Origin of the sequence: Vibrio mytili (assembly GCF_049563345.1) — a bacterium.
GTDB lineage: Bacteria > Pseudomonadota > Gammaproteobacteria > Enterobacterales > Vibrionaceae > Vibrio > Vibrio mytili.
Window position 1 is genome coordinate 2,651,270 of sequence record NZ_CP110481.1, and the last position, 57,671, is coordinate 2,708,940.

Annotated in this window: 53 protein-coding genes and 9 tRNA genes (2 of these 62 running past the window's edge); 23 read left to right on the plus strand and 39 right to left on the minus strand. The window is 46.1% G+C overall.

The features are described 5' to 3' along the window. The 4 genes from ONE56_RS12205 to crp all read left to right on the plus strand — a co-directional run. Positions 1-855, plus strand: the 3' portion of a protein-coding gene (locus tag ONE56_RS12205) for a hydrolase (RefSeq protein ID WP_331438936.1). It extends 153 nt beyond the left edge of the window; 855 of the gene's 1,008 nt are visible here — the last part of the coding sequence; the start codon falls outside the window, past its left edge; the stop codon is at positions 853-855. A 97-nt stretch (positions 856-952) separates the two neighbouring features. After that, positions 953-1,165, plus strand: coding sequence for a YheU family protein (locus ONE56_RS12210; RefSeq protein WP_041155011.1), 213 nt, complete (start codon positions 953-955; stop codon positions 1,163-1,165). Between the two features lie 104 nt (positions 1,166-1,269). After that, positions 1,270-2,139 (plus strand): phosphoribulokinase, encoded by an 870-nt coding sequence (locus tag ONE56_RS12215; protein WP_041155010.1) that lies wholly within the window; start codon positions 1,270-1,272, stop codon positions 2,137-2,139. A gap of 235 nt (positions 2,140-2,374) precedes the next feature. Next, positions 2,375-3,007, plus strand: a complete 633-nt coding sequence (gene crp / locus ONE56_RS12220) for a cAMP-activated global transcriptional regulator CRP (protein WP_005381432.1) — start codon at positions 2,375-2,377, stop codon at positions 3,005-3,007. 128 nt (positions 3,008-3,135) lie between these two features. On the opposite strand, the gene ONE56_RS12225 is transcribed toward crp, so the two are convergent. The 10 genes from ONE56_RS12225 to nsrR all read right to left on the minus strand — a co-directional run bounded on the left by ONE56_RS12225 (position 3,136) and on the right by nsrR (position 14,726). Next, on the minus strand, positions 3,136-3,927 hold the full coding sequence (locus ONE56_RS12225; protein ID WP_423839941.1) for a DUF1338 domain-containing protein: 792 nt from the start codon (positions 3,925-3,927) through the stop codon (positions 3,136-3,138). A gap of 100 nt (positions 3,928-4,027) precedes the next feature. Continuing rightward, positions 4,028-5,488, minus strand: a complete 1,461-nt coding sequence (gene astD / locus ONE56_RS12230) for a succinylglutamate-semialdehyde dehydrogenase (protein WP_423839942.1) — start codon at positions 5,486-5,488, stop codon at positions 4,028-4,030. 27 nt (positions 5,489-5,515) lie between these two features. Next, entirely contained in the window at positions 5,516-6,535 is a 1,020-nt protein-coding gene (astA, locus tag ONE56_RS12235; RefSeq protein WP_423839943.1) for an arginine N-succinyltransferase, read from the minus strand. Positions 6,536-6,629: 94 nt separating this feature from the next. After that, on the minus strand, positions 6,630-7,841 hold the full coding sequence (locus ONE56_RS12240; protein WP_041155006.1) for an aspartate aminotransferase family protein: 1,212 nt from the start codon (positions 7,839-7,841) through the stop codon (positions 6,630-6,632). A 363-nt stretch (positions 7,842-8,204) separates the two neighbouring features. Beyond that, on the minus strand, positions 8,205-8,786 hold the full coding sequence (locus ONE56_RS12245) for an aminodeoxychorismate/anthranilate synthase component II (RefSeq protein ID WP_331438932.1): 582 nt from the start codon (positions 8,784-8,786) through the stop codon (positions 8,205-8,207). Positions 8,787-8,946: 160 nt separating this feature from the next. Further along, positions 8,947-9,963: a tryptophan--tRNA ligase gene (gene trpS, locus ONE56_RS12250; protein WP_041155005.1), complete on the minus strand. Its 1,017-nt coding sequence runs from the start codon at positions 9,961-9,963 to the stop codon at positions 8,947-8,949. A 113-nt stretch (positions 9,964-10,076) separates the two neighbouring features. Next, positions 10,077-10,763, minus strand: coding sequence for a phosphoglycolate phosphatase (locus ONE56_RS12255; RefSeq protein ID WP_423839944.1), 687 nt, complete (start codon positions 10,761-10,763; stop codon positions 10,077-10,079). Positions 10,764-10,874: 111 nt separating this feature from the next. Beyond that, positions 10,875-11,618 carry a 23S rRNA (guanosine(2251)-2'-O)-methyltransferase RlmB gene (gene rlmB, locus ONE56_RS12260; RefSeq protein ID WP_331438929.1) on the minus strand — a complete coding sequence of 248 codons (744 nt, stop codon included), beginning with the start codon at positions 11,616-11,618 and terminating at the stop codon, positions 10,875-10,877. Between the two features lie 58 nt (positions 11,619-11,676). Next, positions 11,677-14,196 carry a ribonuclease R gene (gene rnr / locus ONE56_RS12265; protein WP_423839945.1) on the minus strand — a complete coding sequence of 840 codons (2,520 nt, stop codon included), beginning with the start codon at positions 14,194-14,196 and terminating at the stop codon, positions 11,677-11,679. A gap of 104 nt (positions 14,197-14,300) precedes the next feature. Next, complete coding sequence (gene nsrR / locus ONE56_RS12270; RefSeq protein ID WP_041155003.1) at positions 14,301-14,726, minus strand: nitric oxide-sensing transcriptional repressor NsrR; 426 nt, start codon at positions 14,724-14,726, stop codon at positions 14,301-14,303. A gap of 128 nt (positions 14,727-14,854) precedes the next feature. On the opposite strand from nsrR, the gene hmpA reads away from it, so the two are divergent. Next, positions 14,855-16,039, plus strand: a complete 1,185-nt coding sequence (gene hmpA, locus ONE56_RS12275; RefSeq protein ID WP_423839946.1) for an NO-inducible flavohemoprotein — start codon at positions 14,855-14,857, stop codon at positions 16,037-16,039. 106 nt (positions 16,040-16,145) lie between these two features. Here hmpA and motX read toward each other — a convergent pair whose 3' ends face one another. Both motX and ONE56_RS12285 read right to left on the minus strand, forming a co-directional pair. After that, on the minus strand, positions 16,146-16,781 hold the full coding sequence (gene motX, locus ONE56_RS12280) for a flagellar protein MotX (protein ID WP_041155030.1): 636 nt from the start codon (positions 16,779-16,781) through the stop codon (positions 16,146-16,148). Positions 16,782-17,043: 262 nt separating this feature from the next. Next, positions 17,044-18,360 (minus strand): adenylosuccinate synthase, encoded by a 1,317-nt coding sequence (locus tag ONE56_RS12285; RefSeq protein WP_041155001.1) that lies wholly within the window; start codon positions 18,358-18,360, stop codon positions 17,044-17,046. Positions 18,361-18,522: 162 nt separating this feature from the next. On the opposite strand from ONE56_RS12285, the gene ONE56_RS12290 reads away from it, so the two are divergent. Beyond that, on the plus strand, positions 18,523-18,708 hold the full coding sequence (locus ONE56_RS12290; RefSeq protein ID WP_423839947.1) for a DUF2065 domain-containing protein: 186 nt from the start codon (positions 18,523-18,525) through the stop codon (positions 18,706-18,708). A gap of 65 nt (positions 18,709-18,773) precedes the next feature. Here the strand turns inward: ONE56_RS12290 and hflC are convergent, their stop codons facing one another. The 8 genes from hflC to tsaE all read right to left on the minus strand — a co-directional run bounded on the left by hflC (position 18,774) and on the right by tsaE (position 27,959). Then, positions 18,774-19,754 (minus strand): protease modulator HflC, encoded by a 981-nt coding sequence (gene hflC, locus ONE56_RS12295; RefSeq protein ID WP_041154999.1) that lies wholly within the window; start codon positions 19,752-19,754, stop codon positions 18,774-18,776. Positions 19,755-19,756: 2 nt separating this feature from the next. Then, complete coding sequence (gene hflK, locus ONE56_RS12300) at positions 19,757-20,956, minus strand: FtsH protease activity modulator HflK (protein ID WP_041154998.1); 1,200 nt, start codon at positions 20,954-20,956, stop codon at positions 19,757-19,759. 45 nt (positions 20,957-21,001) lie between these two features. Continuing rightward, positions 21,002-22,291 carry a ribosome rescue GTPase HflX gene (hflX, locus tag ONE56_RS12305; protein ID WP_331438926.1) on the minus strand — a complete coding sequence of 430 codons (1,290 nt, stop codon included), beginning with the start codon at positions 22,289-22,291 and terminating at the stop codon, positions 21,002-21,004. A 38-nt stretch (positions 22,292-22,329) separates the two neighbouring features. After that, positions 22,330-22,593 (minus strand): RNA chaperone Hfq, encoded by a 264-nt coding sequence (hfq, locus tag ONE56_RS12310; RefSeq protein ID WP_014233206.1) that lies wholly within the window; start codon positions 22,591-22,593, stop codon positions 22,330-22,332. A 196-nt stretch (positions 22,594-22,789) separates the two neighbouring features. Continuing rightward, positions 22,790-23,722 (minus strand): tRNA (adenosine(37)-N6)-dimethylallyltransferase MiaA, encoded by a 933-nt coding sequence (gene miaA / locus ONE56_RS12315; RefSeq protein ID WP_041154996.1) that lies wholly within the window; start codon positions 23,720-23,722, stop codon positions 22,790-22,792. Further along, positions 23,719-25,761, minus strand: a complete 2,043-nt coding sequence (gene mutL, locus ONE56_RS12320) for a DNA mismatch repair endonuclease MutL (protein ID WP_423839948.1) — start codon at positions 25,759-25,761, stop codon at positions 23,719-23,721. The genes miaA and mutL overlap by 4 nt, the downstream gene beginning before the upstream one ends. An 18-nt stretch (positions 25,762-25,779) precedes the next feature. Further along, positions 25,780-27,501 (minus strand): N-acetylmuramoyl-L-alanine amidase, encoded by a 1,722-nt coding sequence (locus ONE56_RS12325; protein WP_041154994.1) that lies wholly within the window; start codon positions 27,499-27,501, stop codon positions 25,780-25,782. Beyond that, positions 27,495-27,959, minus strand: a complete 465-nt coding sequence (gene tsaE / locus ONE56_RS12330) for a tRNA (adenosine(37)-N6)-threonylcarbamoyltransferase complex ATPase subunit type 1 TsaE (RefSeq protein WP_041154993.1) — start codon at positions 27,957-27,959, stop codon at positions 27,495-27,497. The genes ONE56_RS12325 and tsaE overlap by 7 nt, the downstream gene beginning before the upstream one ends. Before the next feature lie 244 nt (positions 27,960-28,203). Here tsaE and queG point away from each other — a divergent pair, with 244 nt between their 5' ends. Further along, positions 28,204-29,331, plus strand: a complete 1,128-nt coding sequence (gene queG, locus ONE56_RS12335; RefSeq protein WP_041154992.1) for a tRNA epoxyqueuosine(34) reductase QueG — start codon at positions 28,204-28,206, stop codon at positions 29,329-29,331. 822 nt (positions 29,332-30,153) lie between these two features. Here the strand turns inward: queG and ONE56_RS12340 are convergent. From ONE56_RS12340 to orn, 10 genes are all read right to left on the minus strand, one after another. After that, a tRNA-Gly gene (locus tag ONE56_RS12340) sits at positions 30,154-30,229 on the minus strand. Positions 30,230-30,259: 30 nt separating this feature from the next. After that, a tRNA-Met gene (locus ONE56_RS12345) sits at positions 30,260-30,336 on the minus strand. Positions 30,337-30,378: 42 nt separating this feature from the next. Further along, positions 30,379-30,454: transfer RNA gene (locus ONE56_RS12350), tRNA-Gly, on the minus strand. A gap of 30 nt (positions 30,455-30,484) precedes the next feature. Next, positions 30,485-30,561 (minus strand) — tRNA-Met (locus ONE56_RS12355). Positions 30,562-30,741: 180 nt separating this feature from the next. After that, a tRNA-Gly gene (locus tag ONE56_RS12360) sits at positions 30,742-30,817 on the minus strand. 30 nt (positions 30,818-30,847) lie between these two features. Then, a tRNA-Met gene (locus tag ONE56_RS12365) sits at positions 30,848-30,924 on the minus strand. Positions 30,925-31,115: 191 nt separating this feature from the next. Next, positions 31,116-31,191, minus strand: a tRNA-Gly gene (locus ONE56_RS12370). A 30-nt stretch (positions 31,192-31,221) separates the two neighbouring features. Beyond that, positions 31,222-31,298 (minus strand) — tRNA-Met (locus ONE56_RS12375). Between the two features lie 56 nt (positions 31,299-31,354). Further along, positions 31,355-31,430 (minus strand) — tRNA-Gly (locus ONE56_RS12380). Positions 31,431-31,585: 155 nt separating this feature from the next. Beyond that, entirely contained in the window at positions 31,586-32,131 is a 546-nt protein-coding gene (gene orn / locus ONE56_RS12385) for an oligoribonuclease (RefSeq protein WP_041154991.1), read from the minus strand. Positions 32,132-32,260: 129 nt separating this feature from the next. On the opposite strand from orn, the gene rsgA reads away from it, so the two are divergent. From rsgA to ONE56_RS12405, 4 genes are all read left to right on the plus strand, one after another. Continuing rightward, positions 32,261-33,325 (plus strand): small ribosomal subunit biogenesis GTPase RsgA, encoded by a 1,065-nt coding sequence (rsgA, locus tag ONE56_RS12390; protein ID WP_331438796.1) that lies wholly within the window; start codon positions 32,261-32,263, stop codon positions 33,323-33,325. Positions 33,326-33,441: 116 nt separating this feature from the next. Continuing rightward, positions 33,442-34,299, plus strand: coding sequence for an archaetidylserine decarboxylase (gene asd, locus ONE56_RS12395; protein ID WP_331438772.1), 858 nt, complete (start codon positions 33,442-33,444; stop codon positions 34,297-34,299). A 183-nt stretch (positions 34,300-34,482) separates the two neighbouring features. Next, entirely contained in the window at positions 34,483-35,898 is a 1,416-nt protein-coding gene (locus tag ONE56_RS12400; RefSeq protein ID WP_423839949.1) for an SLC13 family permease, read from the plus strand. A 138-nt stretch (positions 35,899-36,036) separates the two neighbouring features. Continuing rightward, complete coding sequence (locus ONE56_RS12405; RefSeq protein ID WP_331438774.1) at positions 36,037-36,924, plus strand: DMT family transporter; 888 nt, start codon at positions 36,037-36,039, stop codon at positions 36,922-36,924. Positions 36,925-37,058: 134 nt separating this feature from the next. Here ONE56_RS12405 and gpmM read toward each other — a convergent pair whose 3' ends face one another. Next, the gene (gene gpmM, locus ONE56_RS12410) at positions 37,059-38,591 is read right to left on the minus strand and encodes a 2,3-bisphosphoglycerate-independent phosphoglycerate mutase (protein WP_423839950.1); all 1,533 of its coding nucleotides are present in this window, start codon (positions 38,589-38,591) and stop codon (positions 37,059-37,061) included. A gap of 542 nt (positions 38,592-39,133) precedes the next feature. Between gpmM and ONE56_RS12415 the strand changes: the two genes are divergently transcribed. From ONE56_RS12415 to ONE56_RS12435, 5 genes are all read left to right on the plus strand, one after another. After that, positions 39,134-39,568 carry a rhodanese-like domain-containing protein gene (locus tag ONE56_RS12415; protein WP_041154987.1) on the plus strand — a complete coding sequence of 145 codons (435 nt, stop codon included), beginning with the start codon at positions 39,134-39,136 and terminating at the stop codon, positions 39,566-39,568. Positions 39,569-39,916: 348 nt separating this feature from the next. Then, positions 39,917-40,378 (plus strand): protein-export chaperone SecB, encoded by a 462-nt coding sequence (gene secB, locus ONE56_RS12420; RefSeq protein ID WP_041154986.1) that lies wholly within the window; start codon positions 39,917-39,919, stop codon positions 40,376-40,378. Positions 40,379-40,560: 182 nt separating this feature from the next. Continuing rightward, a complete protein-coding gene (gene gpsA, locus ONE56_RS12425; protein WP_041154985.1) occupies positions 40,561-41,598 on the plus strand; it encodes an NAD(P)H-dependent glycerol-3-phosphate dehydrogenase in 1,038 nt (345 codons plus the stop codon). A gap of 77 nt (positions 41,599-41,675) precedes the next feature. Beyond that, on the plus strand, positions 41,676-42,497 hold the full coding sequence (gene cysE / locus ONE56_RS12430) for a serine O-acetyltransferase (protein WP_041154984.1): 822 nt from the start codon (positions 41,676-41,678) through the stop codon (positions 42,495-42,497). An 11-nt stretch (positions 42,498-42,508) separates the two neighbouring features. Continuing rightward, complete coding sequence (locus tag ONE56_RS12435) at positions 42,509-43,657, plus strand: murein hydrolase activator EnvC (protein WP_331438775.1); 1,149 nt, start codon at positions 42,509-42,511, stop codon at positions 43,655-43,657. Between the two features lie 83 nt (positions 43,658-43,740). Here the strand turns inward: ONE56_RS12435 and ONE56_RS12440 are convergent, their stop codons facing one another. The 4 genes from ONE56_RS12440 to epmA all read right to left on the minus strand — a co-directional run bounded on the left by ONE56_RS12440 (position 43,741) and on the right by epmA (position 46,862). Then, on the minus strand, positions 43,741-44,697 hold the full coding sequence (locus ONE56_RS12440) for a DHH family phosphoesterase (RefSeq protein ID WP_423839951.1): 957 nt from the start codon (positions 44,695-44,697) through the stop codon (positions 43,741-43,743). Positions 44,698-44,849: 152 nt separating this feature from the next. After that, complete coding sequence (locus tag ONE56_RS12445; protein ID WP_041154981.1) at positions 44,850-45,485, minus strand: TetR/AcrR family transcriptional regulator; 636 nt, start codon at positions 45,483-45,485, stop codon at positions 44,850-44,852. 21 nt (positions 45,486-45,506) lie between these two features. After that, the gene (locus tag ONE56_RS12450) at positions 45,507-45,881 is read right to left on the minus strand and encodes a VanZ family protein (RefSeq protein WP_423839952.1); all 375 of its coding nucleotides are present in this window, start codon (positions 45,879-45,881) and stop codon (positions 45,507-45,509) included. 9 nt (positions 45,882-45,890) lie between these two features. Further along, positions 45,891-46,862: an elongation factor P--(R)-beta-lysine ligase gene (gene epmA, locus ONE56_RS12455; protein ID WP_423839953.1), complete on the minus strand. Its 972-nt coding sequence runs from the start codon at positions 46,860-46,862 to the stop codon at positions 45,891-45,893. Between the two features lie 440 nt (positions 46,863-47,302). Between epmA and frdA the strand changes: the two genes are divergently transcribed. Genes frdA through frdD form a run of 4 tightly spaced genes read left to right on the plus strand, consistent with a single transcriptional unit; the run spans position 47,303 to position 50,645 of the window. Then, positions 47,303-49,111 (plus strand): fumarate reductase (quinol) flavoprotein subunit, encoded by a 1,809-nt coding sequence (gene frdA, locus ONE56_RS12460; protein WP_041154978.1) that lies wholly within the window; start codon positions 47,303-47,305, stop codon positions 49,109-49,111. Beyond that, on the plus strand, positions 49,111-49,869 hold the full coding sequence (locus tag ONE56_RS12465) for a succinate dehydrogenase/fumarate reductase iron-sulfur subunit (protein WP_331438779.1): 759 nt from the start codon (positions 49,111-49,113) through the stop codon (positions 49,867-49,869). Before frdA ends, ONE56_RS12465 begins: the two co-directional genes overlap by 1 nt. Positions 49,870-49,871: 2 nt before the next feature. Then, a complete protein-coding gene (gene frdC / locus ONE56_RS12470; RefSeq protein WP_041154976.1) occupies positions 49,872-50,255 on the plus strand; it encodes a fumarate reductase subunit FrdC in 384 nt (127 codons plus the stop codon). Positions 50,256-50,267: 12 nt separating this feature from the next. Next, positions 50,268-50,645, plus strand: coding sequence for a fumarate reductase subunit FrdD (gene frdD / locus ONE56_RS12475; protein WP_041154975.1), 378 nt, complete (start codon positions 50,268-50,270; stop codon positions 50,643-50,645). Between the two features lie 269 nt (positions 50,646-50,914). Here frdD and efp read toward each other — a convergent pair whose 3' ends face one another. Then, positions 50,915-51,481: an elongation factor P gene (gene efp, locus ONE56_RS12480; RefSeq protein ID WP_041154974.1), complete on the minus strand. Its 567-nt coding sequence runs from the start codon at positions 51,479-51,481 to the stop codon at positions 50,915-50,917. A 32-nt stretch (positions 51,482-51,513) separates the two neighbouring features. On the opposite strand from efp, the gene epmB reads away from it, so the two are divergent. Beyond that, on the plus strand, positions 51,514-52,536 hold the full coding sequence (gene epmB / locus ONE56_RS12485; protein ID WP_423839954.1) for an EF-P beta-lysylation protein EpmB: 1,023 nt from the start codon (positions 51,514-51,516) through the stop codon (positions 52,534-52,536). 96 nt (positions 52,537-52,632) lie between these two features. Next, a complete protein-coding gene (locus ONE56_RS12490) occupies positions 52,633-53,127 on the plus strand; it encodes an MgtC/SapB family protein (RefSeq protein ID WP_041154972.1) in 495 nt (164 codons plus the stop codon). Positions 53,128-53,209: 82 nt separating this feature from the next. Here the strand turns inward: ONE56_RS12490 and ONE56_RS12495 are convergent, their stop codons facing one another. From ONE56_RS12495 to ONE56_RS12505, 3 genes are all read right to left on the minus strand, one after another. Beyond that, on the minus strand, positions 53,210-53,773 hold the full coding sequence (locus ONE56_RS12495; protein ID WP_041154971.1) for a VC2662 family protein: 564 nt from the start codon (positions 53,771-53,773) through the stop codon (positions 53,210-53,212). Between the two features lie 431 nt (positions 53,774-54,204). Next, positions 54,205-55,851, minus strand: coding sequence for a chaperonin GroEL (groL, locus tag ONE56_RS12500; RefSeq protein WP_041154970.1), 1,647 nt, complete (start codon positions 55,849-55,851; stop codon positions 54,205-54,207). Positions 55,852-55,925: 74 nt separating this feature from the next. After that, the gene (locus ONE56_RS12505; protein WP_005381516.1) at positions 55,926-56,216 is read right to left on the minus strand and encodes a co-chaperone GroES; all 291 of its coding nucleotides are present in this window, start codon (positions 56,214-56,216) and stop codon (positions 55,926-55,928) included. Between the two features lie 221 nt (positions 56,217-56,437). Here ONE56_RS12505 and ONE56_RS12510 point away from each other — a divergent pair, with 221 nt between their 5' ends. Further along, positions 56,438-57,671: the 5' portion of an MATE family efflux transporter gene (locus tag ONE56_RS12510; RefSeq protein WP_423839955.1), read on the plus strand. Its footprint extends 161 nt past the window's final position; the window shows 1,234 of its 1,395 coding nt (coding positions 1-1,234); it begins with the start codon at positions 56,438-56,440; its stop codon lies off the right edge, out of view.

Below are 57,671 nucleotides of genomic sequence, written 5' to 3' on the forward strand. Positions count from 1 at the left end.
GCCAGCCAAGACTCAGCAAAGCAAAAACCCATTTTTATTCTTTTTCACGGACTAGAAGGCTGTTTCTATAGCCCTTATGCTAATGGGCTAATGAACGCCTTTTCCCAATCAGGATGGTTATCTGTGATGATGCATTTTCGTGGCTGTAGTGGCAAACCCAACAAAACAGCCCGTGCTTATCACTCTGGTGAAGTTACCGATGCACGCTACTTTTTAGAGCACCTTAACGAACGCTTCCCGGATAACCCCAAAGTCGCGGTAGGGATTTCCCTTGGCGGTAACATGCTAGCCAACTACTTAGCTCAATACCGCGAGGATCCCATACTCACAGCCGCAACGATTGTGTCTGCACCGCTTGATTTAGCCGCTTGTGCTAGCCGAATCGAACAGGGGTTCTCAAAAGTCTATAGACGTTACTTATTATCTTCGCTCAAACGTAATGCATTGCAAAAACATGATTTATTGCATGGTGAACTGGCCTTGTCGTATAACTCGATCAAACGCGTGACCCGGTTATATGAATTCGACGATTTGATCACGGCACCACTGCATGGTTTTAAAGACGCACAAGACTACTATGAACAATGCTCTGGGCTATCCAAGTTAAAGCAAATTACCTTACCGACCCTTATCATTCATGCGAAAGACGATCCCTTTATGACCGATGACGTTATTCCTAAATTCGTGCTACCCGATAACATCGACTATCGACTTTACGAACATGGTGGTCATGTCGGTTTTCTCTCTGGGAGTACTTTAAAACCCACATTTTGGTTGGAAGAAGCGCTGCCTGCATATTACGAATGTATTGCCGCCGAATACCTGTCTAAGGTATCGCCTCGCCATACACAGTAAATGTGATCCACATTCAACCAGCCCTCCCCCATTCAAGCCATTGGTGTAGCTAAACAACTCGGCTACCAACGGCTTATCATAAAATTTAGAGGTATTTATGATTATTCCCTGGCAAGACATCTCACCAGAAACTCTGGAAAACTTAATTCGTGAATTTGTTTTGCGTGAAGGTACCGATTACGGGTCAACCGAAGTCTCTTTGCAAGACAAAGTCGATCAGGTAAAAACTCAGTTGGAGAAAGGGGAAGCCGTCATTGTCTTCTCTGAGCTACACGAAACCGTAGATATTCAACTAAGCGCAAAGTTCTAACACCTACTCAATGACATGCGTTTATGACGTGCTATAGTGGGTCATCAACCGTTCAGCAGCCCATTGTTGAACAGACAGGTACGTAAATTTCGACAAGGTTTGTCATGTCAGCGAAACACCCAATCATTGCGGTCACCGGTTCTTCCGGTGCCGGCACGACCACTACATCTGAAGCCTTCCGTAAGATGTTCAATATGATGAACGTTAAACCCGCTTGGGTAGAAGGTGACAGTTTCCATCGGTTTACTCGCCCTGAGATGGACATTGAGATTCGTAAGGCTCGCGAACAAGGTCGACACATTAGCTACTTTGGTCCACAAGCGAACGACTTTCCCGGCTTACAAGATTTTTTTCGTCAGTATGGAGAAGATGGCACAGGCAGCATACGTCGCTATCTGCACACTTTTGACGAGGCAGTGCCGTATAATCAGATGCCGGGTACGTTTACTCCCTGGCAAGATCTCCCAGAAAACAGCGATGTACTCTTTTATGAAGGGTTACATGGCGGCGTCGTTGATGGGGATGTCAATGTCTCGCAGCATGTGGATTTTCTGATTGGGATGGTGCCGATCGTTAACTTAGAATGGATTCAAAAATTCGTTCGTGATACGCGAGACCGAGGACACTCTCGTGAAGCCGTCATGGATTCGATTGTTCGCTCCATGGACGACTACCTGAACTACATCACGCCACAGTTTTCCCGCACGCACATTAACTTTCAGCGCGTGCCAACCGTGGATACGTCAAACCCGCTGAATGCGAAAGGCATTCCAAGTCTGGATGAAAGTTTTGTCGTCATTCGACTGCGCGGTATCAAGAAAGTCGACTTTCCTTACCTATTGGCGATGATCGATGGTTCGTTTATGTCGCGTCATAACACCATTGTGGTGCCAGGGGGGAAAATGAGTTTTGCCATGGAGTTGATTGTGCGACCAATCCTACAACAGCTTATCGAAACGGGAAAAATTGGCTAAAAACCTTGCTGCTTAGGTGTTTACTTTTCATACCGTGATCATGTGCACAATTTTGCGTACAAATTCTCAATCATGGCACGATTAAAATCAAGAAATCGTTTTAGAAAAAGGATACTATTTCTTACCGAGACACAAGAGAGCTTGCACCATACAATAAGTGTTCTTATTCTAGTGAATCTAAGTGAAACTAAAATATGGATAGCGCAAGCGTACCCTGCAGAGGAAGTGAGATATTATGGTTCTAGGTAAACCTCAAACCGACCCAACATTAGAGTGGTTTCTTTCACATTGTCATATTCATAAGTACCCATCAAAGAGCACGCTGATTCACGCAGGTGAAAAAGCGGAAACGTTGTACTACATCGTCAAAGGCTCTGTCGCGGTTCTTATCAAAGACGAAGAAGGTAAGGAGATGATCCTTTCTTACCTCAACCAAGGAGACTTTATTGGTGAACTTGGTCTATTCGAGGAAGACCAAGAGCGTACAGCTTGGGTTCGCGCTAAATCTCCTTGTGAAGTTGCTGAAATTTCTTTCAAGAAATTCCGTCAGCTGATCCAAGTTAACCCGGACATCCTAATGCGCCTTTCTGCGCAGATGGCTCGCCGCCTTCAAGTTACTAGCCAAAAAGTGGGTGACCTAGCGTTCCTAGACGTAACTGGTCGTATCGCTCAGACGCTTCTGAACCTTGCGAAACAACCAGATGCAATGACTCACCCTGACGGCATGCAAATCAAGATCACTCGTCAAGAAATCGGTCAGATCGTTGGCTGTTCTCGTGAGACAGTAGGTCGTATCTTGAAGATGCTAGAAGAGCAGAACCTGATTTCTGCTCACGGCAAAACCATCGTGGTTTACGGTACTCGTTAATCCTGCATTAACCGACCGGCAATCAATAGAAAAAGCCACCAATGGCAACATTGGTGGCTTTTGTTGTATTTACGACACAGATACAGAGTGACTACCCAGATGTGGTATAGGCAATGCAGACGGTAAAATTAACGGTTCGTACTTTCAAAGATTTTATCCGCTGATGCCGCCACAAATCCAGGGTAGAGGTCACCGTTTTCCATTGGATACCGCTTAGCAAACTCATAAAATCCGCCAGGGATGTTCTCTGTTCCTTCGGTGAACATCACGGTGACTCTGTCCGCCATCGTTGACGATTGCTCAAGCAGAACCTCAGGTGACCCTTTCACCTCTCCGCCAGACTCGTTAATCACAAAACCCGCCTGACGAAGATGATCATTCACTTGTTTCACCTCATCAAACTGACTTAACTGGTTGACACTCACCGTGAAATGATTGGCGCCATAACCGTGAGCAGCCAACCAAGAGGCGTATTCGCTCTCCTTAGCTAAAGTCTGAAAATCAGCAAAACTGAGCTCCCACAAACGTCCAGCATATAAAAACTCGTGCCCCGCAAGCTGACTCTGATTCACTTGTGCCACTATCTTCGCCACGATGGTTTGCAGTGCTGCAGAACACTCTTCGACTTTGAGTTCACTGATAAAAACTTTTGGCAGCTTCGGATCCGGATGCTCGTAGTGCTTAGCGATCAGTTTTTTGCTTTCAAATACGTAGTCACCACACGCTTTATACCCTACCGCTAAAAACGGCTTTGCGAGCGTTTCAATACCAAGAGGGGCAACATTAAAAGTACGCAGTGCAATATGATCATTAATTAATGGCTCATCTTCCTGAAGCAGCTGATGGACTTTAGCTGCTGAAGGACAAAGGCGCTGAATATAGTCTTGCCATAATGATTTGAATAATACATCGGGCGTCATAACCGCTCCTTGTTACGAAATGCATGGGTTCAACGATAAGATGACTGCTCGTCCACAGCCCTAGGGCCGTCCAGAATAATGGTCGAGCAGTCCAGTCTTGTCACGATAGGCTAACACCAGGACTCAATGCCGCTGGCAATACCGTTTCTTGGCCTTCCATCGAGGCCATTGGGTAGGCACAATAATCCGCTGCATAGTAAGCACTTGGACGAAGGTTACCTGACGCTCCCGGACCACCAAATGGTGCGTCACCGCTGGCGCCCGTCAATTGGCGGTTACGGTTGACGATACCAGCGCGGATATGATCAACGAAGTATTCCCATTCTTGGTCATCAGTAGAAACAAGGCCAGCAGATAAACCAAAGCGGGTATCATTGGCCAACGCCACCGCTTTTTCGAGTCCTTCGTAGCGCACCACCTGAAGTAAAGGACCAAAGTACTCTTCATCGGGAAGTTCAGCGATATTCGTCACATCAATGATGCCCGGAGTCACAAACGCGGCTTGAGCAGCCTTCGCTTCGACCAAGCTTTCCCCACCTAACGATTGTAGATTGGCTTGTGCGTCGAGGATAAATTTCGCTGCTGCAAGAGAAATCTGCGGTCCCATAAACGGGGCAGGCTCAGCAAAGGGCTGATCGACACGAATCGATTGGGTTGTAGTGACTAACTTGGCAATCAACGCATCCCCTTTCTCCCCCTTTGGTACATATAAGCGGCGAGCACAGGTACATCGTTGTCCTGCACTAATAAAAGCAGACTGGATGATGGTATACACCGTCGCGTCTAAGTCACCGTACTTTTCTGAAATGACCATCGGGTTATTGCCCCCCATTTCGAGGGCAAGCATTTTATCCGGTTGACCCGCAAACTGACGATGTAGGATATGGCCCGTATTGGCACTACCTGTGAATAATACGCCGTCGATGCCTTTTGCATCAGCAAGTGCGATACCAGTCTCTTTGGCCCCTTGCACTAGGTTGATCACCCCCTTCGGTAAGCCAGCCGCTTCCCATAGTTTCATGGCCAACTCACCCGTCCAAGGCGTTTGTTCAGACGGCTTAAATACCACGGTATTACCCGCTAACAGTGCCGGAACAATATGACCATTTGGCAAGTGCCCCGGGAAGTTATACGGGCCAAACACCGCCATCACACCCAGAGGTCGATGACGTAAAACGATTTGGTTGCCAGCCGCTTCACGCGTCGCTTCTCCGGTGCGTTCATGGTAGGCACGAATTGAGATAGCAATTTTGCCAGCCATCGCCGCAGCTTCTGTACGAGTTTCCCAAATAGGCTTTCCCGTTTCTTTAGCGATCACTTCTGCTATCTGCTCACTGTTTTCTTTTACCTTTTCGGCAAACGCCAACACTATCGCTTCACGTTCAGTAAAAGGGCGATTTTTCCAGTCAACAAAAGCAGCACGGGCAGCAGCGACTGCTTGATTAACTTGCTCTGCTGTCGCCCCCTTTCCTTGCCAAATCACTTGTTGATCATAAGGAGACAGAGACGTTAATGCTTCCCCAAGTCCTTCTACCCATTCACCTGCAATCCAATGTGTCATTGTTTTCTTCCTACATTCTGTCATCTGTTATTGAGCCAGAAGGCGCACAAAGTCCCCTTCCTCAACCAATAGCGCGTCCGCAAGTTCTGGTGCCAGAATAACCGTTTGCGTTTCTGAGTCGTACGAGGCTTTTGCTGCCGCAGCACGGAAATTCTCAAAGGATGAGTTGCACATCAAGTAATCTTGCATGCTGTCATGCTCAGCCACTTTTACTTTGGCTCTAAACGATTCACGCACAGACTCAATATTACGCAAATCACATTCCACCGTCGGACCCGCATCGAAAATATCGACATAGCCGCGATTGGTAAATCCCTCACGCTCTAACAACTTTAAAGCTGGGCGAGTATTATCGTGAACTTTGCCAATCACAGCTTGAGCCTCTGGACTTAAGAGATTGATATATATTGGCAATTTAGGCATTAAGTCAGCGATAAACCCTTTATTGCCAATCCCTGTCAAATAATCCGCTAGTGTAAAGTCAATCGAGAAGAAGTGTTCCTGTAGCCATTGCCAGAATGGTGAATTACCATTTTCATCTGACACACCACGCATCTCAGCAAAGATGGTTTGCGAAAAACGCTCTGGATGTTCCGCCATCATCAAAAAGCGGCACTTTGACATCAAGCGACCATTCAAGCCACCGCGGAACTTCTCACGTAAAAACAACGTACAGATTTCGCTGCTGCCAGTGAAATTGTTGCCAAAGGTCAAAAGCTTAACGACATTATTAACACCGAGTTTCGGTGAAGAATGGACAACTTTACTGATATGGTATGAGTAAAATGGAACATCCCAGCCAATCGATGCTTCGATGCCGGTGGTACCTGCGACTTCCCCCGTCTCGGAGTCAAAGCCGACCATCAGGTAACCTTCATCACCAGCTTCCGTTACGTCCGGTTTGTGAAAACTGTACTCTGAGTGTTTGATTCGATTGGTTAACAGTTCTTCGTTAACCGGCAGTGATGTAAATCCATGACCAGACTCAACCGCACAAGTGTGCAGTGATTCATAATCAGACATTGCAATAGGGCGAACAACTAGCATCAATATTCCCTCCAGATGCAAGAAGATCCTAACAGTAGCGTAGGAACAGAGCCCCCATCAGAGGTCTCTGATGGGGGAAATCGGCGTGTCGCGTTTAAATTAAAGACGCAATCGCTTTATCCAGTTTGGCTAAGCCTTCTTCGATTTCTTGGTGTGTAATAACGAGTGACGGGGTGAAACGGACAACATTCGCACCTGCAATTAATATCATGAGACCTTGCTTACCAGACGCGACCAAAATGTCACGAGCACGACCTTGCCATTCTTCATTAAGTGCCGCGCCTAGTAATAGTCCTTTACCACGCACTTCAGAGAAGAGGTTGTATTTAGCATTGATCTTCTCAAGGCCTTCTCGGAACATCGCCTCGCGCTCTAATACGCCAGCCAATACTTCCGGCTTAGTGACTTCGTTGACTACCGCTTCAGCGACCGCACAAGCGAGTGGGTTACCGCCATAAGTTGAGCCATGCGTCCCCACTTTAAGGTGTTCCGCCAATTTCGCGGTTGTCAGCATGGCACCGATTGGGAAGCCGCCGCCTAGTGATTTAGCCGTGCTCAGGATATCAGGCGTAATACCTAAACCTTGGTAGGCATAAAAGTGGCCAGTACGACCATTACCAGTCTGTACTTCATCGAAAATCAGTAGCGCATTATGCTTATCACACAACTCGCGCACCGCTTGAGCAAACTCTGGCGTTGGTGGCACGATGCCTCCCTCACCTTGCAACGGTTCCATCATAACGGCACAAGTCTTATCTGAAATTTGCTGCTGCAACGCTTCGATGTCGTTGTACGGCAGGTGTGTGACATTACCAGGTTTAGGACCAAAACCATCAGAATAAGCTTCTTGTCCACCTACCGTAACCGTGAAGAAAGTACGGCCATGGAAGCCTTGTTTAAAAGCAATGATTTCAGACTTTTCTGGACCATAAACATCAGCGGCATAACGGCGCGCCAGTTTCAGTGCGGCTTCGTTCGCTTCTGCGCCCGAATTAGCAAAGAACACACGTTCGGCAAAACAGAGCTCAGTTAATAACTTCGCCAAACGCAAGGCAGGTTCATTTGTCATGACATTGCTCAAGTGCCATAAATTATTGGCTTGCTCGGTCAGCGCATCGACCATAACTGGGTGACAATGACCAAGGCAACTCACTGCAATCCCACCCGCAAAGTCAATGTATTCCTTGCCGTCCTGATCCCAAACTCGCGAACCTTTGCCTTTCACTGGGATCATTTCCATTGGGTTATAACAAGGCACCATTACCTCATCGAATAGGCCTCGTTCTACTTTGTTTTCCATTGTCATTGCACTTTCCTTCTTGATACCGCTGGCTTTACAGATAAGTGAACTTAGAGCCCTACCCTCTAGCAAATAATGTTTTGCATTTAAGCCGATACAGCATTGTATTTACATTTAATTAACTATTTCAATAGTGATTTATTCTTTTTGCATTCCACATCAACCACTATTAGTCACTGTACATGATTATTTATGCATCAAGAAGAAAAATTACAGAAGTCGTTTTTTGTAAAACTGATGTAAGACAAGGAGCAGGGAAAGAGGAGGAGTTTTAGCATCCCCACCGAGAACAATCGCTCGCATATTCTTGCATTCTAGCGACGGGGTCTAAAAATGAATAATTTGTTAAAAAAAGTGATCAGGATCAGATCATTTACGCGCAAGAAAATTGGCAAGCAACTCATGCCCTTGCTCGGTCTTAATTGATTCTGGATGGAATTGTACCGCATCAATTGGTAGGGTCTTATGTTGATAACCCATAATTTCATCCATACTGCCATCGGGTAGCTCCGTCCAAGCCGTCAGCTCAAAAACATCCGGCAAGGTACCATTCTTCACCACGAGGGAATGGTAGCGAGTCACGGTCAGTGGGTTGGCAAGATTTTTAAACACACTACGCCCAGTATGACGGATCGGGGAGGTCTTACCATGCATCACTTGTCGAGCACGTACGACTTGTGCGCCAAACACTTGTGCAATCGCTTGATGACCTAAACAAACCCCAAGAATGGGCAGTTTCCCAGCAAAATGCTCAATCGCTTCTAGGGAAACGCCCGCTTCATTCGGCGTACACGGACCAGGAGAGATGACAAGATGAGTTGGATTCAAGGCTTCGATGCCTTGAATATCGATTTCATCATTACGCACAACTTTTACATCCGCGCCCAACTCACAAAAGTATTGATAAAGGTTGTAAGTAAAAGAATCGTAATTATCGATGATTAACAACATAAGGTTTCAGCTACCCCCAATCCATTCTGGCATGACGTTATCAACGAAGCTGAGTGATAACTAAAGGCGGTATTTTGCAACACCAAACCAGAAAGGCAAGCTTTTGCGCAATAAAAAAGCCCCAAGGTATGGGGCTTTGATATTCACATTTGATTACCGCTTACGGACGAGCGACAAAACCTACTGCTGCGTAGGCTTTTTTCAGAGTTTCAGCAGCGCGAGCTGACGCTTTTTCTGCACCTTGCTGCATCACTTCATCCATGTAAGCTCGGTCAGCTCGAATGCGGTGGTACTCAGCCTGAATAGGCTCTAGCATGGCTACAACCGCTTCACCCACGTCTTTCTTGAATGGGCCGTACATTTCGACACCCTGATACTTCGCTTCAATTTCTTCAAAGCTCAAACCGGTTGCCGCAGAATAAAGCCCCATCAGGTTGGCAATGCCCGCTTTATTCTCGATATCATGACGAATGCTCGGTGGCGTTTCCGTGTCGGTTTGCGCCTTATTGATCTTCTTAAGGATCGATTTTGGTTCTTCAAGCAGCGTAATAACGTTCTTGCGATTGTCATCTGACTTCGACATTTTCTTCGTCGCGTCTTGTAGGCTCATCACGCGCGCGTTAACAGTCGGAATGTACGGTTCTGGCACGGTGAAGATTGGGCTTTCTGGCGAGTAGATGTTATTGAAGCGCGTTGCGATGTCGCGCGCTAACTCTAGGTGCTGCTTCTGATCGCTACCAACAGGCACTTGATTTGCACCATAAAGCAAAATATCAGCGGCCATCAATACCGGATAGTCAAACAGACCAACATTCACATCGTTCGCATAACGGGCGGATTTATCCTTGAACTGAGTCATACGGCTCAGCTCGCCCATTTGCGTATAACAGTTAAGAAGCCAACCAAGTTGAGCATGCTCTGGGACATGTGACTGAACAAATAGCGTGCTCTTCTTCGGATCAACACCTACAGCGAGACAAATTGCTAGTGCGTCTAGGGTCGCTTCATGCAGCGCTTTGGGGTCCTGACGAACCGTCACCGCATGAAGGTCTACCACACAATATTGGCAATCATAGTCGTCTTGCATCTGGTGCCATTGACGTAGAGCACCCAAGTAATTACCGATACTTAGTTCACCTGACGGTTGAACACCACTCAATACAATGGGTTTGCTCATTAGAATGATTCCTTTGACTTCTTTAATCTAATTAAATAAAAACCGTGCGGCGATAAGCGCACGGCTCTTCAGTGTACTCATTAGCGAGTATTTTGAAAGATCTTTTGTCACCGTTACGCAGAAACAGCGACGACTTCCAATAATTCCGACAAACGGTCGGCGACAATGTCCGGGTTTGATGCCGAAATAGGCTCTCCGTGGTTATAACCGTAGGTCAAACCGAAAGACGCCACTCCAGCATTTTTCGCTGCAAGAATATCGTTTTTCGAGTCACCCACCATCAGCATCTGGCTTGGTTGCACCTTATGTTTTTCCATTAGCCAGTTTAGCGCGACTGGATTCGGTTTTTTCTCTGGGAAAGCATCGCCACCTAATACATCGACAAAGTACTTTGCGATGCCATGCTGTTCTAATATATCAGGCACAAACTTCGAGGGCTTGTTGGTTACGATAGCGAGCGTAAACCCTGCTTGATATAGCTCCTCCAGCGTTTCTTTTACCGTTGGATAAAGGTGACTCAGTTTATGACCGCTTTGCTCGTAATAGTCATCAAACAGGATCCTGGCTTGTGCTCGTAGTTCGTCGCTTAGCTCCGGGTTGATGGTTAGACTTTGGCTCAATGAACGGCTGATCAATACATCCGCACCATTACCCACATAATCACGAACCTGCTCTTCAGAGACTGGAGGGAAACCCAGAGCTTGAACGGCTTGGTCTGCGGCAACGGCTAAATCTGGCACACTATCAAGTAACGTTCCATCCAGATCAAAGACGATGAATTTTATAGATTGTTGAGTCATAACTTCCCTACGCATGAGCTAAAATAACAAAGGATGGTTGCCCATCCTGAGTTTTGGTCATTATCACAGACCTTTATTTGATGATTATTTAATGCAAATTTTGCTTTAACGCTATTTTGAAGCAAGCCGTTGACGTACTGCTTCAAACAAGCAGATGCCAGAGGCAACCGATACGTTTAAGCTGGATACACTACCTGCCATCGGGATTTTGATCAAATCATCACAGGTTTCGCGCGTCAAGCGGCGCATGCCGTCACCTTCTGCTCCCATAACGATAGCCAGAGGACCGGTCAGTTTTGCCTGGTAGATATCGTGAGTCGCTTCACCGGCAGTACCAACGAACCATATGCCTTGCTCTTGCAGTGAACGCATCGTGCGCGCAAGGTTGGTCACTCGGATCAAAGGCACCACTTCGGCTGCGCCACACGCGACCTTACTCACGGTTGCATTCATGGCTGCAGAACGATCTTTAGGTACGATGATCGCAGCAGCACCTGCGGCGTCTGCATTACGTAAGCAAGCACCCAGGTTGTGTGGATCCGTTACCCCATCCAGCACTAATAACAGTGGTGCTTCATGCTGCGCCAAAATGTCATCGATGTCATTTTCATTCAGCTGTTTCGCAGGTTTGACTCGGGCGATGATCCCTTGGTGATTCGCGCCACTCGCCTTGTCATCCAAGGTTTTACGCGTCATTTGCTGAATCGATACGCCACACACCTGCAAATCATTCAGGATTGGCATTAAGCGGTCATCTTGGCGTCCTTTCAATACATACGCTTCGACAAAACGCTCTGGTTCACGTTCTAATACCGCTTTCACGGCATGAATACCGTAAAGAAATTCGTTACTCATTATTTAACCTGTCGTTCCGGTTATACCAACCTAACTCTACTCAGGTTGGCTTTCAGCTTTACTCCACGTCTCGTTTAGAGCGCTGAGTTTTCTTTGGCTTACTGTGTGGTTTTTTCTTACTGGCTTTTCTCACTTTCGGCTTCTTTTTGCCGTCCGTTCCACCATTGTTAGAACCGCGCTTTGGGTCACTTTTCTTCGTGCCAGCCTCTGTTTCTTCAGGTCGCTTGGTTGGTTCTATCGCAGGAATAGCACGCTGAGCACCATTCTCATTTGATGACGATCGCGTCGCTGAGCGCTTTTTCTCTTTGGCTTTGCGTTTCGCTTCTGCTGCTCTCTTCTTCGCGGTTTTTCCTTCGCCGCGTAGCTTACGACTTGTTTCGATCAATTCAAAGTCAATTTGCTTGTCGTCGAGGTTAACGGCCAATACTTTCACTTTCACCGCATCACCCAAGCGATAGATGTTGCCGAAACTTTCCCCGATAAGTCTTTGACCTATTGGATCAAATTGGTAGTAATCATTGGCTAAGGTCGAAATATGCACTAGGCCATCGATGTGCAGCTCGGTCAAACGAACAAAGAAACCAAACCCGGTCACATTAGCAATCACACCATCTAGTTCGTCTCCGACGTGGTCTTGCATATACTCACACTTCAACCAGTCTGCAACATCACGGGTCGCATCATCAGCTCGGCGCTCTGTCATTGAGCACTGCTCACCGTAGAAGTCCATATCATCAAATGAATAATGGTATCCACCCGTTGGTGTCCAACGATCTTGGTTTCGGCCTTCGTTTTTGGCGATCAGATACTTGATGGCTCGGTGCAACAACAAGTCTGGATAACGACGAATTGGAGAGGTGAAGTGAGCATAGCGCTGCAGTGCCAAACCAAAGTGACCCGCGTTATCGGCGTTGTACACCGCTTGTTTCATCGAACGCAATAACATGGTCTGAATCAACTCCTGATCCGGCCGTTCTCCGACTTGTCGCATCAGGTTTGCATAATCAGTTGGTGATGGTTCCAGTCCGCCACCCAGCTCCAAACCAAGCTCACTCAGGAAATCTCGGAAGCCCATCAGACGTTCTTCGCCCGGTGTTTCATGGATACGGTACAGTGCCGGTTCTTTTGCTTTTTCCACCAGCGAAGCCGATGCGATATTAGCCAAGATCATACATTCTTCAATCAGCTTGTGCGCATCGTTACGCTCCAGCGGTTCAATTCTGTCAATCTTGCGTTCAGCATTAAAGATGAACTTGGTTTCAACGGTTTCGAATTCAATCGCACCCCGTTGTTCGCGCGCCCCTTTAAGCACTTTGTACATGCGATGCAACTCTTCTAGGTGCGGAACCAACTCGCTGTAACGCTCGTGCAACTCTTCGTCACCTTCCAAGATATGATGTACTTTGGTGTAAGTCAGACGCGCATGCGAATTCATTACCGCTTCGTAATGCTTATAGCCCGATAGTTTGCCTGTGTCAGAGATGGTCATCTCACATACCATACATAAGCGATCAACCTGTGGGTTCAGCGAACACAAACCGTTAGACAATACCTCAGGTAACATTGGTACCACCTGAGACGGGAAATACACCGAGTTACCACGAATAATCGCCTCTTTATCCAGAGCCGAGTCGGGACGCACGTAGTAGCTGACGTCCGCTATCGCGACCCATAAACGCCAACCTCCGCTTTTCTTCTTCTCACAGAAGACTGCATCATCAAAGTCACGTGCGTCTTCGCCATCAATTGTCACCAACGGTAAGTCACGCAAGTCAACACGGCCGACTTTCGCTTCTTCAGGCACCTCTTCAGACAAGTCGGCCACTTGTTTAATCACCGCATCGGGCCACTCATGTGGAATTTGGTGGGTGCGGATCGCGATTTGCGTTTCCATGCCCGGCGCCATATTTTCGCCCAGAACTTCCACAACCTTACCCATCATGCCGCGCGTACGTGAACCACGATCGGTGATTTCTATCACGACGACATTGCCCATACGAGCACCCGCTTTGTGCTCATTTGGAATAAGAATATCTTGGCAGATCCGTGAATCGTCAGGGACGACATACGAATAACCGTACTCAAGGAAGAAACGTCCGACGATTTGGTTATTGCGCTCTTCAAGAACGCGTACTAAGCGACCTTCACGACGGCCTCGCTTGCTGTTATCCGTTGGCTGAACCAGTACGAAATCACCATGAATGATGTTCTTCATCTGATGGTGCGGCAGTACAATATCATTATCCTTACCCACGCTGCCTTCTGGTCGTACCCAGCCATGACCATCTTTATGACCAATGACATACCCTTTCACCATTTCTAGCTTTTCAGGTAGTGCGTAGCACTGGCGGCGAGTAAACACCAACTGCCCATCACGCTCCATTGCACGCAAACGACGACGCAATCCTTCATACTGCTCTTCGCCCTCGAGCTTAAGTGCTTCGAACAAGTCGTTGCGATTCATTGGTGCACCGGACTTGCCAAGGAATTCAAGAATGAACTCTCGGCTTGGAATTGGGTTTTCGTAATTTTGGGACTCACGATCCGCAAACGGATCATTTGGCATATTGTCTGACATAGGCACGCCTATCTAGCAAGGAAGGTATACAGTTAGTATATCTGACTCTCTCGATAACCTACAGAAATGCTTTGAAAAATGCGTAACGACACGAGTGGCGGGAGTTATGGGCGAGCCAGTAAGATCAAAAGCTCTGAATTGCCCCGGAGCAACTCATCAATGGTGCAATCATCAAGCTCAGCAAGAAAAGCACTTTTGGCTTTGGCAAGCTTATCCTTTAATCGACACGCCGGAGTGATATGACAAAAGTCTGCACTGCAGTTCACCAGCTCTAACGGTTCCAAATCACGAACAACCCCTCCAACCGTGATCTCAGATGCAGGCTTCATTAAACGGATCCCGCCGTTTTTTCCGCGCACGGTTTGTATGTAACCTAACTGTCCTAAGCGGTTGATGACTTTAACCATATGGTTACGAGATACACCAAATAAATCCGTCACTTCCGTTATGTTGGTCAATTCGTCCTTTGGCAGTGAGGCTAAGTAGATTAGGGTCCTCAACGCGTAATCTGTGAAGCTAGTTAACTGCATATTGCTATCCTCTGTAATAGCAAAAGTGTAAATCTTTTCTTGAATGAAAGATACATTTGAGATACAACTTTAAACATGCATTAAAAATGCAACTTAAAATACAACACCCAATAAAATAGGAAGCCTCTATGCTCAGCAAGCAAACCATTGAAATCGTCCAAGCTACCGCACCGCTCATCGCACAAACGGGACCGAAACTGACGGCACACTTTTATGAGCGTATGTTCAGCCACAACCCTGAACTGAAAGATATTTTCAATATGAGTAATCAGCGCAATGGTGATCAGCGCGAAGCACTGTTCAATGCAATCTGTGCGTATGCTGCAAACATCGAGAACCTACCTGCTCTGCTTGGTGCGGTAGAAAAAGTCGCCCACAAACACACCAGCTTTTTAATCACGTCAGAACAATACCAAATCGTAGGTCAACACCTGCTTGCAACCATCGATGAGCTGTTTAACCCGGGGCAAGAAGTGTTGGATGCCTGGGCTGAAGCTTACGGCGTATTAGCGAACGTCTTTATTCAACGCGAAGAACAAATCTACCAAGAGAATAAAGCGTTAGAAGGCGGTTGGCGTGGGCTGCGTGAGTTTGAACTCATTGAGAAACAACCAGAGAGTTCACACATCTGCAGTTTTGTATTCAAGCCAACAGATGGTGGCACAGTCTCTTCCTATAAACCCGGGCAGTATCTAGGTATCTACATCAACAGCGATAGTTTGGATAACCAAGAGATCCGTCAATACAGCTTATCTTCAGCCATACAAGAAGACACCTATCGTATCTCGGTTAAACGCGAACAAGACGGCATCGTCTCCAGTTACCTGCATGATAAACTCAATGTCGGTGATAAAGTAAAACTCGCAGCACCTGCAGGTGATTTCTTTATGGAGGTTGATGCAAAGACACCGGTCGTGCTTATTTCAGCGGGTGTTGGTTTAACACCGACACTTTCTATGCTTGAGACTTTAACTGACCATCAGGCGCCTGTGACTTGGGTTCACGCGACGGAAAATGGTCAACAACATGCGTTTAAACAACATGTCAGCCAACTTGTAGCGACCAAAGAAAACATGAACGCGCTGGTTTGGTACAACCGGCCAACCACACAAGACAAAATCGGTGAAGATTTCCACTTTACGGGCTTTGTCGATCTACATGAAATTGAAACGGCCCTGAAACAAGATAATGTACAAGTGTACTTTTGTGGCCCAGTGGGCTTTATGCAGCACATCGCCAAACAGTTAATTGAATTAGGTGTCCCGCAAGCGCAATTCCATTATGAATGCTTTGGCCCACATAAAGTCATTTAACATCAACTATCGACTCCCCAAAAACAGCAAAGCCCACTCAATGTGGGCTTTGCTGCATGAAGTCATCAGTGAAGAGTAACAGCGAAACGTCAACAGATCCTAGTGGTTACCAGAAGGTATCGCGTCGTTTGGCGCGTGCAATAATGTTCTGCGGCATGCGCTGCTCTAGACCATTTCTAAGCACCGCGATCCGTTTGTGTTTTCGTTGATCAGCGGTAACAGAGTTATATAACCAGCGATAAGCATCTTCGTAATCCAGCGGGCTGCCATAGTCACGCAGGAGTAACTCCGCAAGGTGAATTCGCGCATTTAGGTTCCCCATAGAAGCAGCTTCTCTCAGGTAAGGAATGGCACGCTCTTTATCTTGTTGCACCAAAGTGCCGCGAGAATAATAGCGACCTATTTGCTCCAGTGCAGCTGGCAGACCTTGATGCGCAGCGTTTTCCATGTAGTACAGCCCGAGCTCTACGTCTTGTGGTACGCACACTCCCCACGCGAGCATATCGCCATACAAAAATTCATAAGCAGGCAGGTTGATTCGGGTCGCACGAGCAATAATGTCCTCGACCAACTGGCAGTTATCAGCACGCACACGCTGCAGGTGTTTATTTTGTTCAATCAGCTTTATCAGTTCTGCTTCAGAATAAATAGGTACTGGCGCACCGACATCAGCAACATTGGCCTTGGTTGTCGTCGCGGTCAGTATCAGTAACAGTGAAGCAGCCACTGTTCGTAACTTCATAAATGCACTCTTCAAGGTATCTAACAAACCAAAGATCACTTAAGGATCTCTCTGCTTGATACACTTATCGGCAAATACTCGTCAAGCTTTAGACAGTTTTTGCCTCTTCTTCCATTAAGCGGCAAGACATTGCCACATTGAGCGGTAGGTTCCACTATAGTTTTTCTACTTTAGCATGCTACGCGACCACCCACTCTTCAGACACAAAAAAGCCGACCCTTAGGTCGGCTTTCATAATCTCGAGCTCGTTTTTACGTATCAATTAAGATTCGAATGGGTGAACCTTAATGATAGTCTCGTTACGGTCTGGGCCAGTAGAAATAATGTCTACAGGCACGCCCGTTAGTTCTTCGATACGTTTGATGTAATCTAGCGCTGCTGTTGGTAGCTCTTCGATTGACTTCGCACCGAACGTGTTCTCAGACCAGCCTGGCATTGTTTCGTAGATTGGCGTTGCTTGTTCAAATGCTTCAGCAGCCATTGGCGAAACTTCTAGTACAGAGCCATCTTTCATCTTGTAACCAGTACAGATTTTTAGCTCTTCTAGGCCGTCGAGTACGTCTAGTTTAGTTAGACAGAAACCTGAGATAGAGTTGATTTGGATTGCACGACGCATAGCAACTGCATCAAACCAACCGGTACGACGTAGACGACCAGTTGTTGCACCAAACTCGTGACCTTTCGTGCCTAGATGCTTACCTACTGGATCTTGCTTTTCTAGACCATCGTAAAGTTCAGTCGGGAAAGGACCAGAACCAACACGAGTACAGTAAGCTTTCGCGATGCCTAGGATGTAGCCGATGTGACGAGGACCAAAACCAGAACCAGCCGCAACACCACCAGCAGTGGTGTTAGAAGACGTTACGTATGGGTAAGTACCGTGATCGATATCCAGTAACGTACCTTGAGCACCTTCAAACATGATCTTGTCGCCACGCTTACGCGCAGAGTCTAGCTCGTCAGTCACGTCGATGACCATTGAAGTTAGAAGCTCAGCGTAACCTTTTGCTTCTTCAAGCACAGCTTCGTAGCTCACTGGTTCTACTTTGTAGAAGTTTACAAGCTGGAAGTTATGGAATTCCATGACTTCTTTTAGCTTCTCTGCGAACGATTCCATATCAAAGAGATCGCCAACGCGTAGACCGCGACGCGCAACTTTGTCTTCATACGCAGGACCGATACCACGACCGGTAGTACCAATTGCTTTTTTACCACGTGCGATTTCACGCGCTTGGTCCAGAGCAATATGGTATGGAAGAATTAGAGGACATGCTTCAGAAATGAAAAGACGTTCGCGTACTGGGATTCCGCGCTCTTCAAGAGGCTTCATTTCTTTAAGTAAAGCTTCAGGTGATAATACGACACCATTACCGATAACACATTTTACGTTATCGCGAAGGATACCTGATGGAATTAAGTGAAGAACGGTTTTTTCACCGTCAATTACGAGAGTGTGACCTGCATTGTGACCGCCTTGGTAGCGCACCACGTACTTTGCATCTTCAGTTAAAAGGTCTACGATTTTACCTTTACCTTCGTCACCCCATTGGGTGCCTAGAACGACTACGTTATTTCCCATCTTTCCAAGTCTGATTGCTAGTTAAAAAGGGATTCTAGCACCGAATAGCGATTCTTGCAGTCATTTTTTGTTCACAATAATGTGAGATTAACTGCATTGGTGCTTTTCGCATCCAGCATACCATTGATAATATTTGGCTTTCTAAATCCGATTGGAAACGTTATGTCTGACTCTCTCTGGCTGGCTATTGGGCTGGTTTTAATTGTAGAAGGTATCGGCCCTCTCATTGCCCCTAATCGCTGGCGAAATATGGTGGCACAATTGAGCGAACAGCCAAATAATCAGCTTCGCCGTATTGGTGGATGCCTGGTCGTCGCAGGGGCTGTTATTGCCTTTATGATGAGTTAATACAAAAACATCCTGATACAAAAAAGGCTCCATCAGGAGCCTTTTGTTCATCAAATACAGTCAGCTTATTTCGCTGTTGTACCTTTAGAGTGATTCATGTACTGGAAGAAATCACTCTTCGGATCAAGCACAAGAATGTCACTCTTAGAGCTGAATGATTTCTCATACGCTCTTAGCGAACGTAGGAAACTGAAGAACTCAGGCTCCTTGTTGTAAGCTTGCGCGTATACCTTCGCAGCTTTTGCATCCGCTTCACCTCGTGTGACACGAGCGGTTTTATCTGCTTCAGCCAGAATCGTTGCCACTTCAAGTTCCGCTTGTGCGCGAATAACTTCTGCTTTTTCACGACCTTGAGAACGGTGTTTACGAGCAACCGACTCACGCTCAGCACGCATACGGCGGTAGATAGATTCACTGATCTCATCTGGTAAGTTGATTTTCTTCATACGGAAATCAACCACGCGAACACCCAAGTCTTTCATTGCGCTTTGGCGAGTGTCTGTCAACACGTTAGACATGATTACGTCACGCTCACCATCGATTTCCAACGCCTCACGCGCGGCTTCTGTAGTGACTTCTTCACTGCTTGCATCTTCTGGTAACACATCGTTATTACGTGGGCCTGAAACGATTTGCTTGATTTCACGAGCACCGATTTCAGAACGCAACACGTCGGTCACTTTACGTTCAAGAAGCGCTTCTGCGGTTAGCGAATTACCACCACCGGTAGCCAGATAGTAAAGACCAAAGTCTTCAATACGCCACTTTACATAGGTATCAATGATGACGTCTTTTTTCTCAGACGTAACGAAACGGTCAGCTCGACCATCCATTGTTTGAATGCGAGCATCAAGTTTCTTCACGCGATCAAACATTGGCATTTTGAAGTGCAGACCCGGCTCGTAAATACGAGTAATGTCATTATTGTCTTTAAGAACACGACCAAATCGAACTACGATACCGCGCTCACCTTCGGGAATCACAAACAATGACATCAGCATCAATGCCAGTGCGATAACCAATACAGGGATCATTAACTTACGCATTCTTAGTATCTCCCTTGGCGTGAACTTGTTGAACGAGACGATGAGTCAGAGGTGTCCTCGTCTGTACGCTCAGATTCAAGTTGAATGTGATCGTAAGTTGAGGATGACTTTGATTTACGTTTCGTATCTGTTTGACCTTCTTGACCCACCAGTTTATCGATTGGTAGGTAAAGCAGACTACCATTTGAATCAGAGTCAATCAGCACTTTGGAAGTGTTGGAATAGACTTCTTCCATCGCGTCAATATACAGACGGTCACGAGTTACACCAGGCGCAGCTTGGTATTCTGGTAATAGTTGTTCAAACTGAGCTACCTGACCAAGTGCTTCGTTAGTCACACGTTCGCTGTAACCTTGTGCTTCTTTCTTCAGACGTTCAGCACGACCCGTTGCTTTTGGCAAAATCTCGTTTTTATATGCTTCTGCTTCACGAATGAAACGCTCTTCATCCTCTCGAGCTGCAATCGCATCATCAAACGCATCTTTCACTTGCTCTGGTGGACGTGCAGACTGGAAGTTCACATCAACAAGCACAAGCCCCATATCATAGCTATCAATGATTTGGTTCAATGTTTCTTGGGTAGTTTGACGAATTTGTTGACGGCCACTGGTCAGGATACTATCCATCAGTGAGTCACCAATGACTGCACGTAACGCAGAATCCGTTGCCTGACGCAAACTATCATCTGCGTTGGTGACACGATACAAGTATTTGTACGGGTCAGTAACACGGTATTGAACATCCATTCCTACAGTGACGACGTTTTCGTCTTTGGTCAGCATAAGACCAGACGCACGCAGTGAACGAATCGCTTGAACGTTGACCGCTTCGTATTCATCAATAAAACGAGGGCGCCAGTTCAGACCTGGGTCTACAATGCGATCGTATTTACCTAAACGCAGTACAACCCCACGTTCTGCTTCACCGATGGTGTAAAAACCAGCGAAGAACCATACGGCAACAGCAATCAGAGCAATGACACCAAAGCCAATTGCACCACCGTTACCGACCGGAGAACCACCGCCGCCTTTTTTACCAAACTTGCCACCCAGCTTTTGACTCAGCTTATTGAACACTTCATCTAAATCTGGTGGACCTTGATCTCGGCCACCAGGACGCTGGCCACCACGATTATTATTACCCCAAGGGTCATTATCGCGGCCATTGTTGCCGTTGTTATTTCCAGGCTCATTCCACGCCATTAGAAAGCTCCATCATTTGATATGACGTTATACTGTAGCAGTCATTTAAGTGACTATAAAGTCAGTCAAAACTGCCCCTTCTCTTTTCTCAAGTCTAAACCAGTCGACTTGTTGCATTCGAACATCGATCAACAAGTTACCGTCCTGATCATAGTCTTCACGTTGAATACATTTCATTTGGAAGAATGTACTACGGAATCGACCTTGATACTGTGGTGGAATGCACAACTGATACTCAACCATTTGTGACGCAAGACGTTCGGTCAGCGCGTCAAATAGGAGCTCAATGCCCAATCCATCCATTGCAGAGACCCAAACCGCTCGAGGTACGCCTTCCTCGTCTCGCTCTATACGCGGATTCTGCGAATCTAGGTTGTCGATTTTGTTCATGACCACCAGAGTCGGCACTTCGTGAGCATCGATCTCTTCTAGTACTTCATGAACAGCTTGAATATTCTCACGAAAACGCTCATCACTGGCATCAACAACATGTAACAAAATGTCAGCTTCTTGCGTTTCTTGCAAGGTCGCTTTGAAAGCAGCAACCAAATCATGTGGTAAATGTCGAATAAATCCAACCGTATCTGCAAGTATGGCAGGTCCAACATCGGACAACTCGATCTTACGTAGTGTAGGATCCAACGTTGCAAAAAGTTGATCTGCGGCATAGACCCCAGCTTCTGTTATACGGTTAAAGAGTGTCGACTTACCCGCGTTGGTGTAACCCACGAGTGAAACTGTTGGAATTTCAGCTCGGTTTCGGGCACGACGCCCTTGTTCACGCTGCTTAGCCACTTTATCTAAGCGGCGCAGTATCGCTTTTATTCTGTCACGCAATAAACGACGGTCGGTTTCGAGCTGGGTTTCACCCGGGCCACGTAAACCAATTCCCCCTTTCTGCCTTTCAAGGTGCGTCCAACCACGAATCAAACGAGTTGACAGATGACGAAGTTGAGCCAGCTCTACCTGTAGCTTACCTTCGTGTGTTCGAGCTCGTTGAGCGAAGATATCGAGAATAAGACCAGTGCGGTCGAGAACTCGACATTGGCACAGCGCTTCGAGGTTGCGTTCTTGGGCAGGAGAGAGGGAGTGATTAAAAATCACAATTTCAGCTTCAGTCGATTGCACAGCAGTCGCAATTTCTTGAGCTTTACCCTCTCCGACATAGTATTTCGGGTGCGGGGATTGACGACTACCGGTAATGACCTGTAGCGCCTCAACCCCGGCGGAGGAGACCAGCATTTCAAATTCGGCCAGATCTTCCCACTCACCTTCTTGCGTGAAGTTGATATGAACAAGTACGGCTCGCTCACCGGATTCATAACGGTCAAACAAGCAATCAACTCCTTATTTTATAAATATTTAATGAAGAATTAATCTTCTGATTTCTCTTGTGGGCGATCGCCTTGGGTACGCTCACCACTGTGATGGCTCACTGGACGAGCCGGAACAACCGTAGAGATCGCATGCTTGTAAACCATTTGGTTGACAGTGTTCTTCAGCAAGATAACAAATTGATCGAATGACTCGATTTGACCTTGCAACTTGATACCGTTAACCAAGTAAATGGATACCGGGATACGCTCACGACGAAGCGCGTTTAGAAATGGGTCTTGTAGAGATTGCCCCTTAGCCATTTTATTTTCCTTATTTAATTTGTTGTTGTAATTATTTAGCTAGTGGTGCAATGCAAAAAAAAGTACTGCTTTTGCATCTGAGCTAAACGAATCAAAATGCACTCTAAGTAATTAGCAAGCATAGTATAAAAAACGCTAACTACTGGTCCTTAAAGAGCGCGATTACGCAAAAACGATCACATTATACACAGCTAACTCAATCAGATGCTATGGCTTCTGACATGGTTTCGAACGCTTGTTCAATGTTCTCGCTATCCAACCAAGTTAAGTCATCCCAGCTGCGTAACCAGGTGATTTGACGCTTGGCTAATTGACGAGTAGCACATATACCACGAAATACGGCTTCTTCGCGTGTACACTCCCCGTCTAAGTACTCCCACATCTGTCTGTAGCCGACACAACGTATCGACGGTAAATCAGGGTGAAGATCCTCACGTGCATATAACACGTTCATTTCATCTTCAAAACCTGACTCCATCATCTTTTCGAAGCGCAACTCAATTCGACGGTGAAGCTCTGCCCTTTCCTTGGGAGCTATTGCAAACTGTTTGACTCGATACGGCAGGCTCTCACCTTTGGTTTGAGTCAACTCAGTTAGTGTCTTACCTGAAATACGAAACACCTCCAATGCCCGCGATAAACGTTGAGGATCATTGGGATGTATTCTCGCTGCAGAGACAGGATCAAGTTGTTTAAGTTCATCGTGCAACACTGACCAACCCTTAGTCAATGCTTCTTGTTCAATTTGCTGACGAATTTCAGGGTTTGCGGCAGGTAAAGGCGACAACCCTTCAAGTAAAGCCTTGTAATAGAGCATCGTTCCACCGACCAATAATGGAATTTTCCCCTCAGCAACAATCGCTTCCATTTCCTGCAGTGCGTCTCGACGAAAGTCTGCCGCAGAATAAGATTCACTGGGATCCAAAATGTCGATCAAGCGATGAGGTGCTAAGCTCTGTTCTTTATCATCTGGCTTCGCGGTTCCAATATCCATCCCTTTATAAATCAATGCTGAATCCACACTGATGATTTCCACTGGAAACTTTTGACGAAGTCGAATCGCAAGTTCTGTTTTACCTGATGCGGTTGGCCCCATTAAAAAAAGCGCCAGAGGTCGTTTATCTGTCATGGTGTTAAATTGGCTATCGTGGCGGAGAAATCAACAGCCGACACAAATGTGTTATCGTCTAATGGCAATTGACCATTTCTCAGCTGTTCAAGTTCCGCAATAATTTGAATGGCTTCAGAGAGAGTGTAGCGGCTCTTAACTGTTGCGACCTGCATTGCAAGCCAATCACCCCATTGAAGCAACATCTGCTCTGTCGTCACCGCTCTCTCTGTATAAGATAGGGTGTACGATAGCAGATCTGGTAACAAATTTTGTAAGTTTTGTTGTCTCAGTGGCGCTGGTACCCCCATCACCATCAGAGCTTTGTCATTTCGGGGTTTAAGTTGAATCCCCAAGTGGGCAAAATCCTGTTGATAATCCTGAGCGAATTTAACCATTTCTGCGTCTAGCTTCATTGACAATGGCACCAACAAAGGTTGCGATTTTAATCCATCTTCCGATGGCGTTAACTGCCCTTTCATTCGATAAAATTCCGCTCGTGCCAACGAAACAAGTGCCACACCGCTGTCGCAACTCATCAGCAAAAACTGCTCGTTTACGACAGATAATGCTTTGCCCAACGTCGTCACCTCAGGTAAAGACGTCCCTTTACTCGGTGTTGTGATGATCGATTTTGGCGCTGCTTCAGGCCCAAACTCTGGTGTTTCCAGTAGCTCATGATAGGCGCGGACTTCTTGCTTACTCGGTGCTGGCTCCGCATGACGCTCTTTATGTTGCGTCGGTCTCGCCGATCGCTTCGATTCTATCCAGTTTGAACGCTCAGGTATGTCCGACGATTTAGCTTCTCGCACGGAAAATTCAGAAGAAGACTCTTCGCGTGGCTTAGACTCATAATCACTTCGGCCAGGATAAGCAGGAGATTGGTCAATCGCTTGGTAAACTCGCTCAGGAACGGATTCCAATGAGTTTTCCCCTCTGACATGCACAGAGGAATGCGAACCTTCGTTGGGGTTGAGTTCAACGCGATGAGAATGCTCTGCGTCTTGACTGGTCTGTGTATGATGAAATGCAGACTCATTCACATACGGCTTATCGATCACCGAACCTTGCGCGAGTGCATCTGCCAAGGCCTGATAAATAAAGTCGTGAACCAATCGGCCTTGGTGAAAACGAACTTCGTGCTTAGCTGGGTGAACATTGACGTCCACTTGATGCGGATCGAGCTCAATATATAAAACGTACGCGGCAAACTGGTTTGGTTCTAAGCTGGTTTCATAGCTTTGGCGAATCGCGTGATTGATTAGTTTGTCACGCATCATACGACCATTCACGTAACAATACTGAAGGTCACTTTGTTGCCTTGCGCCATCGGGAGTGGTAATCCATCCCAACAATTTTAGCCCTTGATGTTCCAGCTCGATTCTCAGCATATTGCGTACAAACGCATGACCACATACGGCGGCAAGCCGCTTTTCAGTTTGGAGCTGATTTTTCGCGGCGCGATATTGGCGAACAACTTTTCCGTTGTGACGAACATTAATGGTGATGTCAAAACGACTCAGCGCAATCCGTTTCAATAGCTCATCAATATGAGCGAATTCAGTTTTCTCAGTACGAAGGAATTTACGACGAGCAGGCGTATTGAAGAACAAGTCCAGTACTTCAACTGTGGTTCCAATGGGATGGGCAGCTGGTTGCAACTTTACCTGCATATCACGGCCTTCAGAATACGCGCTCCACGCTTCCTCCTGAGCCGCAGGGCGCGAGGTTAATGTCAGGCGAGCAACAGAACTGATACTCGCGAGTGCCTCACCGCGGAACCCCAAGCTCATAATGGCTTCTAAATCATCTAAGCTATGTATCTTAGATGTCGCATGACGACTCAACGCAAGCCCAAGCTCCTCTTTCGCGATCCCTTTGCCATTATCACGAACTCGGATGAGCTTAGCGCCCCCTTTTTCGATATCAATATCAATTCGGGTAGCACCAGAGTCTAGGCTATTCTCAACCAACTCTTTGACAACAGAGGCCGGCCTTTCGACCACCTCTCCTGCCGCTATCTGGTTGGCCAGCCTAGCTGGTAAAATTTTAATCGTCATATAGCGTTAAAAGCTCACTTACTTATTTGGAATGATCAGTATTTGTCCAACGGCAAGCTGGTCCGAGCGCAGCTTGTTCGCGCGGCGAATACTGTCCACACTCACCCCGTACTTCGAAGCAATCTTACCTAGGAACTCTCCCCTGGCGACCTTGTGTTTGCGGATCGGCTTATCTTTAACCGCTACAGTGATGTTGAGTTTTTGCCCCACCCAAACCGTATCAGACTTAAGGTTGTTTTCTCGGCGAATGTCAGACACTTTCACTTTGTAATGGCTGGCTATCTTACCTAAGAACTCACCAGACTTAACCGTATGCGTGATCGTTTCGGTCTCTACCGTGATCGGCTTACTTGGTACTTGAACGGCACCCGACGAAGGAATGCGAAGTTTTTGACCAATCCTCACCCCGGTTGATTTGAGATTATTTTCAGACATCAGAGCCTTAGCGCTAGTACCATATTTATTCGCAATCACAGAGAGAGATTCACCACGCTTCACTATGTGTACCATTGCTCCAGGAGAAGAGGAGAACACCGTCCCTTCTGGTGGATTATCTTTCAGATATTTGACGACCGCTTTAGTAACAGCTTGAGCTAGCTTATCTTGGTGCGAGCGCTGGAAAAGCAACTTCTCTTCTGTCGGGTTAGATATAAAACCCGTTTCGACCAAGACTGACGGTATTTGAGGAGAACGCAATACTGCCAAGCTAGTATTAATGGGCTTACGATTGTGCAAGTGAGCAACACGTCCCATCTCCCGCAGAATCTCGCTCGCCAGCTTATACCCTTCTTTCTGTGAATGGCTAAACTGTAAATCCAACAACGTTTGGTTGACGTTACGATCTTTTGTATTGGTGACAAATGCATTCCCAGAGCCACCTAATATTTCTGATTGTCTCTCGTGATTCTCAACCCAACGGGCGATCTCTGTATTGGCTCGACGAGTATTCAATACAAAAACCGAACCACCGCGCGGTTTAGGTGACGTAAAAGCATCCGCGTGAATCGATATCAGCAAATGTGCGTCGTTCTCACGTGCAATCGCTACTCGACGATTCAAATTTACAAAATAGTCACCAGTGCGCGTCATGCGAGTTTTGATGCCTGGGGTAGCATTCAGTTGAGCTGCTATTTTGCGCGAAATGCTCAGCACTGCATCTTTTTCATAATGACGACGAGACGCTCCAATCGAGCCAGGATCTTCACCACCATGACCAGGATCGATAACAACCAACACATCTTGAGCACGACGCACCGAACTCATGTCTTTACTCGTCGTTGTTGGCTTGCTTGACGATGACTGTGCAGCAGACGTCTTTTTCGCACTTCCGTGAGACAAATCAACAACCAATCGATGGCCGTATTGTCCACCAGGAGTCGGGCTCAATTTAAACAGTTCTGTTTGGGTATTTTTTTTCAACTCAAAGACTAAACGGTAAGTACTTTTGTCCGGCGGAGAACTCTTTCGCACCCGCTTCAGCACAGGACTGTCCGTCACAGTGACGGGTAACTTCGCCTTCATCGTGGTGTTTTTTAAATCCACCACAAGCCTATCTGGGCTAGACAGTGAGAAATAAGAGTAATCCGCTTCTGAGTCTAAATCGATGACAACACGCGTTTCATCTGGTGACGGCCAAACTCGAAAACTTTGCACGACGTTGGCAAATGCGAAATTAGGGATAATAAGAACGAATGTAGCGATAAACGTCGCTACAACTCTAAAATTTAAAAAACTCAACATAGTTCCAATCTACTGAGTAACTGCACACCATAGTCATTGTTCGCTGTTAGTTCAGCGATACGCTGCTCACCTTGGTAACGAATGTTCACATCAAGATCTGGCTTCGGTAACAACCCTTGCCCTTTTTCAGGCCACTCTACCAAACAAATCGCATCATCAGTGAAATAATCCCGAATGCCCATAAACTCAAGCTCTTCAGGATCAGCAAGACGATACAGATCGAAGTGGTAAACTTGCCAAGTTGCCAATTGATAGGGTTCAACCAATGTATAGGTTGGGCTTTTTACGTTACCTTGATGTCCAAGAGCACGGACAAAACCACGACTGAAGGTCGTTTTACCTGCCCCCAAATCCCCATGAAGATAAATTGTGGTTTGCTGGGAACAAAGTTGAGCCAATGCAGCGCCCAAAGCGACCGTTTCATGCTCATCTTTCAAATTAAACTGTTTCGTGCTCATTTATGCTTCTCTAACGAATGATCGTTGACTATATAAAAATCAAAAGAACAAGAATAGTAAACTGTGTTGGTTTTCCGAGACAAGCTTTCGAATGTCATATATACGAAAAACTAGCCATAAAACTGCGTCTTATTTATCGAGTATTCACTTATCCCCGAGTAACCTCAAGCCTTCTTCAACTTTACGCTAGCACCAATACAATAGATCCGTTAAGATCCGGCCCCCAATAATCTCGGTAGCCATCATGAACTACGAACAACTCGCAAAACAAATCAAAATTTGGGGAAAAGAGCTCGGCTTTCAGAAAGTCGGGATCTGCGATATTGATCTTAGTGAACACGAATCCGCCCTGCAAAATTGGTTGGATGCTGGATACCATGGTTCAATGGATTGGATGGCTCGTCACGGTATGATGCGTGCCAGACCAGCAGAGCTATTGCCAGGAACCATACGAGTTATCAGCGTACGGATGGATTACCTTCCTCCTGATGCCCAATTCGCTTCGAACCTCGCGAATAAAAATCACGCTTACATCAGTCGCTATGCACTCGGAAGAGATTACCACAAGCTGGTGAGAAAGCAGCTCAACAAGCTTGGTAAGTTAATCGAAGAAGAAGTTGGCCAATTTGGCTATCGACCTTTCGTTGATTCCGCACCAATATTAGAACGACCTTTGGCTCAAAAAGCAGGATTAGGTTGGACAGGTAAGCATTCATTAATCTTGGATAAAGACTGTGGCTCTTGGTTCTTTCTTGGAGAATTACTGGTTGATTTGCCATTACCGGTTGATAAGCCCACTCAGGACCAATGTGGGAAATGCAATGCCTGTATTACATCCTGTCCAACACAAGCCATTGTTGCAGATAACGTCGTGGATGCTCGTCGCTGCATCTCTTACCTTACGATTGAATTTGATGGAGTGATCCCAGAAGAGTTCCGCAAACCCATAGGCAACCGAATTTACGGCTGTGATGATTGTCAGCTCGTGTGCCCATGGAATCGATATGCAGAGCTAACCGAGCAAGAAGATTTTCATAGACGTGAAAGCTTTCACACACCTGACCTTGTGCAGATGTTTGAGTGGGATGAGGCTACGTTCTTAAAAAATATGGAAGGTTCAGCTATTCGCCGTATTGGCCATTTACAATGGTTGCGTAATCTCGCGATCGCTCTCGGTAATGCAGACTACAGCCAAAGAGTCATTGATGCATTAGACCGTCGTCGAGGTAGTAATACTTTGCTTGATGAACATATAGACTGGGCACTGACACAACAGTTGAACCAAATACCGACTAATGATTTGCAATCAGTGGAAACAAAGAAGAATCGTCTCATTAGGATTATCGAGAAAGGCTTACCGAGAGACGCATAGCGTGCAGTCTATATGCAAGAGATTGACAGCATGTTTTCATAATCAATCCGTTTTTCATGAAAATTTCATGACCTCGTTCTCAAATTAGTAATGTGGAAAAAAATTTGAAATCAAGTTGAAAGTGAACTGAAGAAAAAAGTTAAACACAATTTGAATAAATGACTAGGATCAAAAAAATGCGATGTAATGATCGTAAGTTAGTCAAGTCGATCCACAAAAAAAACCACTTCATCCATACAAAACAATAACTTAAAGCTAAAAACATCACTATAGCAAAAAAATAAAGAATCAAAGATCTCTCTTTACTTACTAAAAAAGCCAACCTAAAAACACTTTATCAACTAACTTATCCACAGAACGCCGTATGTGGATAACTCTGTTAATTAAAGTAAGATAAAACACTCAGAGAATGCTGGATAGTATGATTCATCCACTTCATATTCTGCCGTACGCGTAATGCACAGCGCCTGACATCATATAATACGGATAATTTTGGGGGTTCATGCTTCGCAGCATTATGAAAAGAGCGATGAGAGCACTTATTTTCTAATTTAATCGGAAAATAGAGCTAGTGTAGCGTATCACTGTTTAACACAATGGTAGCTATTACTTTACTTGTAGAGAAAGTGTCGCAATGTCATTGTTAAACACAATGAAAACTATACTTTCCACTTAAGAAAAAGTGGAGCGACACACGAGGTCCCTATCCATAAACAAAAAGGCGTGACCTCAACCTTGGTAAGGTTGCACTCTAACTACTGAGTGGGTGTCAGATTTTTTACGCTCGAAATACAATAAGAATCCTACTTCCAACGAAAAATTTGGAGCGACACACGAGGTTCGAACTCGTGACCTCAACCTTGGCAAGGTTGCGCTCTACCAACTGAGCTAGTGTCGCATAATAATAGCGAATGCTATTAATTGAATTTGGTTGCGGGGGCCGGATTTGAACCGACGACCTTCGGGTTATGAGCCCGACGAGCTACCAAGCTGCTCCACCCCGCGTCCGTGTTTCATCATTCAAAGCATGATGAGCGCTATAAATTTTGGAGCGACACACGAGGTTCGAACTCGTGACCTCAACCTTGGCAAGGTTGCGCTCTACCAACTGAGCTAGTGTCGCATATTAACAGCAAACGCTATTAATTAAATTTGGTTGCGGGGGCCGGATTTGAACCGACGACCTTCGGGTTATGAGCCCGACGAGCTACCAAGCTGCTCCACCCCGCGTCCGTGTTTCATCATTCAAAGCATGATGAGCGCTTATAAATTTTGGAGCGACACACGAGGTTCCCTATTCATAAACAAAAAGGCGTGACCTCAACCTTGGTAAGGTTGCGCTCGATAAATGAGCGGGTGTCGAACTCTTCGCTCGAAATACGATAAGAATCATACTTCCAACGAAAAATTTGGAGCGACACACGAGGTTCGAACTCGTGACCTCAACCTTGGCAAGGTTGCGCTCTACCAACTGAGCTAGTGTCGCATATTAACAGCAAACGCTATTAATTGAATTTGGTTGCGGGGGCCGGATTTGAACCGACGACCTTCGGGTTATGAGCCCGACGAGCTACCAAGCTGCTCCACCCCGCGTCCGTATTGTGTCATCGTTAAGCACGATGAAAGCTTTATCCACAATCAAAAGAAAGTGGAATGACACACTAGGCTCCCAATTCATAAAAATGGTGACCTCAACCTTGATAAGGTTGCGCTCTAAACACTGAGCGGGTATCGAATTCTACGCTCGAAATACGAGAATAACCATACTTCCAACGAAAATAATTTGGAGCGACACACGAGGTTCGAACTCGTGACCTCAACCTTGGCAAGGTTGCGCTCTACCAACTGAGCTAGTGTCGCATATTAACAGCAAACGCTATTAATTAAATTTGGTTGCGGGGGCCGGATTTGAACCGACGACCTTCGGGTTATGAGCCCGACGAGCTACCAAGCTGCTCCACCCCGCGTCCGTATTGTGTCATCGTTAAGCACGATGAAAGCTCTATCCACAATCAAAATAAAGTGGAGCGACACACGAGGTTCGAACTCGTGACCTCAACCTTGGCAAGGTTGCGCTCTACCAACTGAGCTAGTGTCGCATCAACAACGTTTCTGCTGTTTAGGGCTGCGAATTATAAGAGCATTTTTTTGTGATGCAAGTCCTTCCTGAAAAAAAATATCATTTTTTTTCTAAACGACGAAAAAGCAATCAAAACAAGCATAAATAGCCACAGCCTAGTACAGAGCTTATACACTAAATCTTGAAGATCGTTTCACGGTAATACTTCAGCTCCGCAATAGATTCACGAATATCATCCAAAGCCAGATGTGTGCCTTGCTTAGAAAACCCTTCTAATACGTCAGGTTGCCAACGACGGGTTAACTCCTTCAGAGTACTTACATCCAAATAACGGTAGTGAAAGTACTCCTCTAGTTCTGGCATGTATTTATATAAAAAACGGCGATCTTGACCAATACTATTACCGCAAATTGGAGAAACCCCTTTGGGCACCCACTTTTCTAAGAAAGCAATAGTTTGAGCTACGGCATTTTGTTCAGAAACTTGGCTATTTCGAACTCGCTCTACCAACCCGCTTGCCGTGTGCGTATTCGTACACCAGTCATCCATTTTGGCGAGTTCGTCATCCGATTGATGAATCGCTAACACAGGCCCTTCAGCCAAAATATTCAACTCGCTATCAGTGACAATAGAAGCAATTTCGATAATTTTGTGCGTTTCAGGATCAAGTCCTGTCATCTCTAAATCTACCCAGATTAGGTTTTGATCGCTCAAGGACATGGTTATGCCGCCTATTTGTTTATCGATAAAAAAGGTACTATACATCAAAATACTTGAAACACGATACCGACTCTATGGGGGCATATCGTGTATCAAGCACATGAATACATTCACACTAAGTACATAATTGTGGCTAAAAAGAAAAAATTAACCAAAGGTCAGGTGCGACGCGTACGCAACAACCAACAAAAGCGTTTGAAAAAGCAAGAAGACGCGATCCAATGGGATGAGAATATGCTGGGCTCAAGTAAACAGGGCTTAGTCATCACTCGTTTTGGTCAGCATGCAGACATAGAAGATTTGGAAACAGGAAATGTTCAGCGCTGTAATCTTCGTCGCGGTATAGAATCGTTGGTCTCCGGTGATAAAGTGCTGTGGCGTGAAGGCTTAGAATCTATGGCAGGCATTTCTGGCGTGGTTGAAGCCGTGGAGCCACGCACTTCAATGCTCACTCGTCCGGACTATTACGATGGTTTAAAACCGGTTGCAGCAAACATTGACCAAATGGTGATTGTGTCTTCTGTTTTACCCGAGCTTTCTCTCAATATTATTGACCGTTATCTCGTCGCAGCAGAAACACTCAACATTGCTCCGTTACTGGTTCTGAATAAAGTCGACCTATTAGAAGCTGACGACCGAGCCAAGTATGAAGAGTGGCTTAAAGAGTACCAACGTATTGGCTACAAAGTGCTGCTTGTGAGCAAACAGTCCGGAGAAGGCATCGTTGAACTAGAAGCGTTACTGCGTGATCGTATCAATATTTTTGTCGGTCAATCTGGTGTGGGCAAATCCAGTTTGGTTAACGCGTTAATGCCAGAGCTTGAGCACGAAGTTGAAGAAGGTGAAGTTTCGGAGAACTCTGGATTGGGTCAACACACCACTACGGCTGCACGCTTGTATCATATTCCAACTGGTGGCGATCTTATCGATTCTCCAGGAGTTCGTGAATTTGGCTTATGGCATCTAGAAGCAGAAGAAGTGACCAAAGCATTTGTTGAATTTCGACCTTATTTGGGCGGCTGTAAGTTCCGTGATTGTAAGCACGATGACGACCCTGGGTGTCTGCTTCGTGAGGCAGTAGAAAAAGGTGAAATTAGTGAGGTTCGTTTTGAAAACTACCATCGTATTCTTGAAAGCATGGTAGAAAATAAAGCCAATCGACAGTACTCACGTAACAAGAAGGCAGACTTATAGTCGGATTAACGCGAAAACTGTGTAAAAATCCCTCACTAGATACTGACAATTAAATTGAATTTCAGTAACATCACGCGCCCTAAAGCGAGAACCTAACAGAAGTATCGGAATTTAAGATGGACAAAATCAAAGTTGGACTACAGTACTGGATCCCACAACATGGCCTAACTCGCCTAATGGGCAAGCTGGCGTCAGCAAAGGCTGGTAGTCTAACCACCGCCGTTATTCGCTGGTTTATCAAGCATTACAATGTGAACATGGATGAGGCAAAGCATTCTGATCCGGCGCACTTTAAAACGTTCAATGAGTTTTTTGTTCGTGAGTTAAAAGAAGGCGCACGCCCAATTACTGAAGACCAAGCAGTAATCACTCACCCTGCAGATGCTTGTGTCAGTCAATTTGGGCCGATTACAGATGGTCAATTGATCCAAGCCAAAGGACATTACTTTTCCGCTCAAGAGCTGCTTGGTGGGGACAAAAATCTCGCTGAAGAGTTTACAGAGGGTACCTTTGCAACCCTTTACCTGTCTCCTCGAGATTACCACCGAGTTCATATGCCATGTGACGGCACATTACGCCAGATGATATATGTACCGGGCGATTTGTTCTCAGTAAACCCGCTAACCGCGGAAAATGTACCAAACTTATTTGCGCGGAATGAACGCGTGGTTTGTATCTTCGATACAGAATTTGGCCCGATGGCACAAGTACTCGTCGGTGCGACCATCGTTGGCAGTATTGAACAAGTTTGGGCAGGTACCATCACACCACCGCGTGGCAACACCATCCATAAATGGGATTACCCTGCTGAAGGTAACAAGGCGGTTATCTTGAAGAAGGGCGAAGAGATGGGCCGTTTCAAGCTTGGCTCTACCGTTATCAACCTGTTCGCGAAAAATGCTATCTCGTTCGATGAAAGCATGGAGAATGGTAAGCCTACAGTGATGGGAACGCCTTACGCTCACCAGCAGTAAACTTGAACATAAATCAATTCAGCTCCCGGGCCCCCGCTTATTATGCGGGGGCTTTTTATTGATAATAAGCAAAACTCAGTTCGAAATTCATATTCAGTTGCTCAAACTCATACTTGCGTCTAAGTAGCTAAAACCAGGTTCCATTATTCTGCAACCAGAAGTGAATGCTTGAAGGGGCGACGAATGGCAAAGATGAGTACGAGTATGCTGGTAAAACTGCTGGTATGTTTTTTAATTCCGCTCGGTGTTTTATGGATGCCGATAGATGCGATACCCATTGCCGATCTCACTTTAATTCAACATCGTCTGTTGGCGATCTTCCTTCTCGCGGCACTACTTTGGGTATTAGAGCCGGTTCCTGTTTTTGCCACTTCCATTCTGATCATCGCCCTTGAGCTAATTATGATCTCGGATAAAGGGCTACACCTATTTCGAGCACCACCTTTAGGCCATAGTCTTGGTGAGTTGATCCCTTATACCGATATTTTTTCCGCTTTTTCCTCGCCCATTATTATTTTGTTTATGGGGGGCTTTGCCTTAGCGATTGCGGCATCAAAATATGAGCTGGATAACAATCTAGCGCGCGTACTGCTTAGACCCTTTGGTACTCAACCTAAGTTCATCATGCTGGGACTGATGTTGATCACAGCGGTGTTCTCTATGTTTATGTCCAATACCGCGACCACGGTAATGATGTTGGCACTACTAGGACCGATTGTGGCTTCTGCGCCAAAAGGAGATTTAGGCATCAAGGCGCTCGTTTTATGTATTCCGATAGCAGCCAATACTGGCGGGATAGCCACACCAATTGGCACACCACCAAACGCAATTGCACTGCAATACTTAACAGGTGAAAACACCATCGACTTCCTTTCATGGATGATGATGGGGTTGCCTTTCGTACTGATACAACTGACCATTGCTTGGTTCTTATTGCAAAAGCTATTCCCTTCCAACGAGTCAGAAATGAAGCTCAAGCTAGATGGTACTTTTCAGCGAAACTGGCGCGCTATTGTAGTCTATGTAACCTTCGCAATGACAATCCTGCTCTGGATGACCACTCAAGTTCATGGGATGAATACCTACGTTGTCGCGATAATTCCACTCGCGGTATTTACCTTAACGGGCATTATGGGCAAAGAAGAGTTAAAGCTGATCAATTGGGATGTATTGTGGCTGGTGGCTGGTGGTATTGCGATTGGTATTGCCTTAGACAAAACAGGACTCGCCGAAGCCTTAGCTCATGCGATTGACTACCAATCGCTCTCACCCTTTGCAGTTGTCGTGGCCATTTCCGTCGTTTGCTGGTTGATGGCTAACTTTATGTCCAATACTGCAACCGCTAACTTATTGATGCCAATCGCCGCGGCCATTGGTGTCTCAATGCCAAGTTTAGTGGAAATAGGAGGACTGCAAGGCTTATTGGTCGTGGTCGCCTTCTCCGCGTCATTGGGGATGATTCTCCCCGTGTCTACCCCACCAAATTCATTGGCCTACTCAACTGGTCTAATCGAAAGCAAAGATATGGCGAAAGTGGGGCTCATTCTGGGCTTGATAGGCTTATTTATTGTCTATGGTGCCGTCATTGTGTTGGTGTAATCCATAAGGCTTTTCCTCGCAAGCAGCTCTTTGACGAGCTGCTTTTTTATTGTTCCTTAAAGACTTGGTACTTTTACATCAATACAATTTCGTGCATATTATCCGCCTTCCTATCGTATCAACGGATTCTCATCACTCATGGGTTATGAATGGCTTGCACTCTGTGCCGCTTTTTTGTGGGCGATCTCCAGTTTAATTTCTGTTATCCCCGCGCAGCACCTCGGCGCTTTTTCTTATAGCCGCTGGCGCATGGGATGTACCTCGGTCATTCTCACCACGATGGCTTGGTTAACCGGAGGTTGGTTAAGTGTGTCAGCAGAACACATCACCCCAATGATGGCGTCTGGATTGATTGGTATTTTCATTGGCGACACCGCGCTGTTTGCATGCATGAACCGCATGGGACCAAGACAAGCAGGATTACTTTTCTCTTGCCATGCTGTGTTCTCGACGGTGTTAGGTTACTTCTTGTTTAGTGAAAGCATGACCACCATAGAACTGCTTGGCTCTGCATTGGTGTTCAGCGGTGTCGTAATGGCGATCTTCTTTGGTCGACGAGGTCAAACACACAACGTACTCGAAGACGTCAAAGGTAATATCTGGGTGGGTATCGGACTCGGCCTCACCGCAGCATTGTGCCAAGCACTTGGTGGTATTCTTGCCAAACCCGTCATGCAAACCAGTGTGGACCCAATTGCAGCTTCTGCGATTCGTATGATCAGTGCATTTACGGCGCACTGCGTGTTGCTTTTAATCGGAGTAAAGGTCGCCAAAGCCACTCAGCAGATTACTTGGAGAGTGTTTGGCATTACCGCGCTAAATGGCTTTCTCGCGATGGCAGTAGGAATGACACTTATTTTATACGCCCTGCAAGAAGGAAATGTGGGTATGGTCGCGCTGTTATCCTCAACCACACCGATTATGTTGTTGCCACTTTTGTGGGTTTATACCAAACGCAGACCCAATCGATATGCTTGGTTAGGAGCAGCACTTGCGGTTCTTGGAGCAGGAATTTTGGTACATTAAGCCCACCTATCTTCATCGCAAGATGGGCATGAACGCTATGTAGTTTGATGCTAAAGAAAAGCCCGAGTTGCGATAACTCGGGCTTTGTCATTTAAGAACTCTTTTAATGATTTAAGTAATAGTTACCTAAACTCTTATTTAAAAAGAATATCACCAGACATTTCTGCAGGAATTTCTAGACCAGACAATGCAAGCATCGTTGGCGCTAGGTCAGAAAGCTTACCGCCTTCTTTAAACTCAACTGCTTTATCCCCCACATAAATCAGAGGAACAGGTAAGTTAGTGTGTGCAGTATGAGTACCACCCGTTTCTGGGTCTACCATCATTTCTGCGTTACCGTGGTCTGCTGTAATCAGTAGTTGACCACCCACTTCCTTGATCGCTTCAACGACTTTACCAACACTTTCATCCAGCGCTTCGATTGCTTGTTCCGCCGCTTCGTAAACGCCAGTGTGACCCACCATATCCGCATTCGGGTAGTTACAAATGATGGTGTCGTATTTGCCAGACTTGATCGCTGCAACCATTTTTTCCGTCAGCTCAGGAGAGCTCATTTCAGGTTGCAGATCGTAAGTCGCGACTTTTGGAGAAGCAACAAGTTGACGCTCTTCGCCTTCAAACTCATTCTCAACACCACCGTTGAAGAAGAAAGTCACGTGCGCGTATTTCTCTGTTTCAGAAATTCGTAACTGAGTTTGACCTTGCTTAGATAACCACTCACCGTAAGTATTTTCCAACGATGCAGGTGGGAAAGCCGTTGCCAGCGGGATATCTGCCGCGTACTGCGTCAACATAACAAAGTTAAGCGTCGGGAATACTGCACGCTCAAAGCCATCGAAATCAGGCACAAATGCACGCGTGATTTGACGAGCACGGTCGGCGCGGTAGTTCATGAAGATAACCGCATCACCGTCTTGCATGATTGCGTCTTCTTGTCCTTCAGATTTGATTGCGGTCGCTTTCACGAATTCATCGTTTTCCTCACGAGCGTAAGCAGCTTCAAGACCAGCAACGGCTGAGTCAAAAGTGAAATCTGCTTTTGCTTGAGTCAGCAAATCATAAGCGACTTGTACACGTTCCCAGTTATTGTCACGGTCCATTGCGTAGTAACGACCAACGAGAGAGGCAACACGGCCTTTACCTAGCTTAGCAAACAGCTCGTCAAAACGTTTTAGCGAGTTTTCTGCGCTGCGTGGTGGTGTATCACGACCGTCTAGGAAGCAGTGAAGGTAAATTTTCTCAGCGCCACGAGCCGCTGCCATTTCAACGGCTGCATAGATGTGATCTTCATGAGAGTGCACGCCACCTGGAGACATTAACCCCATGATGTGAACCGCTTTACCCGCTTTAATCGCTGAGTCCATGGCTTCAACAAGCGCTGGCGTTTCTGAGAACTCACCGTCAGCGATAGATTTAGTAATACGAGTTAGGTCTTGGTAAACAACACGACCGGCACCAATATTGGTGTGGCCGACTTCAGAGTTACCCATTTGACCTTCAGGAAGGCCTACATCCAAACCTGAAGCAGAGATTAGTGTATTCGGGTGGTTCGCAATCAGTGAATCCATTACTGGTGTTTTTGCATTCGCAATTGCGTTACTTGCGCTGTCTTCACGGTAACCGTAACCGTCAAGGATAACTAGAGCCAATGGCTTCTTAGCTGACATAGTGATGACCTCATCAAATTTAAGTAACTTTGGCGTAGGGCCTCGCTGCCCTATCTAACCTTGAAACAAAACTAGCGTAATTTTACTACACTTTTTAACCAAAACTGTAGGGTAAGATCAAATAATGTTTGCGATTTAGTGTTGCTGACTTACAACTCAATATACAAATTCACCTTTATTTGTTTTCATCTAACCACGAAATCGTTGAGGTTATATAGCGTTAAACTGTGTTCAACAAGCATAGTCATTCTCAATGGGCTTTGTACACCCTTGCCCTCGTTAATTGGTAGCGATTTACTTTGCTACCAGCTCTTATACTGACACTATTATTCGCATTTATACGTAAAAGAAAAACCAGTTTCAGCAATCAATTCGATAGGTAAGTTAGATGCTCCTAGGGTCTACAAAGTGCGAAACGCGTTTAAAAGAGTTTGTGAAGATCCCAATTATTGGTCAGAACAATTTAAGCCACTCGCCTAAGCGCCTCAACCTCGCTATACTCCTGCTTTATTTTTCCGGCAAAAAGTGTAAGAGCTCAAGACATGCAAGAGTACATTGAATTTTTCCAGCAGAACATGATTCTATCTTTGGTTTGGGTAGGCGTGCTTATCGCATTAATCATGAATATCGTAAAATCTGCCACCGCAGCATACAAAGAAATCAGCGTAAACCAACTAACCCAACTGATTAACAAAGAAAATGGTGTGGTTGTCGATACGCGAACCAAAGATGAGTTTAAACAAGGTCACATAACCGACTCAGTTCACATTTTACCGTCAGATATCAAAACGGGTAACTTGAGTAGCCTTGAAAAACATAAATCCGACCCAATCATTGTGGTATGCAAAACAGGGCAAACTGCTCAAGAAAGCGCAAGTCAACTAGCCAAAGCAGGCTTTGAAAACGTTAGCCTACTTAAAAATGGTTTGTCGGCTTGGAAAGAAGCAAACCTGCCGTTAGTTCGTGGAAAAAAGTAGTCCGGAGCGCAAATGGCTCGTGGCATAAATGGTTCGTGGCGCATAAATAGTTCGTGGCGCATAAAAGTGACCTCGCAAGTTTATGATGGGTCACCACCTCAATCAACGAGGAAGCGACCGCTCAATACGTCACTCAACGTCGTGTTCGATAACCCAACCGACTATGGTCACGCTTTGCAAGTACCAACTGAGTAAAAATAAAGCACTTACAATGCCAAGTTGTGACACTTGGCACGTAATACATGCTTCATCTAGTCAAGCTACATTAGCTCAGTTAGTCTCGGGACAAGACAAATTTCTGAGTCGAGAAAGTTCTAGACTCAACCAATGTTTATTAAGGATAAAAAAATGGCTGAAGCAGCACCACAAGACGCACAACAAAACTTCGCAATTCAACGTATCTTCCTAAAAGACGTTTCTTTCGAAGCTCCTAACTCTCCAGTAATCTTTCAAAAAGAGTGGAATCCAGACGTTAAACTGGATCTCGATACTCAAAGCCGTGAACTTGGCGAAGGCGTTTACGAAGTCATCCTACGCCTAACTGTGACGGTAAAAAATGCTGAAGAAACGGCATTCCTATGTGAAGTTCAGCAAGGCGGTATCTTCACTGCAGAACAGATGGAAGCAGGTCAACTTGCACATTGCCTAGGCGCATTCTGTCCGAACATTCTATTCCCATACGCTCGTGAAACCATTTCAAGCCTCGTTGTTAAAGGAACGTTCCCTCAACTGAACCTAGCACCAGTTAACTTCGATGCGCTGTTCATGAACTACCTTCAACAGCAAGCGGAAGGCGAAGCTGAAGCGTAATTCACATTTGTAAGTGACGTGTAGGCAAAAACTTCATGTCGCATACCCAAATTAAATGCACAAAGCGTCCAAAAAACGATGCGATGTGCATTTTTTATTTTCTAGCTCCTAATCTTCCGAGAACGTAAAATCTTGCGATGATAGACTAGATTAGAACAGTAAAAACTCTATTAGGCGGCAGCATGACAAAAGCAAATACAAACAATGCTTACGGTAAAGACATTGCGATGACAGTCCTTGGCGCAGGCTCATATGGCACTTCGCTAGCGATCTCCCTTGCGCGTAATGGTGCAAACATTATCCTTTGGGGACACGAGCCCGAGCACATGGCTCGCCTTGAAACCGATCGTGCTAACCATGAATTCTTACCTGGTGTGGATTTTCCAGACAGTTTGATCGTTGAATCAGATTTGGAAAAAGCTGTCCAAGCCAGCCGAGACTTACTTGTCGTGGTGCCAAGCCACGTTTTTGGCATCGTATTAAAAAGCTGCAAACCTTTCTTGCGTGATGATTCACGTATCTGTTGGGCAACCAAAGGGCTCGAACCTGAGACAGGTCGCCTACTTAAAGATGTCGCGTTCGACATTATCGGCGAAAACTACTCCCTAGCCGTCTTGTCTGGCCCCACTTTCGCGAAAGAACTAGCAATGGGCTTACCAACCGCTATTTCGGTTGCTTCACCCGATGCTCAGTTTGTTGCCGACCTACAAGAGAAAATCCATTGCAGTAAGACGTTCCGCGTATACGCTAATAGTGACTTCACTGGTATGCAACTAGGTGGTGCAGTCAAAAACGTCATCGCCATTGGCGCGGGTATGTCAGATGGCATCGGCTTTGGCGCCAATGCTCGAACCGCCCTTATCACTCGAGGCTTGGCAGAAATGAGCCGTTTAGGTGCCGCGCTTGGTGCAAAACCAGAAACCTTTATGGGCATGGCTGGCTTAGGTGACCTAGTCCTTACGTGTACCGACAACCAATCAAGAAACCGCCGTTTTGGCTTAGCACTGGGACAAGGCAAAGACGTCGATACCGCGCAAACTGAAATTGGTCAAGTTGTGGAAGGCTACCGCAACACAAAAGAGGTATGGATGCTGTCTCAACGCATGGGTGTTGAGATGCCAATTGTTGATCAAATTTATCAAGTATTGTATCAAGGAAAAGATGCACGCCTGGCAGCGCAAGATTTACTTGCTCGTGACAAAAAATCTGAAGGAAAGTAGCACTCTACGCGCTTTCGTATCACTCTGAGATAAATAGCACTTGTCGGGTCAAGGAAGAACCACTCAGGATATTGAGAATGAAACACTGCGAAAAACAAAAGGTCTGGAACAAAATAGTCTCCGAAGCCCGTGAAATGTCTGAGCAAGAGCCAATGTTGGCCAGCTTTTACCATGCGACGATCATCAAACATGATAGCCTTAAAGCGGCACTGAGCTACATTCTGGCGAATAAATTAGACACCGCATCAATGCCAGCGATGGCGGTCAGAGAAGTGATTGAAGAAGCATTCTCGACTGACCCAAACATTACTGATTGCGCCGCTTGTGATATATGCGCAACCGTAAATCGCGACCCAGCGGTGGCGATGTATTCTATGCCATTGCTGTACCTGAAAGGCTACCATGCACTTCAGGGCTATCGTGTAGCGAACTGGTTATGGAAGCAAGGACGTCATGCACTTGCCACTTACCTGCAAAATCAGATCTCTGTCGCCTGCCAGGTTGATATACATCCTGCGGCTCGTATTGGTAGTGGTATCATGCTTGACCATGCAACAGGCATCGTCATTGGTGAAACAGCCGTTGTTGCGAATGATGTCTCTATTCTGCAAGATGTTACCTTAGGTGGTACAGGCAAAGAAAGTGGTGACCGTCATCCGAAAATTCGTGAAGGTGTGATGATTGGTGCAGGAGCTAAGATACTGGGCAATATCGAAGTCGGTGAAGGCGCTAAAATTGGTTCTTGCTCGGTGGTACTACAGCCGGTACCAGCGCATACAACGGTGGCAGGTGTGCCAGCAAAAATTGTCGGTCGTCCAAAATCAAACAAGCCATCTTTCGATATGGATCAATGCTTTAATGGTAAGTCTCAAAGCTTTATCCATGGGGACGGCATTTAATCTTCAACAATGTGGTAGGTAACTCTCAAGTGAACAAACAGAAACACCCTGTGCTCCGCTCAGCTATTTTATTGACTTGTGTTTTATCTGCCGCTTATCCGCTCGCATCCGGAGCCGTTAGCCAACAAGAACTTAAAGGTGTTTCCAGCGAGATAAGCCGTCAGAAAAAATCCCTGACCTCTCAGGAGAAACAGCTCAATGAGTTGCAACGCTCACTGAAAGACCAAGAGCTTGGTATATCTCGGTTAGAACGAGAGATCAAACAAACCAAATCAAAACTCTCTCAAGCCGACCAAAACATAGAGAAACTTGAAGAGAAGATCGACCTACAAGAAGCTCAGCGCCAAGATCAAGAGAAAGAGCTCAAGCAACTGATACAAACTTACTACGTCACTGAGCGTGCCAAAGCCAATGGTCACCTACTGAATCAAGGTGTAGAAGAAGATCGTATCAGCCAATACTTCCAACACTTGGCCAAAGAGCGCGCAAACGTCATTGCTGCGATTACGAAAACCACAGAACAGCTTGCGCATAATAGAAACCAACTTGAGCTTGAAAAAGAGCAGATCGAAACGTTACTCAAGCAACAGTCGGAAAAGCGTAGTGCGCTAGCGGGAACCCAATCGCAACGAAAAAAAACCTTAGGTAAGATTCGGAGCAGTATCCAAAACGACAAACGTTACCTTGCTGAACTGCAGCGCAACGAAACACGCCTTAAAGCGGAGATCGCCAAAGCAGCAAAACGCAACTCGGTGCCAATGGATGGATTGGGCAAACAACGAGGTAAACTACCATGGCCACTAAAAGGCAACGTTCTGCACAACTTTGGCACTCGTCAGACAGGCCAAGTAAACTGGAAAGGCATGGTGTTATCCGCCAACTATGGTCAAAAGGTTAAAGCTGTTTATCCTGGTACCGTGGTATTCGCGGAGTATCTGCGTGGTTATGGTTTGGTGGTATTACTCGATCATGGTAAAGGTGACATGACGCTTTATGGGTACAACCAGGCTCTGACGAAAAAAGAAGGCGACAAAGTCACCGCAGGTGAAGTGATCGCTCTTGCGGGCGACACGGGGGGACAACACCGCCCTTCACTTTACTTTGAAATCCGCCGCAACAGCCGAGCACAAAATCCGAAATCGTGGTTGAAACGACTGTAAAGGCTAATCATAGTAAGCCCCTAGGAACAGAAAAGGAGCCGATTGGCTCCTTTCACTTTTCTTATTGCTGCAGGGTTGTCGTGTTACGCGTAATGCGTTTCCACCGCGTTTATGAACGCGCTGACATCTTCTTTGCTTAAAGCATTAATGCCTGCTGCTGCCTCTCGGCCCCCACCAGTTGGAAACTGACCACAAACAGTGACTGCACCTTGCTTGTTATTTAATGGCGCGCGCAGCGACACAGTATAGGTTCCATCAGCATTTTCGGTTAACACGGCATGAGCCGAGTCTGGTGTTTGGTTGGCTAACCAGTTGCCATATACACCGCTGATTCGGCGCGATGCCGCATTGTTAGGTAGCTCAAACAGTTTCAATGTTTTGCTCTCATGCAGAGCAGGAACGGACAATGCCGCCTCCATGTCTTGCTGGTAAGCGGATTGAAGTTGATAGTATGGCGACGCTTTATCTGAGACAACATCAAAAGGCGAAGCATATTGTAAGAGCGCTTGATACAAATCAGCAGGGTGGAAATGTAAATCATCCACTTTCGAACCGTAACCGTTGTAGTTGATCAGCGTTCCTAATTCTTTAAGCTGGGCTTTCTGATCCGCCGTTAAACCCGCTTTATCGGCTAACTCATCCGCTTTAGCGATCAAGTTATCGCCATAAGCCGCGGTAATTGCCCATTCATGAAACTGGCCATTTAGTAACTGATCAACGATCAACGCGGTACACATGTTCGCATCCAAATCGATGTGCGCGTCCAAATTGCCATGCTGAGGGATATCTCCGGCTTTATGATGGTCAGCGTAAAAGACATGCGCTCCTTGCTCTAACGCACGCTCTAGGCCAGCCATGTTCTTTTCCATTGAAATATCTAACACCGTTAAGTCATCGCCTGCTTTCACCTCGATGGTTTCTACCAGCTTAATATCACGCTTAACTCCCGTCACCAACTGAGCATCAACCGGGTCGGCCAAACGTAATTGTAACAATGCAATGATGCCATCAGCATCGCCATTGAAAATATCGTAATTCATTGAATGATAGTTCCTTTATCAGGTGTCATTCCCCAGCTTCAATCAACTGGGGCAGGAAATTCACCCTATTGTGCGCAGGTGTGCTAACAAGTCAACCAAGCGTCGACTTGTTAGTGAGAATTGAGTTGTAGCAATAATGAGAATAAGGCCGATTAGCCGTGCAGAGCACTGACTGAACCTTCAAGCAACAGCAATTGTTCGAGTCCCTGCTCCGTTGCCAACGGCTTCACCACATTAACCATTTGCAACATTCCTTGTTTGACCATCTGCTCAGTAATGTTGGTTTTTGGCAGCATCGCAGATTGATACGATAGCCAACTACACGCAATGAGATGCAATGTACACACGAGTGATTTTAACTGTTGCTGATCAACCTCAAGTAACTTCAGTGCCACAAACTCTTGCATGATCGCAATTAAATTGCCTTGCAGTTTTTCCTGAACATCGATGTACTGCGCATGAAGTTGCTCATCTCGGGATAGAATTTCAGGCAAGTTAGCGTAGAAGAAACGGTACTTCCACATCAAAGTAAAGGTCGAGTCGAGATAGCTTTTGAGCATCGTCAAACTTTCTTGAGAGCCTTGCATAGGCGTAAACCTTTCTAAAAGTTCCGTGGCATACAGCGTAAAAATATCTCGCACGATTTCTTGCTTATTGCGGAAATGGTAGTAAAGATTTCCTGGGCTGATTTCGATGTGTTCGGCTATATGATTGGTGGTAATGTTGCGCTCACCATGTTGATTAAACAACTCCAATGCTGCGTAGACGATTTTGTCGCGCGTTTTCATGGCTATTCGATTCCCTTTCCATTAACGAATCGAGTATAACGACTTCACCCATCGAGGTCGATAGAGCCCCCAGATACGGTAACTTAGCAGACCAGTCAGAATACCTGTGCCATTAGCAGCTAAGTCGAACAAAGACGTCTCTCGTCCAACATAACCTTGCAACCATTCAATCATTGCACTGAACAAGAAAATTCCTATTGCGACCATCCACCGCTGCCGCCAGTTGCCCACACAGGCACAAGAGATGAAAGCAAAACTGCTGTAAGCCATCAGGTGTTGTACTTTATCGAGATAAGTAAAATCCCCCCACTTTTGCAGCTCACCAGAACTAAGAGAGAGATACGCAATAATCGTTGCACAAGCGAAAATGATACAACGTCCGATCGTTCGGTTCATGAAACATCCTTACGCAATGGGAAATGGGAAAGCAGTCACCTGATCGATATGATTGCAACCCAATGCAAGCATAATAAGACGATCAATACCTAACGCGACGCCTGCACAATCAGGTAAACCAGCTTGCAATGCAGCAATCAAGTGATAGTCGATTGGCTGTGGCTGCAACCCCATCTCAACACGTTTTTTATTGTCTTGCTCAAAGCGCGCAAGTTGCTCTTGAGGGTTGTCGAGCTCATGAAATCCATTGGCCAACTCAATCCCTTTAAAGTACACCTCAAAACGCTCTGCTACCCGGTGGTCATGTGGGTTAATTTTTGCTAACGCCGCTTGAGATGCAGGAAAGTCATAAACAAATGCAGGCACAGTCTGACCAATTTTAGTCTCAACACCAACACTAAACAAAAGCTGGAGTAAGGTATCACGATGCTCTTCCTGCTGTGCAATATCACTCAATCCAAGTTGACCTGCCACGCTTTTTAGCTCTGCCATCGTTCCTTCAAGTGGGCACACGCCCAGAGCATCAAGAAATGCCTGCTGATAGGTCATGCGTACGGCCGCACCACAACTCAAAACTAACTGCAGTAGCTCATCCATTTCGTCCATCAACTGATGATGATCAAAGCCAACTCGATACCACTCCAACATAGAAAACTCTGGGTTGTGATGACGACCATTTTCTTCATTACGAAAAGCTTTGTTGATCTGATAAATGCAACCACTGCCCGCGGCCAGTAAGCGTTTCATATGGAATTCAGGGCTTGTCACAAAAAATAGCTGACTGCCATCGGCATACCCTGGTCCGACAAACTCAGTTTGAAAGGTATGCAAATGAATATCGGTCACAGTAGCATGGCTCATGGCCGGTGTGTCGACTTCCATCACCTGCCTCTGTGCAAAGAATTCTCGGATAGAAGCAATAAGCTTGGCACGTTCGCGTAATAGTGCCATTGGTGCAGTAGGTTGCCAATTCGTAGGCATAGTTACAGATCTCTTCAAGACTTAATCAGCGTTTGGATGCGCCATTTTACATACTTTTGAAAGTTGAAGAGCACGGTTTTTATCTCTTATGCTCATGTCCACATAACAAGTATACAGATGAAGCCCGAATTTTCTGCGCCGCAGAACAAAAAACATCCCATACATAAGTTGTTATCAATGAAGTAAACATGGCGCAACACTTGCCTAACATTAATGCTTTGTTGCTGTTTTTACTGCTCTCAGTGGCGTGATAACAATCACACTACATATAAATTTTATGCTCTTGTATGCATTACTGAAGCAAAACCCCAAATAAATCAATTTTTCTATCACATAGCTCTTCTACACTAACCGTACTACTTTAGAGGAGTTGTCTGTTACGACCTCCTCACCCCCACAATAACAAGCGGATTTCCGCAATCACACACTGGAGGATAACTGTGCAAACTATTATCACAGATATCGCAGTCATCGGCGCCGGCGGCGCTGGTCTTCGTACAGCAATTGCAGCAGCAGAAGCAAACCCAGACTTAGAAGTCGCTCTGATTTCTAAAGTTTATCCTATGCGATCTCACACGGTCGCGGCAGAAGGTGGCTCTGCGGCTGTTATCAAGGAAGAAGATAGCCTAGACAATCATTTTAACGACACCGTTGGTGGTGGTGACTGGCTATGTGAGCAGGATGTTGTTGAATATTTTGTAGAAAACTCGACTCGAGAAATGATCCAAATGGAGCAATGGGGTTGCCCATGGAGTCGTAAAGAAAACGGTGAAGTGAACGTTCGTCGTTTTGGTGGTATGAAAGTTGAGCGTACTTGGTTTGCTGCAGATAAAACTGGCTTCCACATGCTTCATACCTTATTCCAAACTTCGATGAAGTACAGCAATATCAAGCGTTTTGATGAGTACTTTGTACTAGACCTACTTGTTGACGAGGGTGAAGTACAAGGTCTTGTCGCGATTCACATGTCTGAAGGTGAGCTGGTTACAATTAAAGCAAAATCGGTTGTCCTTGCTACTGGTGGCGCAGGTCGTGTTTACCACTGCAACACCAACGGCGGTATTGTTACTGGTGACGGCATGGCAATGGCTTACCGTCATGGTGTCCCTCTACGTGATATGGAATTCGTTCAATACCACCCTACCGGTCTACCTGGCACTGGTATCCTCATGACGGAAGGTTGTCGTGGTGAAGGCGGTATCATCGTCAACAAAAACGGCTACCGCTATCTTCAGGACTATGGCATGGGCCCAGAGACGCCAGTTGGCGAGCCAAAAAACAAATACATGGAACTGGGTCCACGCGACAAAGTGTCTCAAGCATTCTGGCATGAACAGCAAAAAGGTAACACCATCAAACACCCTCTCGGTGATGTGGTGCATCTCGACCTTCGCCATCTAGGTGAAGAGTACCTACAAGAGCGTCTCCCGTTCATTTGTGAATTGGCGAAAGCGTACGTTAACGTTGATCCCGCCAAAGAACCAATCCCAATTCGACCAACGGTGCACTACACCATGGGTGGTATCGAGACCAACGGTGGCTGTGAAACTCGCATTAAAGGCCTATTTGCTGTCGGTGAATGTGCTTCTGTTGGTCTGCACGGTGCAAACCGCCTTGGCTCTAACTCACTCGCTGAGTTTGTAGTCTTTGGTCGCGTAGCGGGTGAAAACGCCGTGAAACGTGCAGCCGAATTCAAAGGCTGGAACGACACAGCGATAAATGAGCAAATGAAAGCCGTTGAAGAAAGAATCGCCGCGCTAATGAACCAAGAAGGCGATGAAAACTGGGCGGATATCCGTACAGAAATGGGACACACGATGGAAGCGGGTTGTGGTATCTATCGTCAAGAAGACTTGATGCAAGAAACCATCAACAAAATTACCGAGCTGAAAGAACGCTACAAGCGAATCAAGATTAAAGACAAAGGCAAAGTGTTCAACACTGACCTGCTATACGCAATTGAAGTCGGCTATGGCCTTGAAGTTGCGGAAGCGATGGTACATTCGGCGATTCTGCGTAAAGAGTCTCGTGGTGCGCACCAACGCTTAGATGATGGCTGTACTGAACGTGATGATGAAAACTTCTTGAAGCACTCTCTGGCTTTCTACCAGCCAGACGCTGCACCAAGCATTGATTACAGCAATGTCACCATCACTAAATCACAGCCAAAAGCGCGTCTATACGGTGAGGCCGCTGAAAAAGCCGCAGCAGCAGAAGAAGCCGCGAAAAACGCAGAGGAGCAAGCATAATGCCAGCAAACCGCATTCAGAAAATCGACATTCTGCGTTATGACCCAGAGAAAGACGCAGAGCCGCATTTACAAACTTTCGAAGTACCCTTCGATGAAACCATGTCGGTACTCGACGCGATAGGTTACATCAAAGACAACCTAGACAAAGATCTGTCATACCGCTGGTCTTGCCGTATGGCAATCTGTGGCTCGTGCGGCATCATGGTGAACGGTGTCCCTAAACTCGCTTGTAAGAGCTTCCTACGTGACTACCCTAACGGTCTAAAAATTGAGCCATTGGCGAATTTCCCTATCGAGAAAGACTTGATTGTTGATATGACACCGTTTATCGAACGTCTTGAAGCAATCAAACCTTACATCATCGGTAACGACCGTAAACCAGAAGACGGCACTAACCTACAAACACCAGAGCAAATGGCGAAATACAAGCAATTTGCTGGTTGTATTAACTGTGGTCTTTGTTACGCAGCCTGTCCGCAGTTTGGCTTAAACCCAGAGTTTATTGGGCCTGCGGCTTTAACACTGGCACATCGCTACAACCTAGACAGCCGTGACAACGGCAAAGCAGAACGTATGAAGCTGATCAATGGTGAAAACGGTGCATGGGGTTGTACTTTCGTCGGCTACTGCTCTGAGGTGTGTCCAAAGAGTGTCGACCCTGCTGCTGCGGTTAACCAAGGTAAAGTTGAGTCTTCAATGGACTTTGTGATTGCCATGCTTAAGCCTGATGGCAAACCAGCTCAAGAGGAGGCATAAGGATGAGTAATCGTAAACCTTACGTTCGTGAAGTAAAACGCACTTGGTGGAAAGATCATCCGTTCTATCGCTTCTACATGGTACGTGAAGCAACGGTCCTTCCTCTTATCCTATTCACTATTTTCCTGACTTTCGGTTTGGGTTCACTCGTGAAAGGTCCTGAAGCTTGGCAAGGTTGGTTAGACTTTATGGCTAACCCAATTGTAGTCGCAATCAATATCGTTGCGCTACTGGGCAGCCTATTCCATGCACAAACCTTCTTCAGCATGATGCCACAGGTTATGCCTATCCGTTTAAAAGGCAAACCAGTGGATAAAAAGATCATCGTATTGACTCAATGGGCAGCAGTGGCATTCATCTCACTGATTGTTCTCATCGTGGTGTAAGGAGCGGAAATAATGAAACCAAATTATAGTGTAGATAAAGCACCAGCACGTTCTGATGAGCCAATCTGGTGGGGGTTATTCGGTGCGGGTGGTACTTGGTTTGCGATGATTACGCCAATCACTGTACTTGTACTCGGTATCCTGGTGCCACTTGGTGTGATTGATGCAGAGGCCATGAGCTACGAACGTGTCTCTGAATTCGCCACCAGCATCATTGGCGCATTATTCATCATCGGTACGCTAGCACTGCCAATGTGGCATGCTATGCACCGCGTACACCACGGCATGCATGACCTTAAATTCCACACTGGTGTAGTTGGTAAAGTCGCGTGTTACGCCTTTGCAGGTCTAATTACTGCACTGTCTATTATCTTTATCTTCATGATTTAAGGTACTGACTAAAAACAAGAAGCTGGCAATATGCCAGCTTCTTTTGTTTTTAGTCATCGATGATCTTTTTACTATAAAAGCATTTGGTTACCCATGATCTAATTGTTTTTAAAGCTTTAGACCACCCATGATCTTTTTGAAATAAGACCTTTGTGGAAATAGGAATCGCTGATGAGCCCGATGCGGTTCTGTTGAAAAACACCAGACTCAAGCCAAACAACAAGCAATAAAAAAGGCCGCCAAAGCGACCTTTTCTGAGAAGCAGAAAATTACTTCACACGACCTACGTATTCAGCAGTACGAGTGTCCACTTTGATCACTTCGCCAATCGCAATAAATAGAGGCACACGAACAACGGCGCCAGTCGTTAGTGTTGCAGGTTTACCACCGGTACCTTGAGTATCACCTTTCAGACCCGGATCAGTATCTACGACTTCCAGCTCAACAAAGTTTGGTGGTGTGACGGAAATAGGGTTACCGTTCCAAAGCGTAATCATACAAGTGTTGTTTTCTACCAACCATTTCGCGTTTTCACCGACCGCTTTTGCATCTGCTGCGATCTGTTCAAACGTCTCATTGTTCATAAAGTGGTAGAATTCACCGTCTGAATATAGATAATCTAGGTCGATATCCATTACGTCTGCGACTTCACATGTGTCACCAGACTTAAATGTTTTCTCTAGCACTTTACCAGAAAGAAGTTTACGAATTTTAACGCGGTTGAACGCTTGGCCCTTACCTGGTTTAACGTATTCGTTTTCCAGAATGACACAAGGCTCGTTATCAAGCATTAATTTAAGACCGCCTTTAAATTCATTGGTGCTAACTGTAGCCATTTTTTCCTCTTACATTCTTAGAGCTAAATTCAATGCCACACATAATAACCCGAAAAGTCGATTCTGTTGAGCAAAACTGGCTCAAACAATTGGCGAATGGGATCTCAGATCCTGCAATATTGCTCGAAAAACTCGAAATCGATCCGTCACCGTGGCAAGACGGGTTTGCTGCGCGCAAGCTGTTTGCACAGCGTGTACCGCAAAGTTTTATCGATAGAATGGAAAAAGGCAATCCTAAAGACCCTCTTTTGCGTCAGGTTTTACCCTTGAGTGAAGAATTTGTAGTGCACACAGGTTACTCCAGTGATCCACTTGACGAACAAAACAACGAGGTCCCTGGCTTACTGCATAAATATCGTAACCGTGCCCTGATGATCGTCAAAGGTGGCTGTGCTATTAATTGTCGCTACTGCTTCCGCCGTCATTTTCCTTATCAAGATAACAAAGGAGGTAAACAAGTCTGGGCACAAAGCTTGGCTTATATCGAGCAGCACCCAGAGCTGAATGAAGTGATCTTATCTGGTGGTGACCCTTTAATGGCCAAGGATGATGAACTACGTTGGCTTATCGAGAGTATCGCGCAAATCCCGCATATTAAGCGCGTTCGTATTCACAGCCGTCTGCCAGTCGTGATCCCAGCACGTATTACAGAAGAATTATGCCAAATCTTCAGCAGCACTCGACTACACGTAATCCTTGTCACGCATATCAACCACGCCCACGAAATAAGCGCAGAGCTCTCCGCTCAGCTGTTTAAACTCAAGAAGGCTGGCGTCACCTTATTAAACCAAAGCGTATTGCTCAAAGGTGTCAACGACTCTATCAACGCCCAAGTGGCCTTGAGTGAGGCGTTATTCGATGCCCATGTATTGCCTTATTACCTGCATGTGTTAGACAAAGTACAGGGCGCTGCACACTACTTTGTCTCTGACGAAGAGGCGAAAGACATCATGCGTGGCTTGATTACGCGTGTATCGGGTTATTTGGTACCCAAGCTAACTCGGGAGATCGGTGGTAGACCAAGTAAAACGCCACTCGATCTGCATTTGGAATAAGCGAATAAATCAACGCCTATTTGTCGTGACGAGCATTTCTTTTTGTTCGCTTTGAAGCAGGCACCTGTGCATACTCCGCTTTTTTTGGAGGTCAAGATGCAGATAACACTCGCACAGATTTTCGATCTTGGCCCATTCAGCTGGCCAGCTCTATTATGTTGTGCCATCAATGGGTTAATGATTGGTATAGAACGTCAAACCCGAGGAAAACCAGTCGGTATTCGCACCGCAATATTGATCATATCAGGCACCTACCTGTTTATGTCGATGGCGGTATCTTTATCACCGAATACGCTGGATCAAGCGCGCGTACTCGGCCAAATCATCACCGGAGTTGGCTTTCTCGGCGCGGGCGTGATGATGACCTTAGATGGAAAGATCCATGGCGTGACTTCCGCCGCTGTGATTTGGGTCCTTGCTGGATTAGGCCTAATGATAGGGCTAGGTTACTTGATGCAGTCTGTGGTCATCACTTTACTTGCCTTAACGGTTCTGCTCGGCGTTGATGAAGCAGAGCGCCACATTAAGTCGCTTCGCCGTGGCGTACATCAAAGAATACAACGCAGAAAGTCTTCACGTTTAATCAAGTAATTCGCCGCGTTCTAGAAAGAAAAAGACCCCGATAAGTAAGCGGGGTCTTTGTAATTCGACTTGTTGCGTTTTTAACGATGAACTATTTTGCGAAGTTAATCAGTGGGAAGCACTTCAAGAACCCATTGTCTGCACAGTTGAGTAAACCAATCTGCACGCCATCAATTTGGTCAGTCATGTTAAAAATACCGAGCTGGAAGTTTGATTTCTTCGAAATACTTGCCAAACCCACATCAGCCATGGTGTAACCTTTCGAATAGTTTACCGCACTCCAGTTCAGGCCTTTCACATTATTGGTGATGTTAACCGCACCTAAGTTCAGACCCGTCGCTTGACCTTCGTTCCAGTTAACCAGACCTAGCGACGCTCCTTTCATGTCTTGGTTTACTTTAGCGGCACCAAAGAAAAGACCAAAGTTGACGCCCGTAGTACGATCCGTTTCCGACATACCGAGTAGTGAAAAGTCGATCCCTTTCACTTCGTTAACCTGACCATGCAAAACCGCCAAACGAACGCCGCCCACCTCTGATCGAGATGGCGCATTAGTATGGTCAATCGTAGAAAACATTACCGGGGTACTATCAGCAAAAACCGCTGGTGATGTAATAGCGGCAACCACTGCCAAAGACGTAATAAGCTTTTTCATTGTTATCTCCTGATGTACGTATCAAGCTGTGACGCTAGGGTACAAATTCCTCCCACGACTCTACTTTGATGCTTCAGTATCTAGGTAATACCCGAGGGACACACTAATGGTTTGTCGATAAAGCCAAACTCCACAAACCTCACCTATACGTCACGAAATGAGTAGAATGATCTACATTTTGCTGTTGTGCTATTTTTCTCGGCGAGTTGCAGTTCAATTCACACGCCTTACACAAAACTGTAGTCAAAAAAAATAACCTCAGCTATTTTTATCAGCGTTTTACCGTATTTATTGCACCGAATCTACACAATCGACCGTCTCGTTTTGATTATCAGAATTTTCCTGCAAGTTCGCAGACCTCAAACGTTATATATAAAAAAAGCCGAGGTAAAAACCTCGGCTCTTCAAAGGGTTGGTTAGCTGGGTAAGCGCTACATCATACCGCCCATGCCACCCATACCGCCCATACCACCCATGTCAGGCATACCTGCGCCATCTTTCTGTGGTAGGTCAGTAACCATCGCTTCAGTGGTGATCATTAGACCCGCAACCGATGCTGCAAATTGCAATGCAGAACGCGTTACTTTCGTTGGATCTAGGATACCCATGGCTAGCATGTCACCGTATTCACCCGTTGCTGCGTTGTAACCGTAGCTACCTTCACCCGCTTTCACGTTGTTCGCCACGACAGAATCTTCGTCACCAGCGTTCTTAGCGATTTGGCGAATTGGCGCTTCCATTGCGCGCAGCGCAACACGGATACCAACGTTTTGCTCTTCGTTGTCACCTTCTAGGTCAACAATGCGAGAGGCTGCACGGATAAGAGCAACACCACCACCAGCGACAACGCCTTCTTCAACCGCAGCGCGAGTCGCGTGCAACGCATCTTCTACGCGATCTTTTTTCTCTTTCATCTCAACTTCAGTCGCTGCGCCAACTTTGATAACCGCAACACCGCCTGCAAGTTTAGCAACACGCTCTTGCAACTTCTCTTTATCGTAGTCAGACGTTGCTTCTTCAATTTGCTGACGAATCTGAGTCACTCGACCTTGGATCATTGCTTCTTCACCAATACCATCGATGATCGTGGTGTTTTCTTTGGTGATTGCAACGCGCTTCGCTTGACCGAGATCTTCCAGAGCGACTTTTTCAAGCTCTAGACCGACTTCTTCAGAAATCACGGTACCACCGGTTAGAATAGCAATGTCTTGTAACATAGCTTTACGACGGTCACCGAAACCAGGCGCTTTAACTGCTGCAACTTTCACAATACCACGCATGTTGTTCACAACAAGCGTTGCCAGAGCTTCGCCTTCTACGTCTTCTGCAATAATGAGCAGTGGACGAGACGCTTTCGCTACCGCTTCTAGTGTTGGTAGAAGCTCACGGATGTTAGAGATCTTCTTGTCTACTAGAAGAATGAATGGGTTTTCTAGGTCAACGCTACCCGCTTCTTGGTTGTTGATGAAGTACGGAGATAGGTAACCGCGATCAAACTGCATACCTTCTACTACATCAAGCTCATCTTGAAGTGCTTGGCCTTCTTCGACTGTGATAACACCGTCACGACCCACTTTTTCCATTGCCTCTGCAATGATGTTACCTACGCTTACGTCTGAGTTGGCAGAAATCGTACCTACTTGTGCAATCGCTTTAGTGTCAGCACATGGTACAGATAGGGCTTTTAGCTCTTCAACGGCTGCGATAACGGCTTTGTCGATACCGCGTTTAAGATCCATTGGGTTCATACCAGCAGCAACGGCTTTAAGGCCTTCGTTGACGATAGATTGAGCCAATACTGTCGCTGTTGTTGTACCGTCACCCGCAGCATCGTTTGCTTGAGATGCGACTTCTTTCACCATTTGTGCGCCCATGTTCTGGAATTTGTCTTCCAGTTCAATTTCACGCGCGACCGATACACCATCTTTAGTGATCGTTGGAGCTCCGAAGGATTTGTCGAGAACAACATTACGGCCTTTAGGGCCCAAGGTTACTTTTACTGCGTCAGCTAGAACGTTGACACCTTCTAGCATTTTAATACGTGCGTCATTACCAAATTTAACGTCTTTAGCAGCCATCTTTGATTTCCTTTCTAAATTCTGTTTTTGATTGCGTATTTGAATCTGAGCAAAAAATTACCCAATGATTGCTATTATTCAACGATTGCCATGATGTCGTTCTCTGACATCACAAGCACTTCTTTACCGTCGATTTTTTCAGTTTTTGTGCCGTAACCTTCAGCGAAGATAACGGTATCACCAACTTTTACGTCCAGCGGTAGTACAGTACCGTTTTCTAGAATGCGGCCTTTACCTACAGCTAGCACCACACCGCGAGTTGATTTCTCCGCAGCAGAACCCGTAAGAACGATGCCACCCGCTGACTTTGATTCAACTTCTTTACGTTCAACGATAACTCGATCATGTAATGGACGAATGTTCATATCGGTCGTCTCTCCTGAAAATTTCCATGTTTATTTGATAATTGCCCTCACTAGGGCTGCTGACTCATATATAAGGGGTCGGATGGGCGATCCCAAGGGGCGACAGTAATTTTTTTGTGACTTAGCTTAAAATTCGCATCGCTTTACATAATAAATGCGCACTCGCTCACCTTCTTGGTTTCTTGTATCCTTGGCTCACATCCATCAGATAGACACAATCCATGCGGGAAACGAACACGTCAGACAATCCAGTAACCGATAAGCACGGCTTACTGACCGCCCCTATTCCTGAAACACTGCGTAAGATGACGGTGCCGATGACGATGGGCATGATCGCTATCTTGATGTTTAACTTAGTCGATACGTTCTTTATCTCCTTACTGGGGACCGATTCTCTGGCCGCCATCAGTTACACCTTTCCGGTTACCTTTGCAGTCAATTGCATTACGATGGGGATCGGCATGGGACTGTCGACTAACATCGGTCGTCTACTGGGCCAAGGTCATGCCCCACAAGCGGCACGTTTTAGCACGCACGGTTTACTGTTGGCATTGGCGTTAGTCACCATCGCCTCTTCCACAGGGTATTTCACCATTGCTCCCTTGTTCGGTTTTTTAGGCGCGACAGACCCACTGATCCCACTCATCGAACAATACATGCAAGTGTGGTATTTAACCATTCCATTACTTGTCATCCCGATGGCTGGCAACAGTGCCATTCGTGCGACAGGAGACACCAAAACCCCAGCAAAAATCATGATGCTCGCGGGTTTGATCAATGGCATGCTGGACCCGCTACTGATCTTTGGGCTTGGTCCCTTCCCAGAACTTGGTATTCAAGGGGCGGCTATCGCCAGTGCATTCAGTTGGCTAGGTGCCTTGGTCGGTTCACTTTACGTGTTGGTCAAAAGAGAAAAGTTATTAGCGAAACCGCAATGGGCGTTTGTGAAGCAAGATTGGCAACAAACGTTGAAAATTGGCACGCCAGCCGCCTTGTCGACTGCAATGAATCCCTTATCCGGCGCAATATTAATGATGTTGCTATCCAGTCACGGTACAGCTGCCGTTGCCGCATATGGCGCAGCTCAACGCATTGAATCTATATTGATTCTCGTCTTGATGTCACTCACCTCAGCGTTAACCCCATTTATGGCGCAAAACCTGGGTGCCAACAATCCACAACGCGCATTTTCAGGGCTGTTCATCAGCATGCGCTTCTCTGTGGTATTTCAAGGCTTCATTTTCTTGGCTATGGTGCCATTAAGCATTCCTCTCGCCGCATTGTTCTCCCAAGAGGAAACGGTTAAAAATCTGCTGTGGCATTACCTTCTGGTGGTCCCGTTTAGCTATGGCTTTCAAGGTATTGTGATGATGCTAGTCAGCGGGTTGAATGCCATGCATAAACCGTTGCACGCTTTTCGATGGAGCTTTATGCGATTGTTTGTCTTCACCCTGC

Coding starts and splice junctions, on each gene's coding strand:
- orn (WP_041154991.1), bottom strand. CDS start 32,131: ATGTCCTTGAGCGATCAAAACCTAATCTGGGTAGATTTAGAGATGACA.
- ONE56_RS12210 (WP_041155011.1), top strand. CDS start 953: ATGATTATTCCCTGGCAAGACATCTCACCAGAAACTCTGGAAAACTTA.
- epmA (WP_423839953.1), bottom strand. CDS start 46,862: ATGCCTACGAATTGGCAACCTACTGCACCAATGGCACTATTACGCGAA.
- crp (WP_005381432.1), top strand. CDS start 2,375: ATGGTTCTAGGTAAACCTCAAACCGACCCAACATTAGAGTGGTTTCTT.
- ONE56_RS12440 (WP_423839951.1), bottom strand. CDS start 44,697: ATGAATTACGATATTTTCAATGGCGATGCTGATGGCATCATTGCATTG.
- asd (WP_331438772.1), top strand. CDS start 33,442: ATGGACAAAATCAAAGTTGGACTACAGTACTGGATCCCACAACATGGC.
- miaA (WP_041154996.1), bottom strand. CDS start 23,722: ATGACAGATAAACGACCTCTGGCGCTTTTTTTAATGGGGCCAACCGCA.
- hmpA (WP_423839946.1), top strand. CDS start 14,855: ATGCTCAGCAAGCAAACCATTGAAATCGTCCAAGCTACCGCACCGCTC.
- queG (WP_041154992.1), top strand. CDS start 28,204: ATGAACTACGAACAACTCGCAAAACAAATCAAAATTTGGGGAAAAGAG.
- ONE56_RS12240 (WP_041155006.1), bottom strand. CDS start 7,841: ATGACAATGGAAAACAAAGTAGAACGAGGCCTATTCGATGAGGTAATG.
- gpmM (WP_423839950.1), bottom strand. CDS start 38,591: ATGTCAGCTAAGAAGCCATTGGCTCTAGTTATCCTTGACGGTTACGGT.
- secB (WP_041154986.1), top strand. CDS start 39,917: ATGGCTGAAGCAGCACCACAAGACGCACAACAAAACTTCGCAATTCAA.
- efp (WP_041154974.1), bottom strand. CDS start 51,481: ATGGCTACAGTTAGCACCAATGAATTTAAAGGCGGTCTTAAATTAATG.
- ONE56_RS12450 (WP_423839952.1), bottom strand. CDS start 45,881: ATGAACCGAACGATCGGACGTTGTATCATTTTCGCTTGTGCAACGATT.
- ONE56_RS12495 (WP_041154971.1), bottom strand. CDS start 53,773: ATGAAAAAGCTTATTACGTCTTTGGCAGTGGTTGCCGCTATTACATCA.
- gpsA (WP_041154985.1), top strand. CDS start 40,561: ATGACAAAAGCAAATACAAACAATGCTTACGGTAAAGACATTGCGATG.
- nsrR (WP_041155003.1), bottom strand. CDS start 14,726: ATGCAGTTAACTAGCTTCACAGATTACGCGTTGAGGACCCTAATCTAC.
- ONE56_RS12505 (WP_005381516.1), bottom strand. CDS start 56,216: ATGAACATTCGTCCATTACATGATCGAGTTATCGTTGAACGTAAAGAA.
- ONE56_RS12285 (WP_041155001.1), bottom strand. CDS start 18,360: ATGGGAAATAACGTAGTCGTTCTAGGCACCCAATGGGGTGACGAAGGT.
- ONE56_RS12245 (WP_331438932.1), bottom strand. CDS start 8,786: ATGTTGTTAATCATCGATAATTACGATTCTTTTACTTACAACCTTTAT.
- mutL (WP_423839948.1), bottom strand. CDS start 25,761: ATGACGATTAAAATTTTACCAGCTAGGCTGGCCAACCAGATAGCGGCA.
- ONE56_RS12215 (WP_041155010.1), top strand. CDS start 1,270: ATGTCAGCGAAACACCCAATCATTGCGGTCACCGGTTCTTCCGGTGCC.
- frdC (WP_041154976.1), top strand. CDS start 49,872: ATGAGTAATCGTAAACCTTACGTTCGTGAAGTAAAACGCACTTGGTGG.
- ONE56_RS12405 (WP_331438774.1), top strand. CDS start 36,037: ATGGGTTATGAATGGCTTGCACTCTGTGCCGCTTTTTTGTGGGCGATC.
- hflC (WP_041154999.1), bottom strand. CDS start 19,754: ATGCGTAAGTTAATGATCCCTGTATTGGTTATCGCACTGGCATTGATG.
- epmB (WP_423839954.1), top strand. CDS start 51,514: ATGCCACACATAATAACCCGAAAAGTCGATTCTGTTGAGCAAAACTGG.
- rnr (WP_423839945.1), bottom strand. CDS start 14,196: ATGTCAGACAATATGCCAAATGATCCGTTTGCGGATCGTGAGTCCCAA.
- ONE56_RS12415 (WP_041154987.1), top strand. CDS start 39,134: ATGCAAGAGTACATTGAATTTTTCCAGCAGAACATGATTCTATCTTTG.
- ONE56_RS12465 (WP_331438779.1), top strand. CDS start 49,111: ATGCCAGCAAACCGCATTCAGAAAATCGACATTCTGCGTTATGACCCA.
- astA (WP_423839943.1), bottom strand. CDS start 6,535: ATGCTAGTTGTTCGCCCTATTGCAATGTCTGATTATGAATCACTGCAC.
- ONE56_RS12290 (WP_423839947.1), top strand. CDS start 18,523: ATGTCTGACTCTCTCTGGCTGGCTATTGGGCTGGTTTTAATTGTAGAA.
- ONE56_RS12400 (WP_423839949.1), top strand. CDS start 34,483: ATGGCAAAGATGAGTACGAGTATGCTGGTAAAACTGCTGGTATGTTTT.
- groL (WP_041154970.1), bottom strand. CDS start 55,851: ATGGCTGCTAAAGACGTTAAATTTGGTAATGACGCACGTATTAAAATG.
- astD (WP_423839942.1), bottom strand. CDS start 5,488: ATGACACATTGGATTGCAGGTGAATGGGTAGAAGGACTTGGGGAAGCA.
- ONE56_RS12490 (WP_041154972.1), top strand. CDS start 52,633: ATGCAGATAACACTCGCACAGATTTTCGATCTTGGCCCATTCAGCTGG.
- ONE56_RS12445 (WP_041154981.1), bottom strand. CDS start 45,485: ATGAAAACGCGCGACAAAATCGTCTACGCAGCATTGGAGTTGTTTAAT.
- trpS (WP_041155005.1), bottom strand. CDS start 9,963: ATGAGCAAACCCATTGTATTGAGTGGTGTTCAACCGTCAGGTGAACTA.
- ONE56_RS12255 (WP_423839944.1), bottom strand. CDS start 10,763: ATGACTCAACAATCTATAAAATTCATCGTCTTTGATCTGGATGGAACG.
- hflK (WP_041154998.1), bottom strand. CDS start 20,956: ATGGCGTGGAATGAGCCTGGAAATAACAACGGCAACAATGGCCGCGAT.
- cysE (WP_041154984.1), top strand. CDS start 41,676: ATGAAACACTGCGAAAAACAAAAGGTCTGGAACAAAATAGTCTCCGAA.
- ONE56_RS12225 (WP_423839941.1), bottom strand. CDS start 3,927: ATGACGCCCGATGTATTATTCAAATCATTATGGCAAGACTATATTCAG.
- hfq (WP_014233206.1), bottom strand. CDS start 22,593: ATGGCTAAGGGGCAATCTCTACAAGACCCATTTCTAAACGCGCTTCGT.
- rlmB (WP_331438929.1), bottom strand. CDS start 11,618: ATGAGTAACGAATTTCTTTACGGTATTCATGCCGTGAAAGCGGTATTA.
- frdD (WP_041154975.1), top strand. CDS start 50,268: ATGAAACCAAATTATAGTGTAGATAAAGCACCAGCACGTTCTGATGAG.
- tsaE (WP_041154993.1), bottom strand. CDS start 27,959: ATGAGCACGAAACAGTTTAATTTGAAAGATGAGCATGAAACGGTCGCT.
- motX (WP_041155030.1), bottom strand. CDS start 16,781: ATGAAGTTACGAACAGTGGCTGCTTCACTGTTACTGATACTGACCGCG.
- ONE56_RS12325 (WP_041154994.1), bottom strand. CDS start 27,501: ATGTTGAGTTTTTTAAATTTTAGAGTTGTAGCGACGTTTATCGCTACA.